Below are 56,422 nucleotides of genomic sequence, written 5' to 3' on the forward strand. Positions count from 1 at the left end.
GCACAAGAGCTTCGGCTCCAATGAGGTGCTCAAGGGCATCAGCAGCACCATCCAGAAGGGGCAGGTGGTCTCTGTCATCGGGCCCTCCGGGTCGGGCAAGTCCACCTTCCTGAGATGCCTCAACCTGCTGGAGGAGGTCACCTCCGGGAAGGTCCTCATCGAGGGCCATGACCTCACCGACCCCGGCACCGACATCAACGAGGTGCGACAGAAGATCGGGATGGTCTTCCAGCACTTCAACCTCTTCCCGCACATGACCGTGACCGAGAACATCATCATGGCCCCGGTGCAGCTGAAGCGGATGACGAAGGCCGAGGCCCTGGACCGGGCCGCCGATCTGCTGGGCCAGGTCCATCTGGAGGACAAGGCCGATGCCCGGCCCGCCCAGCTCTCCGGCGGACAGAAGCAGCGGGTGGCGATCGCCAGGGCGCTGGCGATGAGGCCCGATGTGATGCTCTTCGACGAGCCCACCTCCGCCCTGGACCCGGAGATGGTCGGCGAGGTGCTCGATGTGATGCGAAAGCTCGCCAGTGAGGGCATGACGATGATCGTGGTCACCCACGAGATGGGCTTCGCCCGTGAGGTGAGCAGCCATCTCATGTTCATGGCCGACGGGGTGGTGGTCGAGGAGGGGGATCCCCGCCAGATTCTCGCCCACCCGCAGGAGGAGCGCACCCAGGACTTCCTGTCCAAGGTGCTGTGAGCCGGACCTGAGACGACTTCTGCCACCACGGCGGCACGGCCTGCGATATCCACGTGGTGCCTGCCGTGGTGGCAGATCTCGTGTGGGGGTTGACGGGGCTGTGGTTGAGATCTGCCATCTGTGGGCCGGGGGCTGGATAATCCACGCGGTGGCTGCTGTGGTGGCAGATCTCATCGGTACCTCCCGATGTGGCACCAGCCCGGCGCCGGCGGATTCCCCTGTGTGGTCCGGTCTGGTGCTTGGCGGCCCCGTGCCGGCAGGTGCATTTCCCCATGTGGCCCCTGATGAGCACCGGGGCCGGCGTGTGAAACAGTCAGAGGTGCGTGTCAAGCAGGGAGGATGTCAACGATGAGCCGACGCGATGTGGTGAGGTCACTGCCGCCGTACAAGCAGGGAGCGGCCGAGGGGCCCGATGCGGTCAAGCTGTCCTCGAACGAGAATCCGTACCCGCCGCTGCCCTCGGTCGTGGCCGAGATCGCCGACCGGATGCGGGATCCGCGCGGCAGCTTCAACCGGTACCCCTCGATGGGGGCCATGGAGCTGCGCACCGCGATCGGCTCTCGATTCGGGGTCACCGCCGACCAGGTCGCCGTCGGTGCCGGATCGGTGGAGGTCGCCACCCAGCTCGTTCATGCCACCGCCGGAATGGGGGATGAGGTGATCTTCGCCTGGCGGTCCTTCGAGGCCTACCCGATTCTCACCGTGGTGTCCGGGGCGACCCCGGTGAAGGTGCCGCTGACCGCCGACCTGCATCACGATCTGGCGGCGATGCTCGCCGCGATCACCGATCGCACCCAGCTCATTCTGCTGTGCACCCCGAACAATCCCACCGGCACCACCCTGTCCACCGATGAGGTGGAGCACTTCCTTTCGCAGGTGCCCGAGAACATCGTGGTCGCCATCGACGAGGCATATGTTCACTTCAACCGGGACCCGCAGGCGGTCTCCGGGGTGGAGATGGTCTCCCGGCACCCCAATGTCATCGCCCTGCAGACCTTCTCCAAGGCATACGGGCTGGCCGGTCTGCGGGTCGGCTTCGGGATCGGGTCGGTCGAGATGTGCGAGGACCTGCGCCGGGTGGCCGTGCCATTCGCCGTCAGCGATGTCGCCCAGTGCGCGGCGCTGGCCTCACTGCAGCACGAGGACGAGCTGACCGAGCGGGTGGAGAAGATCGTGGCCGAGCGCGGCCGGGTCACCGCCGCCCTGCGCGACCAGGGTTGGACGCTCGGCGACTCCCAGGCCAACTTCGTGTGGCTGCCCACCGGTGACGACACCGCCCGGATCGACGAGGTGCTGCGCGGCGAGCACGTCTTCGCCCGCTGCTGGCAGGGCGAGGGGATCCGGTTGAGCATCGGCAGCCCGAGCGAGAACGATCGTTGCCTGGCCGCCTTCGCCCGAGCCATCGCTCCGGCACCGGTTCGAGCCTGAAAGCTGCTCCCGGGCGGGCCATCGACCCGGTCCGGGGGCGGCCCCGGTTCGGGCTTGAGGCTCAGATCCCCAGGAACTCCCGCCAGCGGGGCCACTCCCGGTTGATCTGACCCATCCCCAGACCGAAGCAGCGCCGCAGCTTGGCGACACTGCGCTCCCGGTTCGAGATCGTCATGGTGTCGGGGAAGAAGAGCACCGCCCGGCCGTCCCTCTCCAGGTCGAACAGCTCCTCGCGGGTGGCATTGTAGCGGCGCCACCGGCCGGCCACCGCATCGGCGACCGCGGGGCGAAGGCGGAAGATCCGGCGCAGCGCCCGGATGTCGCGGGGCGGCTTCTTGACGTAGTTGCGAGGCCTGGTCATCACCACGGCGAACCGCCGGTAGCCGTCCATCTGGGCGGCGTCGAGCGGAATTCCGCCGTCGGGTCCGATCGCTCCGTCGACGTACTCCTCCCCGTTGATCGTCACCGGGGGCATCAGCCCGGGCATCGTCGAGGAGGCCTGGACGATCGTCATGAGGTCGCCCATCGAGGAGACGTCCTTGCGGGTGAACCAGCGCCGGGTGCCGTCCGCGGTGCGGGTGGCGCCGATCCGCAGGGAGGCCGGGTTGGCGTTGAAGGCGGCGTAGTCGAAGGGCAGTGCCTGGCCGGGGGCCGAGGTCTGCTGATAGATGTAGTCGGCGTTGAACAGTCCGCGTCCGGTGAGGAAGGTCCACAGGCTGCCGACCCGCGGGTCCCCGGAGAACTCCACGAAACTGGCCCGGGCCCGTTGCGGGTCATTCGACAGGTAGTTGGCGGTGTGCGAGGAGCCGGCGGAGATCCCCGAGACATGGGGCAGGTGAACCTGTTCGCGAAGCAGCTTGACGATCACCGCGGCGGAGTAGCTGGCGCGCATTCCGCCACCCTCCAGAACCAGGGCGACGTCGTCAACGGTGAAAGCTCCCATGCCGCCGATCCTGCCACCACGGCCCCGGGCGGTGAGACTCTGGGTGAATGTGGGTCGTCCCCGGCGGTGCTCGCTCATCCTCGCGTTCACTGCGGTAGCGTCGTCATCCGGAGAGCCGGCGGTGGCGCCGACATTTCCGGGCATCATCCCGGGGGTCCGAAATGATCACCGGCATGGAGCGGATCGCTCAGAAGATTCGATCGAATCTGCACCCGAAAGCCCGTTGATGACGCACTATGTGAGTGCGACGTAACGGTTCGGTTGCAACCACTGCTCCTGCTTGTAGCCGACTACGGGGCCTTAGAGGTTCCGCCGATAGGTGGGGAGCGTGTCGTTGTGGGGGTGCGGGCATGAGGCCTGCTACACACGGTTTCGACCAAGAAATCAGTGCTGCCAGGGGTTCCTCATGCCCGCTCTTCCATCTTCCATCATCGAACCCATCTGGGACCAGTTCCACTCCCTGATTCCACCCGTGGTGGACACTCACCCCCTGGGATGCCACCGCCCCCGGGTGGATGCGCGCATCGTCTTCGACAAGCTCATCCAGGTCCTCAAGTGGGGCATCCCCTATGAGGGGATCGCGGATGAGACCTGTTCAGCCACCACGATCCGGCGGCGCAGAGATGAGTGGATTCAGGCCGGAATCTTCCAAGACCTCGAGGACCTGTGCCTGAAGGCGGCAGACAAGATGCTCGGCCTCCAACTGGAGGACCTCACCGTGGACGGGTGCATCGTGAAAGCACCGTGCGGGGGTGAAGCCGCAGGACGGAGCCCCGTTGATCGGGGCAAACAGGGCACGAAACGCTCCCTGATGATCGAAGGCCAAGGCCTGCCCATCGGGTTCGTCATCGCAGGGGCCAACCGGCCTGACTCACCACTCCTGGAAGAAACACTCCAGCAGTTGGCCCGCTTCGGGTTTGACCTGCCCCAACGGATCACTGTCCACCTCGACGCCGGTTACGACTCGAAGAAGACCCGCGACCTCTTGAACACCCTGGGGTGCGACTATGTCATCAGCAAGAAGGGCGAGCCCCTCCAAGCCGGGAAACGCTGGATGGTGGAACGCACGAACTCCTGGCACACCAGAGGCTTCCGCAAACTGGCTCATCCGAATCCAGGGTGTAGTCGGGGTCTGAACCCGCCGGTCTCGAGCAGGGATCTGGCGATGTAGTTGGTCAGGTTGCGGAACCCCAGCGCCGAGCCGCGCAGGTGCTCGAGCCTGCCGTTGATCGCCTCGGTGGGCCCGTTGGAGGTGCTGGGCCGGTCGAAGTAGGCCAGGACGTCGGCGGCGCGCTTCTTCAGCGTCCTGCCGAGCTTGGTGATCTCGACCAGGGCCTTGGGGACGCCGGTGCTGATCGAGTCGATGAGCCGGGCCATCAGCTCGCGGCCGTGGCGCCGGTTCTCGTGGCGGTAGGCGGCGATCATGCGCTGGTAGACGCTCCAGGTGACCTCGACCTCGACGTGGGCGTCGTCGGCGAGAGCAATAGTCAAGACCTGTGGATCGGCGTGTCATGCGGCTTGAGCGTCACCTCCTGATTCGTGGGTGGAGGTCTGCTCGTCGTGGCCGTCTGGTCGTTCGACGAGGATGCCGTTCTTGAACGTTGCGCCGGCGCGGACGAGGGCGACGAGGTGGGGCGCGTTCACGGCGCGCCACCTGGTCTGGGCGGACTCGATGAGCTTGAAGGCCATCGCGATTCCGGCGGCTCGGGAGCCGGGTCCCTTCGTGACGCGCTGGCGCAGCCGGACGGTCGCGAACGTGGACTCGATCGGGTTGGTCGTGCGTAGGTGAACCCAGTGCTCGGCGGGGTAGTTGTAGAACTCCAGGAGGACGTCGAGGTCGTCGGCGATCTTCGCGGCGGCCTTGGGCCACTTGGTGCCGTAGTCAGCGACGAACGCCTCCGCAGCACGCTCGGCGTGGTCGCGGTTCTCGGCGTTCCAGATCTCGGCCAGCGCGGCCTTCGCGCCCGGCTGCGCGGACTTCGGCAAGGCGTTGAGGACGTTGGCGATCTTGTGGAACCAGCACCGCTGCTCGCGGGTCTGGGGCCAGACCTCGCGCAGCGCGGCCCAGAACCCGAGCGCCCCGTCGCCGACCGCGAGGACCGGAGCCCGCATCCCGCGGCGCTTGCAGCTGCGGAGCAGGTCGAGCCAGGACTCGGTGGACTCTCGGTGCCCGTCGTCGAGCGCGACCAGCTCCTTCGTGCCGTCAGCACGGACACCGACGATAACCAGCAGACACACCTTGTCCTGCTCCAGGCGGACCTTGAGGTGGATCCCGTCGACCCAGCAGTAGACGAAGTCGGTGCCGGCCAGGGACTGCTGGTTGAACGCCCTGGCTTCGTCTTGCCAGTCCCTTGGTCAGCCGTGTGATCACCGACGCCGACAGGCCGTGGCTGGTGCCGAGGAACTGCTCCAGTGCGGGGGTGAAGTCACTGCTGGACAGGCCGTGCAGGTACAGCAGCGGCAGCACCTGCGCAACCCGTGGCGACTTCCTGGCCCACGCCGGCAGGATCGCCGAGGCGAACCGCCTGCGCTCACCGGTCACCGGGTCGACCCGCTTGTCGTTGACCCGCGGCGCCTTGACCGGGATCGCGCCCGCCGCGGTGGTCACCTCCCGCGGCTCGTGGAAGCCGTTGCGGACCACCAGGCGACGACCCGCCTCGTCGAGCTCGTCGGTGAACTGCTCGACGTAGGCCGAGACCTCGGCCTGCAACGCCGCCGCCAGCATCTGCCGAGCGCCGTCGCGGACGATCTCATCGAGCAGCGACCCACCGGCTGCATGGTTGGACGCCTCGACGTCTTGGACTACCTTCAACATGAGCGCACCTTCCCGAACCAGCGCGCCAACGCCGGTCCTGATCAGAGTTCTGTGACTACAAGATCTTCCTCGGGAAGGTGCGCTCCGTCGCGCTCACCCGCCGAGGGCCATCCACAGGTTCTGATCATTGCTCCGTCGGCGAACAGGGTGTCCAGTCGGTCCTTCTGCTTGTCGTTGAGCAGGTCCGCGCCGGTGGACAGGGTCCGGCGGGCGGCATAGAGCGGGTCGCCCTTGCGGCCGCGGTGCCCACAGATGGCCTGCTGAACTCGCCGTCGGCACTCATCGAGCGCCTCGCCAGCGAGGCGCGTGACGTGGAAGGGATCTAGCACCGTCACCACGTCGGGAAGTTCCTCGACGGCGGCGGTCCTGAACCCGGTGAAGCCGTCCATCGCGACCACCTCCACGCCGTCGCGCCACTCCTGCGGGCGGTCGGCCAGCCAGGTCTTGAACGCCTGCTTGGAGCGTCCTTCGACCATGTCCAGCAGCCGTGCCGGGCCGGTGCCATCTCGCACTGGGGTGAGGTCGATGATCACGGTGACGTACCTGTCGCCGCGACGGGTGTGGCGCCACACGTGCTCATCGACCCCGACGACCTTCACCCCCTCGAAGCGGTGCTCCTCGTCGATCAGCACCCGCTTGCCCTCGGCCAGAACGGCGTCGTGGGCGGTGTCCCAGGCCACCCCGAGCCCCTCGGCGACCCGAGCCACGCTCAGGTGCTGGACCACGATCCCTTCCAGCGCCCACCGCAGAGCGCGCCGAGACAACTTGGCCCGGGGCTCGGCCGCGGCGGTGGTGTCCTGGCGCCACACATACCCGCAGCCGCTGCAGCGGTAACGGCGCACGACGACCTCCAGCGTCGTGGGCCGCCAGCCCAGTGGTTCGTGGGCAAGCCGTCGGACCACGGTGTCACGTGGTCTCCCTTCGCAGCCGCAGCGCCGGCACCACTGGTCGGGCTCGACCACCTGGCAGGCCAATACGGCACGATCCGGCTCGAGTCGCTGCCCGGTGACAACGAGGCCGAGTTCGTCGAGGCGGCAGAAGGCAGTCAGGTCGGGGCTGGCGAACGCATCAGCGCGCCCGCCGACGGTAGCGTCGTGCACGTCGAGGTCTTTCGGGCTGAGTGTGTAGGAGCTCTCATCCTCGGGAGACCTCGACCTCTATCCGGCCACCGACGCGCCGGCCCGCCGCGCGACGTGCGCTACACCCTCATCTGGGAAGAGCCGGTATTGCATCCCTGGACGCCTTCGTCTACATGAGCGTGCTGAACCCCTTCGGCGGGCCGGGCAACTCGACCCTGGTGATGAGCCAGCAGCTGTTCTCCACGGCATTCCAGAAGGGCCAGTACGGCATTGCCTGTGCAATGGGCGTTGTGATCGCCCTGATGACCATGATCTTCGCCGGGATCATCGGTCTGCTCAACCGTCTCACCGGCGGTAAGGACACGGTGACGATGGCATGAGCAGTCAACTCACGGCTCCCCTGTCGGCCGACGAGGTCGCGGTGCACCACGTCAAGGTCACCAAGGGTGACAGGGCGGTATCGACGGTCTCCCACATTCTGCTGATCATCTGGTCGGTGATCGTGGTGGGTCCGCTGCTGTGGACCCTGGTCACCTCCTTCAAGACCACCAGCGAGATCTTCTCCTCCCCCTTCGCTCTTCCCAAGAAGATCCAGTGGAAGAACTTCAGCAACGCCTGGACCACCGCGGGCATCGGCGACTACTTCATCAACACCGTGATCGTGGTGTTCTCCGCCCTGATCCTGGTGATGGTCTTCGGGGCGATGTCGGCCTATGTGCTGGCGCGCCTCAGGTTCTACGGGAACAAGGTCATCTACGTGCTGTTCCTGGCCGGGAACACCTTCCCGATCTTCCTGGCCGTGGTGCCGCTGTTCTTCACCCTGAAGAACATGGGACTTCTCAACACCCGTCCCGGCCTCATCATCACCTATGTGGCCTTCGCCCTGCCGTTCACCGTCTTCTTCCTCTACGCCTTCTTCAAGACGCTGCCGAATGAGATCTACGAGGCGGCGGAGATCGACGGTGCGGGGGAGTGGCAGACCTTCTTCCTGGTGATGCTCCCGATGGCCAAGCCCGGTTTCGCCTCGGTCGCGATCTTCAACTTCCTCGGCCTGTGGAACCAGTACCTCATCCCGGTCGCCCTCAACACGAACACGAGCAACTACGTGCTCTCCCAGGGCCTGGCGGCCTTTGCCGCCCGGACGAACTACGAGGTCGACTTCGGCGCCCTGTTCGCCTCGGTGGTGCTGACCATCCTCCCGGTGCTGATCGTCTACATCATCTTCCAGCGTCAGCTCCAGGGGTCGGTGTCCCAGGGCACCATGAAGTAGCCGTTCGGAGTCGCACCGGACGCCAACTCAGAGACGAACAGCCCGACCGGGATCTCCCGGTCGGGCTGTTCGTCTCATACGGCTCACGTCAGGCGTCCCCCTCGGGGTCCATGACGTCGTCGTCCCCGCTGTGTCGCCGGGGAGTCAGACGTCCCGTTCAAGCCTCATGACGTCGTCCCCGGTGCCTCGGGGCGCTCGGTTCAAGGGCCCTGGGCAGGGCTCAGATGTGGTTGTTCTCCAACTCGTCCCAGGAGGCGATGGCGTTGATCGCCGCCACCGTCATCGCCGAGCCGCCCCGGCGTCCCAGCAGGGTGAGGTACTCCAGGTGGAGGTCGGAGTCCACCAGGGCCTGCTTCGACTCGGCCGCTCCGACGAAGCCGACCGGGATGCCCACCACCGCCGCCGGACGCTGACCGGTCTCGGCGACCACCTCCAGCAGCCGGAACAGCGCCGTCGGGGCATTTCCGATCGCCACCACCGAGCCGTCCAGCTGGCCGTCGGCCGACCACATGTCGACCGCGGCACAGGTCTTGGTGGTCTGCTGGGCCTTCGCCAGCTCCGCCAGCCTCGGCTCCTTGATGTGGCAGACCACCTCGTTGTTGCGGGGCAGTCGGGAACGGATGATCCCGGTGGCGGTCATCGAGGAGTCGCACAGGATCGCCGCACCCTGCTCCAGAGCCTGGCGGGCGGCGGTGACCACACCGGGGGTGAAGGCGATGTCGGGAGCGATCGCGGTGTCGGCCGCGGAGTGGATCATCCGTGCCACGACGTGCTCGACGTCGGCGGGGAACCGCGACAGGTCGGCCTCGGCACGGATGATCCGGAAGGACTCCCGGTAGATGTCTGCCCCGTTGTTGACGTACTCGTGTCCCACCTGTGGCTCCTTGTCCGTGCGGACTGGCTGTGCGGACGGAGCCGCTGCCCCGACCTGCGTCGAGCGTAGTCGAGATGGCGTCCGGTGCCTGTGGGATCCTGGGCCGGCGAGGTGGCGGCGAGGTGGCGGACCCCACCCCGACCCTGGGTCATCGGGCGGGGACCGGCTGTGCTTGGATTGAGGACGGCCGAGCCCGTGGACGACTGATGAGCACATCAGCCGGACGCCCGTCGGCCGTCACACACATCACGAATAACGTTTCGATGCCGAGATGGAAGCCGGACAGATCCGGCACGGTCGCGCCACTGTGAGCACCCCGTCGAGGGTGGGAGTCAGAAAGTCACGGCATCGATCCTTTCCAGGATGGGACGCAGATCCCGAGAAAGGAGCGACTTCACTCATGCACATCGCAGAGGGAGTTCTCTCACCGACCGAGTGTGCCGTCTGGTACGCGGCGGCCGCACCATTTGTCATCCACGGCGCCCGCGAGGTCGTTCGCCAGGTGAAGCACCACCCGGAGAACAAGCTCCTGCTGGCTACCGCCGGAGCCTTCACCTTCGTCCTGTCGGCGATCAAGCTGCCGAGCGTCTCGGGCTCCTCCTCCCACCCGACCGGAACCGGTGTCGGGGCGGTCCTGTTCAAACCACCGGTGATGGCCTTCCTGGGCATGATCGTGCTCATCTTCCAGGCCCTGCTGCTCGCCCACGGCGGCATCAGCACGCTGGGCGCCAACACCTTCTCGATGGCCATCGCCGGCCCCTGGGTGGGGTACGCGTTCTACCGGATCACCAAGAAGCTGGGCGGTCCCGATGCCCTGGCGATCTTCCTGTGCATGGTCTTCGCCGACTTCAGCACCTACTGCGTCACCTCCTTCCAGCTGGCCTTCGCCTTCCCCGACCCGAACTCGGGGATCATGGGCGCCGCCGGCAAGTTCCTGGGGATCTTCGCCGTCACCCAGATCCCGTTGGCCCTGGCCGAGGGAGTTCTCGGAATCCTGCTGTTCCGTTTCCTCGCCAAGGTCGCCGGCCCCCAGCTGCGCTCCCTCGGCGTGCTGTCCGGCGGGTCCGACGCATCCACCACCCCGACGAAGGAGGCCGCAGATGTCTGAGACCGTCCAGAAGCAGAACAACTTCCTCACCAGCAACCACAAGTGGGTCACCCCCGTCCTGCTGGCCCTGCTGGTGGCGATCTTCGTCGTCAGCCTCATCGTGGGCGGCAGGAAGCCCGCCGGGGAGGGCCAGGCATTCGCCGGAACCGACGACGCCGCCGCCCAGGCGGCCGAGAAGGCCGGCGCCAAGCAGTGGATCAAGCCGATCTTCGAGCCCAACTCCGGTGAGGTCGCATCCGGCCTGTTCGCCCTCCAGGCGGCGCTGGGGGCCGGCATCGCCGGATACGCCCTGGGTCGGATGAGCGGCCGCAAGAAGGCCCAGGAGGAGATGGACGCCGCCCGGCTGCCCGACGCGATGCCTCCCGCCGTCGCGACTTCTCACGGAGCCGTCGAGCCGGCTGCTGACAAGGCTGCCGATGCCAGGGCTGCCGATCCGGCCGCCGACCGGACCGCGCGATGACCATCACCTCTCTGGACGACGCCGCCTGGGACTCTCCCTGGCGGTCTCGTCCGGTGGGGGAGAAGGTGGGGCTGTCGGTGGGGCTGATCCTCGTCGCGCTGTGCACCCCCGCCTGGCCGGGCACCCTGTTCGTCTCGGTGGCGGCGGTGGTCGCGATCCTCGGCTGCGCCCGGATCCGGCCGAAGGTGCTCCGGCAGGCGATGTCGGCCCCGATCGTCTTCCTGATCCTCGGCGGCCTCTCGGTGCTGGTCAGCGTCGGCACCGCGCAGGCCACCGCCGACGTCTGGTGGCACGGCGGGATCTTCGCGATCGGACCGGTCTCGGGCCGCCAGGCCGCCAACCTGGTGGCCCACGGACTGGCCGGGACGCTGGCCCTGATGATCCTGGCCCTGACCACCCCGATGGTCGACCTGCTCACCTGGATGCGCCGACTGCGCGTCCCGGACCCCCTGCTGGAGATCGCCAGTCTCACCTACCGGCTCATCTTCGTGCTGCTCAACACGGTGTTCACCGCCCACGAGGCGCAGAAGTGCCGGCTGGGAGACGCCCCGGTCGGGAGGCTCAACGGGTACCGGCGTCGACTCGAGAACACCGCCGCCCTGATGGGGTCGGTGGGGGTGCGCGCCTGGTCGCGCGCCAACCGGCTCAACGAGGGACTGGTGAACCGCGGGTTCGAGGACTCGCTGCTCACCCTGCCGATCCAGCGGGTCGGCAGCTGGCGGTTCAAACTGGTCACCGTGCTGGTGATCCTCGGATCCTGGGCCGCGTGCTGGCCCATCGCAGGAAGGCTGTGGAGATGAACGATCCACTGCACGACGCCGACTCGCTGCTGAGCACCGAGGGGCTGTGCGCCACCCATCCGGGTCGGCCGATGGTGCTGTCCGAGGTGTCCCTGACCATCCGACGCGGCGTGCGGGTGGCGATTCTGGGGGCCAACGGGTCGGGCAAGACGACCCTGCTGCGCTGCCTGTCGGGATCCCTGGAACCGGTCTCCGGGGAGGTCCGCAGAGGAGATGTCCGGCTGCGCCACAACCGCAAGGCGCTCAGGGAGCACCGGCGGTCGGTGCAGCTGGTGCTGCAGGACCCCGACGACCAGCTGTTCAGCGCCGACGTCACCCAGGACGTCTCCTTCGGGCCGATGAACCTGGGCCTGGAGGTCGAGGAGGTGCGCTCCCGGGTGTCCCGCGCCCTGCACCTGGTGGGTGCCGACCATCTGGCCGACCGGGCCACCCACCAGCTGTCCTACGGCGAGCGCAAACGGGTCGCGGTGGCCGGGGCGGTCGCCATGATGCCCGACCTGCTGCTGCTCGACGAGCCGACCGCCGGGCTGGACCCGGCCGGCGTCGTCCAGATGATGGGGGCCCTGGACAGGCTGCAGGAGGCCGGGACGACGGTGGCGATGGCCACCCATGACGTCGACCGGGCGCTGGCCTGGGCCGACGAGGCGCTCGTGGTGGTGGAACACCAGGTGGTCCAGGGGCCGATCGACCAGCTGCTGGCCGATGCCGAACTCATCGAGAGGGCTCACCTGGAACTGCCGTGGCCGCTGGATCTGGCGCGCCGACTGGGACTCGAGGGCCGGCCGCGCACCGTCGAGGAGGTCGTGGCGCTGATCGGCTCCCGTCAGCCGACCGCCTGACAAGCGGCCCGGAGGCGCATCCGGGCGGTTACTTCGTCCAGCTCCAGCCGATCACGGTGCGGGCCGGCTTCCAGCCGTGCAGTCGACCGATGTGATCGGCTGTCTCCACGCCGACCCGCATCAGCTCCCCGCCCCACTCGGCGTGCAGTTCGGCCAGCAGGCTCTCGGCCTCGATGGTCACCCCGTGGATGACGAATCGGCCCCCCGGCGCCAGAACCTGGCGGCAGGCCTCGGCCAGCTCGCGGGTCGCCCCGCCGCCGATGAAGACGGCGTCGGGGGCCTCCATCTCGGGCAGCCCCTCGGCCAGGTCGGCGTCGATCACCTCGAACTGGCCGGGCAGGGTGAGGGCCCGGGCATTGGCCCGGGCATTGGCGGCCCGGTCGGCCCTCCTCTCGACCCCGATCGCACGGCAGGAGGGGTCGGTGCGGCACCACTCGACGGCCACCGAGCCGGCACCGGTGCCGAGGTCCCACAGGAGCTGGCCGGGCAGCGGGCGCAGCACGGCCAGGGCCATCGCCCGCACCGGGTGCTTGGTGATGAGGCCGTCGTGGACGAAGTGCTCCTCGTCGAGGCCGGGGGTACGTCCCAGAAGGCTGGTGTCAGGGTCATCGGTCACGGGCACACCCTACGAGATCGGCGCCGGGCGGGAATCGACGCCGGGGGCCGCGGCGTCGGCCCTGTCGCGGGGGCAGACGCCGTCTCGGCGGATCGTGTGACAGAATCTCCCTCGGCCGGTCGGGGAGGAATCCCGGTGCCGGGGACGGGTCCTCCGTCCCCCATTCCGGAGCGGTCCCGCCACTGTGAGCGCATCTGCGCGAGCCAGGTCGTCCCTGCCGGCAGCCTCCGTGACGCCATCGGAGGTCACGATGCGGGCGAGGACCCGCGAGGAGGATCCGGATGCCGCGCGCACACACCGATGTCGACCCCGACGACGGGCTGTCGACCCGCCAGCGGCGCCTCAGGCCCGTACTGGCGGTCAACACCGGCGACGGGAAGGGCAAGACGACCGCCGCGATGGGCACCGCCCTGCGCGCCTGGCACCAGGGATGGTCGGTCGGCGTCTTCCAGTTCATCAAGTCCGGACGCTGGCACGTCGGTGAGCAGGACGCCCTGGAGGCCCTCGGTCGGATCCACCGCGAGACCGGGGTCGGTGGGCCGGTGACCTGGGAGACGATGGGCACCGGATGGTCCTGGACGAAGGCCTTCTCGGCCTCTGAGGATCCCGCCGAGGCCGCCCGCGAGGGGTGGCGTCACGTCCGCTCGCTGCTCGCCGAACAGGCCCTCGACTTCTACCTTCTCGACGAGTTCAGCTACCCGTTGGACTGGGGGTGGATCGACGTCGACGAGGTGGTCGACGTCCTCACCCACCGGCCCGGCACCCAGCACGTCGTCATCACCGGACGGCGGGCACCCGACACGCTCATCGAGGCCGCCGACCTGGTCACCGAGATGACCAAGATCAAGCACCCCTTCGATGCCGGCCAGCGCGGTCAGGCGGGGATCGAATGGTGAGCGCCGGACCTGAGCCGATGAGGATCCCCCGGATCCTCATCGCCGCCGCCGCCTCCGGGGGCGGCAAGACGACCGTCGCGACCGGGCTGATGGCCGCCCTGCGCCGGGCCGGCCACCCGGTGGCCCCGTTCAAGGTGGGCCCGGACTACATCGACCCCGGCTACCACAGCCTGGCGGCCGGTCGTCCCGGCCGCAATCTCGACTCGGTGATGTGCGGGCCCGATCTGATGGCCCCGCTGCTGGCTCACGGATTCCTCGCCCCCGCGACCACTGCACAGACCTCTGCGCAGACCCGCGCATCCTCCTCGGCAGTGTCCGGGGAGGCTCCCGGGTCCGCCGAGCTGGCGGTCGTGGAGGGAGTGATGGGGCTGTTCGACGGCCGACTCGGCGACGGCGCCGGATCCTCCGCCGAGATCGCTCGGCTCACCTCCACCCCGGTGGTACTGGTGGTCGACGCCTCCCACGCCTCGTTGACCCACGCCGCGGTGGTCGCCGGACTGGCGGGATTCGACCCGCGGGTGAGGGTCGCCGGGGTGATCCTCAACCGGGTCGGCTCGGCGCGCCATGGAGCCGAGATCCGGCGCGGGGTGGATCGCCTGGGGATCCCGGTGCTCGGCGAGATCCCCCGCGACAAGGACATCTTCGTGCCCTCCCGGCACCTGGGACTGGTCCCGGCCGCCGAACGGGACGCCTCGGCCGCACAGGTCGGCGCCCTGGCCCGGCTGATCGCCGACCACGTGGATCTGGACGCCGTGCTGGCGGTGGCCCGCCGGGCCCCCGACCTGGCCGTGCACCCCTGGGATCCGGCGGCGGCGCTGAGGGGCAGTGCCGCCTGGGGATCGCTGGAGGAGGCCCGTCGGCGCGGTGGCGCCGAGTCCCCGCTGGTCGCGATTGCGGGCGGCCGGGCCTTCACCTTCCGCTACGCCGAGACGACCGAACTGCTGGAGGCCGCCGGCTGCCGGGTCGTCGAGGTGGACCCGCTGACCGACGCCGCCCTGCCCGAGGGGGTCGCCGGGCTGTACCTGGGCGGCGGGTTCCCCGAGATGCACGCCGACCAGCTGGCCGCCAACCGGTCCCTCCACGAGTCGATCCGCTCCCATGTGGCCGCCGGAATGCCGGTGGTCGCCGAGTGCGCCGGGCTGCTGATGCTGTGCCGCACCCTGGACGGCCATCCGATGACCGGGGTGCTGGACCTGCAGGCCGAGATGAGACCGCGTCTCACGATGGGGTACCGGGACGCCGTCGCCGACTCCGACACCCTGCTGGCGGGAGCGGGGGAGAGGGTGATCGGCCACGAGTTCCACCGGACCGGTGTGAGTGCCGTCGACCCGACCGGAGACCGGGAGTCGGGCCCCTCGACCCCGGCCTGGAGCTTCGCGATGCCCGACGGGTCGACCCGGCTGGAGGGCGTCTCCTCGGATCCGGCCGGGATCGGACGCTCCACCGTCCACGCCTCCTACCTCCACCTGCACTGGGCCGGACAGCCGGCCTGCGCCGCCCGCTTCGCCGCCGAGGCCTGGCGGTGTGCGTCGTCCGCCCCGCAGCCGTCCGGCATCGGGGAGACGGCCCCTCCCCGCCCGGCGGACCCCCGGCCCTCGCCGGCTGCCGAACCCGAGCCCCGGGATCGGGCCGTTGAGCCGGACCTTCTCCACCACGGCGACCGCGACGTCGCCGCCGGACTGGTCGACCTGGCCGTCAATGTCCGCGTCGACCACACCCCCCGGTGGCTCGTCACCGCCATCACCGACACGTCCTCCCGGTGGCAGACCTACCCCGACGCCGAACCGGCCCGCCTCGCGCTGGCCGCCCACCACCGCGTCGACCCCGCGGTGGTGCTGCCCACCAGCGGCGGCGCCGAGGCCTTCGCGCTGGTCGCCCGGGCTCTGCACCCCAGCCGTGCGGTCGTCGTCCACCCCCAGTTCACCGAGCCGGAGGCCGCCCTGTGCGCAGCCGGTCACCGCGTCGACAGGGTGCTGCTGGACCCGGCCGACCAGTTCCGTCTCCACCCCGAGGAGATCCCCGGCGACGCCGACCTGGTGATGGTCGGCAATCCGACCAACCCCACCGGGGTCCTGCACCCCGCCGAGATCCTCGACCGGCTGCGGGCTCCCGGGCGGGTGCTGGTGGTCGACGAGGCCTTCATGGACGCCACCGACGGCGCCCAGTCGCTGATCGGCCCGCGGATGGACCAGCTGCTGGTGCTGCGCTCCCTCACCAAGACCTTCGGCCTGGCGGGGATCCGCGCCGGATACGTCCTCGGCGACCCGGCCCTGGTCTCCCGGCTGGCCGCCCAGCAGCCCCCGTGGTCGGTGTCGACGCCGGCGATCGCCGCGATGATCGCCTGCTGCTCGCCGGCCGCCACCGCCCATCGCCGGGACCTCGTCGAGGCGCTCCCGGCCGCACGCCAGGATCTCGTGGCGAGACTGCGGGCCCAGGGGCTGACCGTCATCGACTCCGAGTCCCCCTTCGTGCTCGTGGACACCTCGTCGGTCGATCCGCACCGGTCGATCCGCGAGGAGCTGGCCGCCCGCGGCCTGGCGGTCCGCCGCGGGGAGACCTTCCCCGGACTGGGTCCGACCTGGATCCGGTTGGCGGTCCGCGATCCCGACATCCATGCCCGGCTCGCCGACGCCCTGGCCGACATCTCCGCCGGCCGCACCTCCCGACCCCACCCTGACCATCTCGACAAGGAGATTCGATGACCACCCCCCGGTACGCGCCAGATCTGGTCCCCGGCACCGTCACCCTGGTCGGCGGCGGGCCCGGAGACCCCGGCCTCATCACCCTGGCCGGATATCAGGCGGTCTGCCAGGCCGACGTCATCCTCTACGACCGGCTGGCACCCCAGGACATCCTCGCCGACGCCCCCGCCGCCGAGAAGATCCCGGTGGGGAAGGTGCCGCGCGGCCCCTACGTCCCCCAGGAGCGGATCAACGAACTGCTCGTCGAGCACGCCCGGGCCGGGCAGAGGGTCGTCCGGCTCAAGGGCGGCGACTCCTTCGTCTTCGGCCGGGGAGGGGAGGAGTGGCAGGCCTGCGCCGCCGCCGGGGTGCCGGTCCGGGTGATCCCCGGAGTCACCTCATCGGTCGCCGGGCCGGAGCTGGCCGGGGTTCCGCTCACCCATCGCCACATGGTCCAGGGGTTCACGGTGGTCTCCGGCCACGTCGCCCCCGGCGACTCCCGCTCGGTACTGGACTGGGGTCAGCTCGCCAGGTGCGGTACCACCCTGGTGATTCTCATGGGGGTGGCTCACATCAAGCGGATCGCCGAGGACCTGATGGGCGGCGGACTGGCGGGCGACACCCCGGTCGCGGTGGTGCGCGAGGCCTCACTGCCCGACCAGTCGGTGATCAGCACGACCCTGGCGGAGGTGGCCGATGTGATGGCCGCCGCCGAGGTCCGGCCGCCGGCGATCGTGGTGGTCGGTGATGTCGCCGGACTGGATCTGGATCACGCCGACGCCGCCGCCCGGCACCACTCGGATCACTGAGGGTTATCGAGAGGTCCAGGATCGTGGGGGCCTAGGGGTTCTGGGGGTCGGACGGCGACCTCCACGGACCGTCAGCCGAGCGTGCTGCGAACCCACTCGGCGGCCAGCTCCGGGGTGGTGACCTGCTGCCCGTAGCTCGGTGACGGCGGCCGGGAGATCATCACCACTGCGGTGCCGGACTGTCGGGCGGCGGTCAGTTTGGCGTCGGGCCGGGACCCGCCGGCGTCCTTGGACACCATCACGTCGAACCCCGCCAGCAGGGCTCGCTCGGAGTCGACGGTGAACGGCCCCTTCTCCTGTCTGACGGTCCAGCCGGCCGGCAGCGGCCCCTCGGGGGCGTCGATGCAGCGTGCGGTGACCCTGCGGTCGGCCAGGGGCGCCAGGTAGTGGGGGACGGGCTGGCGTCCGACGGTCAGCAGAATGTCCCCCGGCAGTGACGCCGCCTCCCGGGCCGCCGCGTCATGGCCGGCGGCCCAGATCCACTCGGTCGACCAGGGCAGGGCCCGCCAGCTGGGTGCCTGGAGACGTGCCAGCGGCAGGCCGAGACGCCGGGCCGCCTCGGCCGCGTGCTGCGACATCGTCGCGGCGAAGGGATGGGTGGCGTTGACCAGCGCCTTGACAGCGTGGTCGCCGAGGAAGGCCGCCAGGCCGTCTGCCCCGCCGAACCCGCCGACCCGGACCTCTCCGGGGAGCGGACGCCGGGACGTGGTCACCCCCGCCAGGGAGGTGACGACGTCGACCCCCTCGTCGACCAACTGCCGTGCCAGCACGCGGGCGCGGCGGGTGCCGCCGAGGATGAGAACGTCCATGGCGTCCATCAAAGCAGCCTCACCGGTGTGGGAGGATGGATTCCGGTCCCAGGTGGAACTCCGGTGCGACTCCGGGGCGGTCCCGCCACTGTGAGCGTCAGCGCGTGCACCCGACCGATGAGGCGAGCCCAGGCGAACCCCTCCGGCCGTCGAGTGCGTGGCGGCGCGAGCCAGGTCATCACCGGTGGATCGCGGGTCGCATCAGCGGTCCGCCAGAACCCTCGGGCGCAGGCCGAGGTGGGTTCGGGAGCACTGCGAGGACACAGGATCCCCGGACCCGGCCATGCGTCCAGATACAGGAGACGTACAGCATGGCCGACACTCGGCTCCCCGACTCCCTGCCCGCCCAGGCACTGCTCGCCCGCACGGTGGCCGCCATCCGCCCGGCCGATCCCGATGCCTTGGCCGCCGCCCGCGACCGTCAGCAGATCCTCACCAAGCCCGAGGGATCACTGGGCCGCCTCGAGGACCTGTCGATCCGGCTGGCCGGGATGAGCGGTCGGGTGCCCACCCCGGTGCCCAGCCACCCGGTGGTCGGCCTGTTCGCCGGGGACCACGGCGTCTGGGCCGAGGGAGTCTCCCCCGACCCGCAGGAGATCACCGCCCAGATGGCGGTGAACATGGCCGCCGGCGGGGCCGGGGTGACCGTTCTGGCCCGCCAGATGGGAGCCGAGGTCTGGGTGACCAATGTCGGCGTCGCGGTGGATCTGCCCGCCGGCTGCGGGGTGCGCGAGAAGTGCATCCGGCACAGCACCGACGACATCTCCCGGGGTCCGGCGATGAGTGTGGACGAGGCCGTCCAGGCCCTGGAGATCGGCATCGCGACCGCCGACGAGGCGGTCGCCGCCGGGGCCGACATCCTGGTCACCGGAGAGATGGGGATCGCCAACACGACACCGGCATCGGCCCTCATCAGCGTCTTCACCAACCTGTCCGCCGCCGACGTCACCGGCCGCGGAGCCGGCGCCGCCGACGACCGCCACCGCCACAAGGTCGCCGTCATCGAGCGCGCCCTGACCCTCAACCGGCCCGATGCCGACCATCCCGTCGAGGCGCTGGCCAAGGTCGGCGGATTCGAGCACGGTGCGATGGCCGGACTCATCCTGGGGGCCGCCGCCCATCGCGTCCCGGTGGTCCTGGACGGCGTCATCGCCTGCTCCTCGGCCCTGCTGGCCGCCGCCATCGCGCCGGCCTCGGTGGACTTCCTGGTGCCCGGTCACGCTGGTGCCGAGCCCGGCATCACCGCGGCCCTCGGCGTCCTGGGGCTTCCGGCCCTGCTGGATCTGGGGATGCGTCTGGGGGAGGGGTCCGGGGCCGTGCTGGCCCTGCCGATCGTCCAGGCCTCCGCGCACATCCTCAACGAGATGGCCACCTTCGAGGACGCCGCCGTCACAGACATCAAGGTGACCGGCGAGACCGGCATCCCGGATGCGCCGGATGCGGCGGCCGCCGAGGAGGGCGACCCGGCATGAGCCAGCTGCACGTCCCCAGCCCGGTCGGCGCCCCTCCGGTGCGCGCCCTGGTGCTCGGTGGGGCACGGTCCGGCAAGTCCTCCTGGGCTGAGTCCCGGATGGCCCGCTTTCCCGAGGTGACCTATGTCGCCACCTCGGCCCGCAACCCCGATGACCCCGAGTGGGAGGAGCGGATCCGGCTCCACCGGGAACGGCGTCCCGACTCCTGGACGACGGTGGAGACCCTCGATGTCGGCTCGGTGCTGAGGCGTCACGAGGACGCCCCGGTGCTCGTCGACTGCCTGGGGGTGTGGATCACCCGGGTGCTCGACGAGGCCGGCGCCTGGACCGGCGAGGAGGGCTGGCGGCAGAGGCTGGCCGGGCGCGTCGACGATCTGGTCGACGCCGTCCATCACACCCGGCGCGAGGTGGTCATGGTGTCCAACGAGGTGGGGATGGGACTCGTCCCGGAGACCGCGTCCGGACGGCTCTTCCGCGACGAGCTGGGGCGTCTCAACGCCGCCGTCGCCGGGGCCTGCGACGAGGTGTGGGTGTGCATCGCCGGCATCCCGAAGAGGTGGGCATGAGTCAGACTCCCGCCCCGGCCCGGATTCCCGGCCCACTGCTGGGCATCGTCTCGGCCTTCGCACTGTTCTCGATCATCCCGGCCCCCGTCCTGCCCACCGTCGACCGCCGGATCGCCACCCGGGCGATCCGCGCCTTCCCGTGGATGGGGATCCTGCTCGGAGTGGTCGCCGGGGCGGTGGCCGGCGGGGTGCTGGCCGCCGGCGCCGGGCCCTGGCTGGCCGGCGTGCTGGCCCTGGCCTGGCTGGCCGCGGCCACCGGGGGATTCCACCTGGACGGGGTCGCCGACACCGCTGACGGGTTGGGCTCCCGGGCGCCGGCCGAACGCGCCCTGGCGATCATGAAGCAGTCCGACATCGGGCCGATGGGGGTGATCAGCCTGCTGATGGTGCTGCTCATCGACCTGGGAGCCCTCACCAGTCTCACCGCCACCGCGGCCGTCGCCGGGCCGGGATCCTGGTGGCGGGTCGCGCTGCTGGTGCTGGTCGGACCCTCGGTGGGACGCGCCTCGATCCTGCTGGCGACCCTTCCCTCGGTGCCGTGCGCCCGGCCCGGCGGGTTCGGGTCGCTGGTGGCCGGGGTCACCACGGGTCGGGCCGCCGGGATCAACATGGTCTGTCTGGCGGTGGTCTGGGCGGTGCTCGGCTGGCTGGTCTCGGGCTGGGCGGGCGCCGCGCTCGTGGTCGTCGCCGCGGTGCTGGCGCTGGTCTGGGCCCAGGGCTGGACCCGTCACCTGGTGCGGCGGTTCGGCGGGGTGACCGGGGACTGCTTCGGATCGCTCAACGAGACTACCCAGTGCGTGCTGTGGGCGGTTCTGGCGATCGGTGCGGCCCTGTTCTGGTGACGTCGTCCGGGATGTCGCTCAGGGCGACGTCCGTGGCAGGGTGGAGCCGTGACTGTCGATGACTGCGGAGACCTCGTCGAACTGACTGCCCCGGCCCGGCGCATCGTGAGTCTGGTGCCCTCCATCACCGAGGCCATCGCCCTCACCTGCCCCGAGCGGCTGGTGGGGTGCACCGACTGGTGCATCCGGCCGACCGACATCGAGGCCCGGGCGGGCCACCGGGTGCAGCGGGTGCGCGGCACCAAGAATCCGGACCGGGCGGCGATCGCCGCGCTGCGTCCCGACCTGGTGATCGCCAACCGCGAGGAGAACCGCAAGTACGACGTCGACCTGCTGCGCCAGGACGGGATCCCGGTCTGGGTGACCAGCATCGACGGCGCCGAGCAGGCGGTGGCCAGTCTGAGCAGGCTGTTCACCGAGGCCCTCCGGATCGCCGATCCCGAGTGGCTCGACCAGGCGCGCTCGGAGTGGGGCGCGCAACCTCCCCAGCCGGTCCTCACCGCGGTGGTCCCGGTCTGGCGGGATCCGTGGATGTGCGCCGGTCGCACGACCTACATCGCCGACCTGATGGCCCACTGCGGGGTGCGACTCGTGGCGCTGCCCGACGACGGGACCCGCTACCCGCACGTCGACCTGGAGGTCCTGCAGGGGCTGGACGTCGACCGGGTCGTGCTGCCCGACGAGCCCTACCACTTCACCGCCGCCGACGGCCCCGAGGCCTTCCCCGGACACGACGTTCGACTTGTCGACGGGCAGCGCCTGGCCTGGTACGGACCCTCGATGGTGGGGGCCCGCCAAGCCCTGATCGACGCCGTCCGCTGATCGCCGGCGGGCCGGATTTCCTCACCCGGCGTCCTGCTGTCAGAATGTGAGGCGGTCGCCACGCTGGACAGGTTCCGGCGGGTCACAGGCCTGTGTAGCTCAGTTGGTAGAGCGCCGCTCTTGTAAAGCGATGGTCGCGGGTTCGATTCCTGTCACAGGCTCCACTGAAACACCCGGTCAGAAGCTCTTCGGCCGGGTTTTTCACCACCTGCATGACCAGACCGTGTCCTCGGCATCTCCGTGAGGGCTCGGTGCCGGAACGGTGGGTCCCGTCCGAGGCCATATTCGTCCGCTCCTGGCACGACGGAAATGACGACCGGGGTCACCCGGAACAGCCGCGCACTCCGAATCTATGCTCAGGCTATGAAGCTATATCATCGAATTTCGATCACCGGCGCCCTCGGGCTGCTCGGTACTGCCGTGCTGTTGGCAGGGTGTAGCGGCGCCAACAGTGACTCGACCGCCAGCACCCCGGCCACCAGTGGGACCGCCATCAGTGCCTCCTCCGCAAGCACGTCTGCGACTGGCACACCAGCCCCGAGTACGTCGACGACCAGGGTGCTGGCGACCGGGGCGTCGTCGGCAAGCACCTCTGCGGCCAGCGCGCCGGCCCCGACCCGGTCCACATCCGGGCCCTCGACACAGCAGACCCGTTCGGCATCCGACAAGCCCGGGGCCGGCGGAGCATGCGGCGCTCTGCACGGCGCGGGCACGCAGTATGTGCAGGGCAAGCTGTACGTGACCTCGGGCACCATCGGCTGCAATGAGGCCAACGCAATCATGAACGGCTACCTGACGGGTCCCGTGGAGGGCAGCGGGCACATCGGCTCATTCAAGGGGTTCGAGTGCGGCAGGGACAACAGCCCGAGCGCTGCGGCGAAGGCCCAGTGCGAGAAGGGCGGAACCACGCTGGAGCTCAGGTAGCAGAGCAAGGCGTCTTGGGCCCGGAACGCCGGACCCTCAGGCCATCACCTGTTCCCACTCGCTGCGGTGGGCCAGCATCCGGCTCGCGGCCTCCTTCGCGCCTTCCAGGCTGTGGTGGGCTCCCCATCCGCACTGGGTGGTGTTGGCGGCCGGGACCGCGTCCAGGGTGAGGATGTCCTTGAGGGTGGTCTCCACCAGATCGCAGGTGGCCGGCACATCGGGCTCGCCGACCATGATGAGGTAGAAACCGGTCTGGCAGCCCATCGGGCCGAAGTCGATGACCGAGTTGCTGTGGTTGCGCACGCACTCGGCGAAGGAGTGCTCCACCGAGTGGACGGCGTCCATCTCCAGGTGGTCGGCGTTCGGCTGGCAGAACCGCACGTCGTACTTGGTGAGGGTGTCGCCGGCCGGCAGATGCTTGACATCGGCCACCCGGATGAAGGGTGCCGCGACCTTGGTGTGGTCGAGATTGAAGCTCTCGACATTCATCTTCTGCGTCATGGGCCCATCATTGCGCGGACCGCGGGTCGGCGTCCCACCTCAGAGCCTGTGCCACGTTCGGAGAGCCTCCCGGACCGGAACGCCTGTCAGCGCCGGAGCTCCCGCCGGCCCCGGAGCTCCTGCCAGGTCGTGGCAGCCGTCCGTCGGTGACGAGCAAGCCGGCCAGCAGGACCAGTGCTGTCGCCCCGAGGATCGACCATCCGACCGTGCTGGAGGTCCACGATCCGCCGACCCCGTGGGTCGCGTAGGGGAAGACGGGGACCCTCATCTGTGCCGGACGGACGATCGCCCATGCGGTGACGGCCGGCACCACCAGCGCCGCCCAGTGGTGTCCCGGGGTGGCGCTGCCCGCGCATCGTCGGGCCGTTCCCCAGGCCAGCGCCGCCAGCGCCCCGGCCACCCCCTGGAGGGCGACCGACCAGGGATGTCCGAACAGCGATGGACGCGCCCACCACACCATCACCAGCCACACGCCGAGAAGGGGAAGGACGCCGACCAGTCGTGCCGTGGTGCGCCACAGGATCCCGCGGGGGGCGGCGTCCACAACCCCCGCGAGGGGCTCGTCCAGGCACCAGCAGACGGCCGCGGTGAGCAGCCCGACGGCAATGCCTTGCAGGGGCCACAGCAGCCAGGAGTTGTACTCGATCAGCATCACAAGAGCGATCAGCAGGCCGGAACTGGCAAGTACGAGCCGCCAGGGGATCGCCCGAATGCCGTGGGACCACATCTCGTCCTCCTCAGGCCGGCGCCTCGATGAGCGGATTGTGGAAGGCGTGCGGCAGGCCGGTGACCATCGTCAGGATCAGTGCGACGACGGCTGCCGCCAGCAGGATCGCGATCCCCGCCCTCAGCCGCGGCCGCGGCCCCTCCGGGTCGTGGTACAGGGCCACCGCCACCCCGGTCGCGCACAGCAGGACGAGGTACACGATCCACATCTGCGGCGATCCTGGCAGGGCCACCCAGTGCACCGGTTCCCGCTCGGCGGTGAAGGCGAGGGGGCCGTACCAGTGCGTCCACGGCCAGACCATGTGCCAGCGCCAGGTCGACTCGAACCAGCCCTGCAGGGGCATCGTGACGACGACCATGAGCACGGTGCACAGCGCCGCCGCCCCGCGGAACCTCAGCCACCGTGCGATGACCAGACCCAGCAGCGGGCCGCCGACGGCCGCCATGACACTCTGGGCGAAGACCACCGACAGCACATAGCTGGTGGTCACCGGCCCCGACGGCACCGCCCAGTCGGCGGGCGGACGGGAGAGGATGAGCCAGGCGATGGACAGGTACCAGATCACCGTGACGCTCACCGGCACCACGACGGCCCAGGCGAGTGCGATCGTGCGTTCCGACTCGCTCACGGCGGTCGCTCCAGCGGCCTCGGCCGCCCGGTCCGAGCGACGGGTGAGGCCGGCCATCACCATGATCCCGAGCAGTCCGATCAGCGCGGCCGGCGCGATGGCGTCAGTGAGGGCCTCGGTGGAGTCCCGGGCCCACCCGGTCCGGTGGACCTGGAGGGCGACCAGCAGCACCAGACCGATGAGGAACAGCGGCGAGGTGGCGTAGTTGCGGATCTCCTGAGTCACCAGCACGGTGCGCGACGACGGGCGGGTCGGAGCAAGTGTTTGGGTCATCGGAGTACTCCTTCGTCGAGTGAGCGGCTGCGCAGCAACAGGTAGGCGTCCTCGACGGTGGGAGGAACGGGGCTGGCCCCCGGGTGGGGGATACCTCCCACCGATCGCACCATGCCGGTGCCCGTGCGCCAGGTGTGGACCGCCCCGTCATTCTCCTGGGGGCCCACGTGGACGTGGTCGGAGGCGGTGGCGAGCAGGTCGGACACCGCGCCGTCGAAGCGGATCCGGCCGGCGTCGAGGACGACCACCCGGTCGCACAGCGCCGAGACATCCTCGGTCTGGTGGGTCGACAGCAGCACGGTGCCCGCCTGCTCGGAGAGGATCCTGCGCAGGGTGGCCCGCTGCTCGGGGTCCAGTCCGGTGGTGGGCTCGTCGAGGATCAGCAGTCTCGGTTCGCCGAGCAGGGCCTGGGCGATGGCCAGCCGTCGACGCTGCCCTCCCGAGAGTTTGCGCACCCTCACGGTGGACCGCTCCTGGAGCCCGACCAGGGTCAGCACCCGGCGCACCTCGGCGCGGCGGGCGGTGGTCTGGTCCCACTCCTTGAGCACGGCGATGTAGTCGAGGAATCCGAAGGCCGTCATGCCGCGCGGGAAGACGACCTCCTGGGGGAGGTAGCCGATCAGCCGCCTGGCCGAGGTGCGCTCGGCCGGCGAGGCGGTGGTCTGGTGCCCCTCGACGACGATCCGTCCGGCGGTGGGAGCCATCGCGGTCGACAGCAGACGCAGCAGGGTCGTCTTGCCGGCACCGTTGGGGCCGAGCAGACCGATCACTCCCGATCCGAGGGTGAGTGTGGTCGGGTGCAGCGCCACGGTGGGGTGGATGCGGGCGCGCAGCGGGCTGCCATAGGTCTTGGACACGGCATCCAGGTGGGTGGTCACGGTGAGACTCCAATCGCTGGGGACCTGTCCGACAGCGCCCTGAGGGCGACACCGAGCAGGACGGTGAGCAGGGCGAACAGGCCCTGGACCGGCAGCTGGCCGAGCAGATCGGAGGCCTGCAGGCCGGCCATCGAGGCGACGACGAGCAACCAGCCGATGGAGCTGATGGCCGCGGCCGTCCGGGCGAGAAGCCAGTTGAGCAGCACCAGGGTGGCGCTGGTGAGGAGCAGTCCGGGGAGCAGCCACAGCCAGATGGCGGAGTCCAGGCCGGGGACCATCGAACCCAGTACGAGGACCGCGGGAAGCGCCACCACGAGGGTGGACAGGGTGCGCAGCAGGGTGATCCGCAGCCACGGGCAGGCGGTGGTGCCGACCAGCTCGCGCAGCGGGTCGGTGGCGTCGAAGGCGGCACTGACGGCGATCACCGGGACCAGTGGTGCCAGGGCCAGGAAGACCGGCAGATAGCTCACCCCGGGCAGGGCGGCCGCGATGGCGCAGGCGATCGCCCCGCTGACCGCGATCGCCCAGGGCAGCTGCAGGTCGTCGGAGGCGGCGATGACGGCGACGTCGCTGTCCCTGACGCCGAGCCGGGTCAGCAGCCGCATCGGCAGGGAGCGTCGTGGGTGGTCGATCCTGGCGTGGACCGCCTGCCAGAGGGGTTGCGGATCCCCGGCGACGGTCCGGGCGTCCCGGCGGCAGGAGGGGCAGGACAGCAGATGGGCCTCGACGGCCGACTCCGTCGTGGGGTCCAGACCGCCGGCGGCATAGCGCTGCCAGAGATAGGCGGTGAGGTGCGTGTCTCGGCTGGTCATGTCAGAGCCCCCATCAGGTGTCGGCGAAGGTGGATCTTGGCGAGCCTGACGCGGCTCTTGACGGTGCCATGCGGGACGCCGAGGAGGCGTGCGGCCTCCCGGGTGGTGAGTCCGTCGAGGACGGTGGCCCGCAGTGCGGCCCGCAGGTCGGGGGACAGGCGCGCCATCGCATCACCGAGATCCCCGTGCTCCACGGCGAGCAGGAGCTGTTCCTCGGCGCTGAGGGTCTGGCCGGCGTAGCGCGCCACGACCTCTTCGCGCAGCGCCACCGGGGCCGGCCGGGTGCGCAGGCAGGAGATCAGTCGGCGGATGGCGATCCCCCACAGCCAGGCGCCGACGTCGCCGTCCCCGCGGTACCGGCCGGCCTGCTGCCAGACGACGACGAAGGCGTCCTGCAGGGCGGTTTCCGCCAGGTCCGCGTTGCCGGCGCGCCGACGCAGCCGCAGCATGAGCCAGCCGCTGTGCCGCTCGATGAGCTCGCGCAGGGCCGACTCGTCCCCGGTACTGATCCGGGCGAGCAGTTCGGCATCGCCGACGGCGTCGGTCTCCATACCCCACTGTCGCCGGGAGAGGTCCAGATGGATCACTCCGACGGCGAGAACTCTCCGGATACTCCTTGGGGTCGGGAGTACCCGGAAGGGAACTCAGTGCCGCCTGACCTGCTTCTCCGGGTCCAGCCCGCAGCTTGCCTGGACGGCCTCGCAGTTGCCCTGGATCTGCACCTGCTCGCCCGCCGGGATCCACAGCGACTGGCCGCGCACGATCTCCTCGGTGCTGGCGGCGCTGGAGCACACCAGATGGCCGCCCAGCACCAGCAGGATGCGCGGCCGGTCGGTGGCCGGCAGCATCTCGGCGGCCCCGGGACGCAGGTGCACGGCCCACAGCTGGAACTCGGGTCGCCCGGTCGGGTACTCGACCAGCGGCCCGTGGACGTCGGGCTCGATGATCGGGGCGGGTCCGGAGGCGAAGTTGACGATTCTCACCAGGGAGTCGACGTCGATGTGCTTGGCCGTCAGACCGCCGCGCACGGTGTTGTTCGAGTTGGCCGCAACCTCGATGCCGGTGCCTCGCAGATAGGTGTGCATGGTGCCCGGCGGAACCTGCAGAGCCTGACCGCGGGTCAGGTGCACCCGGTTGAGCAGCAGTGCCGCCAGCAGCGACGGATCCCCGGGGTGGTGCTCGTCCAGTTCCACCGCGGTGCGCGACAGGAGCCCCAGGTCCCCGGCGTCGTCGACGTGGTTGACCGCCGCCGAGACCACCTCGCCGACCAGTTCGAGACGGTGCCCGTCACCGCTCAGGCAGTCCAGGAAGACCTCGGCCAGACCGGCCGACCCCGACCTCTCGGTGAGCGGACCGAAGACCTCGTCCAGGGAGGTCCTCACCCCCAGACCCTCCAGCAGTGCGCGGGTCCGTCTCGGCTCGCGGAAGCCGCACAGCGCGTCGACCTCCGACAGCGCCACGAACAGCTCGGGCCGGGGCCAGTCGTCGACGAAGGTGCGGTCGGCGGCGGCCGTCTCGGCGTCCTGCTCGTGGCTGAACCCCTCGCAGGCGTCGCGGCAGTCGGGGTGGGCCTGGATGCTGAGCGGCTGGTCGGCCGACAGGATCTTCAGCAGGAAGGGCAGCCTGTCGCCGAAGGTCTGCCGGCACGCCGCTCCCAGCTCCTGGGGGTGCTGGTCGAGGTGCTCGTTGAGCGGGGTCCCGTCGGCCAGGGCGGCCGAGGCGGTCTCATAGGCGCCCAGCCAGTACTCGGCCTGGGGACGTCCGTCCGGTTCGACGCCGAGGATCCCCGGAATGGTGTCGAGTGACCCCCACGCGTAGTTCTGGACCGTGCCCTGAAGGCGCTCCATGGATGTTCTCCCCTGTGTCTACTGCGCCCGGACACGTCCTTGTGAGCGAGCCATTCCATCATGGCACGCCCATAGACTGGATCACGTGAGCGACGATCCCGGCAGCGATGACATCGACGACCTCACCGAGGATCGACAGGATGCGCACAGTGGCCTCCCAGCCGAGGACATCGCCCTGCTCGATCTGGAGGACGACTGGCAGCACGGTCGGCTGCGCGGCGACAAGGGGACCGTCATCCATGACCGGCTGGAGATCTCCTCACCGCGCTACCACCAGCGGCTCAACGTCCTGCTCGACGACCCGAGAGCCGCCCTCCACGCGCCGGCCCTGGTGAACCGGCTGCGCCGGGTGCGTCAGGAGCGCAGGACGGCGCGATCGGCCGACCAGCTGCACTGAGGGACCGAGGGGGTTTCGGGGCTGGCCGGCGTCTGTCGTGGGTCACAGCAGGTGGTGGCCCTTCATGTAACTGCGCAGCTCGGCATGGGTGCCGTCGTCGGTCCCGTACTCGAGCATGTTGCGCGCCGAGGCGAACCAGGAGTTCATCGACGGTTGGGCCTGGCCGAGCGCTGCGTTGAGGTCGGCCATCGTGATCATCCGGGTGCGCCCGGTGGAGACGCTGTCCATCAGTGCCCGCTCGGCCGCCATGTCGCAGGCGTAGGCGATGTCGGCGCTGGAGAATCCCTCGGTGCGCCGGGCCAGGGTGCGCACGTCGATCCCCTCCACCGGGCGCTGCTGCAGGTGGAGGGTGAAGATCGCGGCGCGGGCCTGCTCGTCGGGAGGCAGCACGAGGATGGTGCGGTCCAGACGTCCGGGACGACGCAGCGCCGGGTCGATGTCCCAGGGCTGGTTGGTGGCGCCCAGCACGAAGACCGCGTCGTTGAGGGAGTCGATGCCGTCCAGTTCCACCAGCAGCTGGTTGATCGTCGAGCGCATCGCCGCCGAGCCGTGGGTCTGGGAGCGGCGTCCGCCCAGGGTGTCGACCTCGTCCAGGAAGACCACCATCGGGGCGTTCTGGCGGGCGAACTGGAAGAGCTGGTGGACCGCCCCCTCGCTCTGGCCGATGTAGGGCCCCAGCACGTCGGAGATCGAGATGGACAGGAAACCGGTGCCCAGCTCGCCGGCCAAGGCGCGGGCGATGTAGGTCTTGCCGCAGCCGGGCGGCCCGTACATCAACAGGCCTCCCTTGAGGCTCTTGCCGTAGAGGCGGCGCATCTCGGGACTGCGCAGCGGGGCCAGGAAGGAGGCGTTGATCCGGTTCTTGACGCTCGTCATGCCGGCCACCTGGCTCAGCCCGAAGGATGGTCTCTCGACGTCGACGGGGTCGGTTCCAGGGGTTGCCGACTGATCGTCGACGAACATCGGTTCGACGAGGTCGGAGACCTCCTGCTCGGCGGCTCCCCAGTCGAAGTGTCCGCGTTGGGGTTCGGGGGTGGGCTGGTGCGGATCGGGCTGGTGCGGGCCAGGTTGCCGGGGGTCGGGTGCGGAGTCCGGGTCAGGCTGCTGTGGGCCGGGTGCGGGGTCCGGCCGAGGAGGCTGTCCGAGATTCTGCGGAGTCCGTGTGTGGGAGTCGGATGCGGGCGCCGGGTGCTGCGGCCGCTGGGTCGGTGAGCCGGGGGATGCCGATGGGGACTGGTCAGGGGAGGCCGGGGACTGTCCGGGGGAGGCCGGCGTCTGCTGGCCGAGGGCGCGCGTCATCAGGGCTCGGGCGTCAGCGCTGGTGGGGTCCCTGACCAGGACCTGGCCGCACTCGACGATGGCCGCGGCGGCGTCTCCCTCGTCGATGAGCAGGGATGCCAGGTGCAGGCGCAGCGGGACGTCGTCGGGGGCGGCCTCGACGGCCCGGCGGATGCTGTTAATGAGTGGGTTCACGGTCTCTCCTGAAGAGCCCTCCAGTTCTGCTGGGCAGCGTACGCCGACCCTCCCACCCCCTCCTTCCCGCGTTGATCCAGTTACTCGGCGTTGATCCAGTTGCAAGAGGATCAACGCCGAGTAACTGGATCAACGCGGAGGTGTAGGCGGGAAAGAGGTGCAGGAGGGGGTGACGGATGCAGGGAAATGGCGGGGAGGGGGTGACGGATGCAGGGAAATGGCGGAAATGACGGGGAGGACGTCGTCACCGGGGGTTCAGCGGTGGTCGGGGGGTGCTTTCGGGCCTCTGGTCCGAACCGATCGCAGCCAGCCGCCGGCGCTTCCGGCCGCCCCGATGGCCAGGGCGATGATGACCAGCACCGGGGTGGAGTTGTGGTACCGCTGGTCGAACTGCCACCGGATCGCGGAGTAGAGGGGTTGGGCGTAGAGGAACAGGGCCAGCCCCATCAGCACGGCCGTCGTCCGGTCCCGCCAGATGGTCCGGATCACGGTCCGTCTGGTCTGGCCGCGCGACAGCCCCGGCCAGACCAGCACCTGGGCGCACATCACGGCCCCGGTCGACAGTGCCGCCACCACCAGGTTGTGACCGGGAGCCAGGTGCCAGATCTGTCCCCACAACACAGACAGCCCCAGCCCGGATCCCAACCAGGTCAGCACCACCCTGTTGAGCGATCCGACCAGGATCCGCCTGGCCATCTCGGCGGTCCCCTTCTGCCCCATCGCCTCGGTGGCCGCCTCATTGGCCAGCCGCAGCGCCCTCTCGTGGTGACCGACGTCGGCCTCCAGAGCAGCCAGCATCTTCACCGCCTCCGGTTCGGAGGGGTGCTCGCCCACCACCCGGGACACGATCTCGATCCCCTCGGCCCGGCGCCCGAGCATGAACAGGCAGTGGCCTCGACGCAGCTGGGCGCGCCACGACTGCACTCCCATCGCCAGGGCGCGGTCGACCGCGTTGAGGCTCTCCTGGTAGTTGTCGATCCGCACCAGCGCGTCGGACATCGACAGGTGCACCTGGGGATTCTGCGGATCCAGCTGCAGGGCCCTTCCCGCCGCGGCCGCAGCTCTGGCAGGGGTGTCGTGGTGGGCGAGGATGAAGGTGAGCTGGGTCCACGCCTCCGCCCAGTCGGGATGGTCGGAGGCCAGCGACTCCGCCCGGTCCCGGGCTCGTTCCGGATCCACCCCCTCCAGGGCCATCACCTCGTAGAGACGGGCCAGCGGATGGCCCGGATCGTGCGCCAGCACCGGCCCGACGTAGCGCAGCGCCGCGGCGTCCTGCCCCGCGTCGATGAGTCGGGCCGCGGTGCTGAGGGCCGTTGCGTCGTCCATGTCTCTCCTGTGGCAGGTCGGGGGCGGGACGCCGACGCTGCGGGATGGCTGCGGTGCGGGATGGGCTGCGGGGAGGTGGCCACCCATTGTGCCCGACCTCGGAACTGATACCGGCGAGAGTCTGTGCCCCGGCGGCAAGTATGAGGCCGGCGGCGGAGCGCCCACCCACAGAGCGCCCGCCCACGGAGCACCCCCGACGCCACCATGGTTGCGACGACAACACGCCGTCCGGCGACGTCACGGTGCCCGAACACCACCCAATCCTTTGCACTCCCTTGGGTCGAGTGCTAAAAATGATGTTGGCACTCGAGCAACGAGAGTGCCATCGCCGCGGTCGGTGTTGCGAGCACCGACGGCAGTGAACTCCTTCCGGTGATGAGATCACCAGATCGTCCGTCGCGGGCATCTCGGAGGGACACATCGCGGGGTCGTCGGATCCCGCCACATGCAGAACACTGCAGACCTGACGTCCAGGGCCCAGGTGGCCCGCAGGAGCGGAGGACTCCCCAACACATGGCAAAGCTCATCGAATTCAACATCGAGGCCCGCCGCGGGCTCGAGCAGGGTATGAACACCCTTGCCGACGCGGTGAAGGTCACCCTCGGCCCCAAGGGCCGCAATGTCGTCCTGGAGAAGTCCTGGGGCGCTCCCACCATCACCAACGATGGTGTCTCGATCGCCAAGGAGATCGAGCTGAGCGATCCCTACGAGAAGATCGGCGCCGAGCTGGTCAAGGAGGTCGCCAAGAAGACCGACGACGTCGCCGGCGACGGCACCACCACCGCCACCGTGCTGGCCCAGGCGATGGTCCGCGAGGGCCTGCGCAATGTGACCGCCGGTGCCAACCCGCTGAGCCTCAAGAAGGGCATCGAGACCGCTGTCGACGCCATCATCGGCAAGCTCGCCGACATGGCCATCGACATCGAGACCAAGGACCAGATCGCCGCCACCGCGTCGATCTCGGCCGCTGACACCACCGTCGGCGACGTCATCGCCGAGGCGATGGACAAGGTCGGCAAGGAAGGTGTCATCACCGTCGAGGAGTCCAACACCTTCGGGCTGGACCTCGAGCTCACCGAGGGAATGCGCTTCGACAAGGGCTACATCTCCCCCTACTTCGTCACCGACACCGAGCAGATGGAGGCCGTCCTCGACGACCCCTACATCCTCATCGTCAACTCGAAGGTCTCCGGCCTGAAGGACCTGCTGCCCGTCCTCGAGAAGGTCATGCAGTCCAGCAAGCCGCTGCTGGTCATCGCCGAGGACGTCGAGGGTGAGGCCCTCGCCGGCCTGATCGTCAACAAGATCCGTGGCACCTTCAAGTCCGTCGCCGTCAAGGCCCCGGGCTTCGGCGACCGCCGCAAGGCCATGCTGGCCGACATCGCCATCCTCACCGGTGGCCAGGTCATCTCCGAGGAGGTCGGCCTGTCCCTGGACGCCGTCACCCTCGACCTGCTCGGCCGGGCCCGTTCGGTCCGCGTCACCAAGGACGAGACCACCATCGTCGACGGCGCCGGGGACTCCGAGCAGATCGCCGGCCGGGTCGCCCAGATCCGCACCGAGATCGAGAACTCCGACTCCGACTACGATCGTGAGAAGCTCCAGGAGCGTCTCGCCAAGCTGGCCGGCGGCGTCGCCGTCATCAAGGTCGGCGCGGCCACCGAGGTCGAGCTGAAGGAGCGCAAGCACCGCATTGAGGACGCCGTCCGCAACGCCAAGGCTGCTGTCGAGGAGGGCATCATCCCCGGCGGTGGTGTCGCCCTGATTCAGGCATCGAAGGCCGCTTCGGTCTCCGGCCTGGAGGGTGACGAGGCCACCGGCGCGCAGATCGTCTTCGACGCCTGCACCGCCCCGCTCAAGCAGATCGCCGTCAACGCCGGTCTGGAGGGTGGGGTTGTCGCCGAGAAGGTCGCCAACCTGCCCGCCGGACAGGGCCTGAACGCCGCGACCGGCGACTACGTCGACATGGTCAAGGCCGGGATCATCGATCCCGCCAAGGTGACCCGTTCTGCTCTGCAGAACGCGGCCTCCATCGCTGCTCTGTTCCTCACCACCGAGGCAGTCATCGCCACCAAGCCCGAGCCCGTCAAGGCTCCCGCCGGTGGCGGCGACGACGGCATGGGCGGAATGGGTGGCATGGGCGGAATGATGTGATCCAGTTCGACTGATTGAGGGGTTGTCCCCTCGACCAGATGCATGGAGGGGCGGTCCCGTCGAGGGGCCGCCCCTCCATGCGCGTCTGGTCCGGTACGCGGTCCGGTGGCCCGTGCGGGCACACTCCGATCCCAGGTTCTGAGGGGCGACGGCGTCCACCCCTGACCGGGGATAGGCTGCCCGCGAACGACCTGCCAGCGCAGGCTCCCCGTCGAAGGAGCAGTTTCGCCATGACCCGCACCCCCGATGACTTCCCTCCCTTCGGTCCTGGACGCCACCTGCTCAGCGTCCAGCAGCTGGACCGCGGGATGCTCGACCAGATCCTCGAACTCGCCGAGGTGGTCGACCCGATCGCCTCCGGTACCGTGCGATGCACCGTCCTGGACGGCGCCGTCCTCGGCAGTCTGTTCTTCGAGCCCTCCACCCGTACCCGGCTGAGCTTCGAGTCGGCCTTCTTGAGGCTGGGCGGGGAGGTCACCACCACCACCGGTTTCACCTTCTCCTCGATGGCCAAGGGGGAGTCGATCAGCGACACCTCGCGGGTGGTCTCGGGCTACTCCGACATCATGGTGGTCCGCCACCCCGACAAGGGCTCGGTGGCCGAGTTCGCCCGCGCCTCGGTGGTCCCGGTGATCAACGCCGGTGACGGCGCCGGGGAGCACCCCAGCCAGGCCCTCCTCGACCTCTACACGCTGCGTCGCGAGCTCGACCGGCGGGGCAAGTCGGTCGACGGCGCCACGATCGCCATCGTCGGTGATCTCAAGTACGGCCGCACCGTGCACTCCCTGATGAAACTGCTCACCCTCTTCCAGGGGATCACCTTCCGGCTGTTCAGCCCGCCCAGCCTGGAGCTTCCCGTCGAGATCGAGCGCTACGTCGTGGAGCGCGGCCACCGGATCGTGGAGATGGGTTCGGCGACCGAGGCGGTCACCGGCGCCGACGTCGTCTACGCCACCCGGGTCCAGCGCGAGAGGATGACCGAGGAGGTGCTCTCGAGCGCCAACATGACGGGCAATCTGCTCAACCGGGCCATGCTCCACGAGGCCGGTGCCGAGGAGATCATCATCATGCACCCCCTGCCGCGCGACTCCCGGATGGACTCCTTCGACCTGTCCACCGACGTCGACGAGCTGCCCGGTCTGTCGATCTTCCACCAGACCGACAACGGCCTGCGGGTGAGGATGGCGATCTTCCTGGTGGCGATGGGATGCTCCGCCGAGGCGGTGCGGGCGGCGACCAAGAACCAGAGCTGGGACGCCACCCTGGACTGGTTCTGAGCCCTCCCGCAGGCCATCAGTCAGGGAATGTGCTGGTGGACGACTTCGCCTCGAGCCACCTGATGTTCGCGATGTCGGACGCGCTGATGGCGACGATCGCCCTGGTGATCGTGGTGGGCGGCAGCATCATCACCCATCGCAGGGCGCTGACCCGTCGTCCGGGTGCGATCGGGTGAACATTTCACTCGCGGAACCCGCGGAAACCGGCTCAGATGCCGCAAACCGGGTGTTCCGTGAGTGAAATGTTCACCGCGCGGGCCATTCTCAGGCGAGGGTGCCCATCGGGTCCCAGGCCGGCAGGGCCATCGGCTCCTCGGTGACGGCGGCCTTCAGGTCCTCGGGCAGGGAGTCCACCTTCACCACGACCTCGAAGACGTAGTTGCTGAACCAGTCATCGTCCATCGTGAAGAACCCCTTGTCACCGGGCTCCTCGCCCCAGGAGTTCTCCACCCGCCAGCGGCGCGGCTGACCCTCGGCGATGTCGACGCCGGTGAACAGCATGGCGTGGTTCATCGCCGACTCGCCGGAGACCACCCGCTCCTCCTTGGTGGTCGACAGGTCCACCCCGAACAGGCCGGAGTAGTCGTGCAGGTCACCGACCAGCAGGCCGGAGTCGCGGTCGGACTGCTGGGAGACGTCGGCGCCGAACCAGACCGGCTCGCCGGCCACGATGGAGTCGGCGGCCAGCTTCTTCATCACCTGCATGGGGGCGTTGATGTAGCGGATCTCGCGTCCGCCGACCACATTGCCCAGGTGCTCGACCGTCAGCGCCCGACCCTTCGGGTGCTCGGTGCGGGGGTCGTCGACCAGGCAGACGTAGCCGGACAGGTCGATCCCGACGTGCCGGTCGTAGAACTCATTGGGGGTGAGGGTGCCGTCGGTGTGGAAGACCCCCTCGTCGTCCTGCCACTCGAACTCGAAGGAGGACGGCGGGTTGCCCAGACTGATCACCAGGATCCGCCAGACGTCGGAGAGCACGCCCTCACGGGCGGCGGAGAGGTCCTCGGCGTTGGCTCCGGAGGTCGCCAGATCGCGCAGATCCAGGGCCCGACGGCGCAGCAGGGTCTGCAGCTGGGTATCCATCCGGTGGGTGTTGGAGGAGGGCTGGGTCTCGGGCATCGCCTGCTTGGGGATGACGCCGTGCTTCTGGTACACCGACACCGCCATGTCCCACTGGCCGCCGTCACCCTCGATCTCCCTCAGGAGGAACTGGATGAGCCGGGAGTCCAGCGGCTCCGAGGCGGTGGCGATGATGTCGTTGAGGAAGAAGTTCGCCCTCTCGAACTTGTCCCAGAACATCGCGTAGTTCTGGGAGAACTCGAAGTCCTTGACCCCGAGGTTCTTACGGGTGGTGGCGCGCAGCAGGTTGAGCGAGGAGAACAACCAGCAGCGTCCCGAACGCTTCTGCGCGGTGACGGTCCAGTTGTCCAGCCGGTTGGAGACAACCGCCGGGGTGCCGACGACCTTGGTGCGGTCCAGTGCGGACTCGTCGATGCCAGAACGGGTCACGGCATTGAGGGCCAGCCTCAGGCTCGGGTCGAGATCGGACTCGGCGACCTTGGCCAGCAGGTCCTGGTCGATGGCGCCGGCAGATGTAGGAGTAGTCGTGAGAGTGGTCATGGACTCTGTTCTATCTCACCGCCCCCAGAACCCGCGAAAACGCCCGTGGTCAGCACATTTCCGCGCTCTCGGGACTCTCAAACCGGAGGGACGCCGGAGGGAGGCCGGAGGGACGTCGCAGGGACGCCGCAGGGTTCGGGCGGATGCCGTCCCGGCCACTGCGCCGGACAGCCGTGCCGCACCTGCTGACCGGGTCGGCGAGACCCGGGCTCCCACCCCGAATAGACTCGCACAATGAGCAAAGACGACCACATCTCGGATGCAGCACGACTTCCCGGCGGCCCCGCCCCGATCAGCCCCCAGGAGCTTCCCGAGGACGTCGCCTCTCCCGAGGAGCTTCCCCCCACCGGCCCGGCGGTCGTGACGGCCGCCGTCAAGGCGATCGGTGGTGATCCCGAGGTCGAGGGGATGGTCGACGCGGTGGGCAAGACCAGGGTCGACGTCCTCACCTGCCACAACGCCCCGGTGCCCGGATGGACCACCTGGTCGACGGTCACCCTCCACACCCAGCCCAATGAGCTGCCGATGGCCTCGGGGGAGAGCCTGGAGATCCGCGCCGAGTTGATGGCGGTCGGTCTGCCCGACTCCGATGTGATGGGCAAGGTCCTGGGGTCCTGTGCCTTCGCGGTGCTCCAGGACCACTGGATGATGGCCCCGGGTGTCGTCTTCGGCGACGTCGTCTCCCTCTACGACCCGCAGACCACCACCCCGCACATCGTGTGGTGCCATCCCTTCACCGCGACCGAACTGGGTGCGGTGGACATCGAGGACGACCTCACCGTCCACTGGCTGGTGGCGATGCCGATCACCGAGGCCGAGCGCCAGTGGTTGGAGGCTCACGACTACGACGCCTTCGCGAACCTCCTCGACGAGCACGAGGTCACCTACTCCGACCTGCGGCGCAAGTCGGTGGTCTGAGCCCTCGTCGCAGACCAAGAAGAGTCGCCCTGGCAGCGGGGCCCCGGTGGTGCCTGGAGGGCCGCGGCTCCACCGGGGGTCGCCTCAGGACATCCTGATCGGGATCACCTGGCCGCGGGAAGGCCGGGATCCGGCAGGTACACCTCGCCGCCGGCAGCGCGGAACTCCGCCGCCTTGGCCGCCATCCCGTCCTCGGCGATCCGACGCTGGTCGGCGGCGTCCCCGAACCCGTCGCGGATGTCCTGGGAGATCTTCATCGAGCAGAACTTCGGGCCGCACATCGAGCAGAAGTGGGCCGTCTTGGCGGGTTCGGCGGGCAGCGTCTCGTCGTGCATCGACTCCGCCGTCTGCGGATCCAGGGACAGCCCGAACTGATCGCGCCAGCGGAACTCGAAGCGGGCCTTCGACAGGGCGTCGTCGCGGTCCCGGGCTCCCGGATGGCCTTTCGCCACGTCCGCCGCGTGGGCGGCGATCTTGTAGGTGATGACGCCGGTCTTGACGTCGTCGCGGTCGGGCAGTCCGAGGTGCTCCTTGGGGGTGACGTAGCACAGCATCGCCGTTCCGTGGCGGGCGATCTCGGTGGCGCCGATCGCCGAGGTGATGTGGTCGTAGCCGGGGGCGATGTCGGTCACCAGCGGCCCCAGCGTGTAGAACGGCGCGCCGTCGCACAGCTCGATCTCCCGCTCGACGTTCTCGCGGACCAGCTGGAAGGGGATGTGCCCGGGGCCCTCCACCATCACCTGGACGTCGTGCGTCCAGGCCCTTTTGGTGAGCTCGGCGAGGGTGTCCAGCTCGGCGAACTGGGCGGCGTCGTTGGCGTCGGCCAGGCACCCCGGCCGCAGTCCGTCGCCGAGGGAGAAGGCGACGTCGTAGCGGGCGAAGATCTCGCACAGCTCGTCGAAGTGCTCGTGGAGGAAGTTCTCGCGGTGATGGGCCAGGCACCAGCCGGCCAGGATCGAGCCGCCGCGCGAGACGATCCCGGTGACCCGGTCGGCGGTGAGCGGGACGTGGCGCAGCAGCACCCCGGCATGGATCGTCATGTAGTCGACGCCCTGCTCGCACTGCTCGATGACGGTGTCGCGGAAGATCTCCCAGGTGAGCGCCGCGTGGTCGCCGTCCACCTTCTCCAGGGCCTGGTAGATCGGCACCGTGCCGATCGGCACCGGGGAGTTGCGCAGGATCCACTCGCGGGTGGTGTGGATGTCGTCACCGGTGGACAGGTCCATCACGGTGTCGGCACCCCATCGGGTCGCCCACCGCAGTTTGTCCACCTCGTCGGCGATAGACGAGGTGACCGCCGAGTTCCCGATGTTGGCGTTGATCTTCACCGCGAAGGCCCTGCCGATGATCATCGGTTCGGACTCGGGATGGTTGACGTTGCAGGGCAGGATGGCCCTGCCGGCGGCCAGTTCGGAGCGCACCAGGGAGACGTCGCAGCCCTCCCGCAGCGCCACGTAGCGCATCTCGGGGGTGAGGATCCCGGCCCTCGCGTAGTGCATCTGGGTGATCGTGGCGCCCTCGCGGGACCTCAGGACCGGACGCCGCTCGCCCTGCCACTCCTGGCTCGCGGCGCCTCGGCGCACCGCCGAACGGCCGTCGTCGGCCAGATCGCGACGACGGTTCGGGTAGCTCTCGACGTCGCCGCGGGCCTGGATCCACCCGGTCCGCAGGCCGGGCAGTCCGCGGGTGACGTCGCAGTCGGGTCCGACGGTCCGGTAGACGGGCAGCGGGGCGTTCGGGCTGCCGTCCGGGGAGTCGTCCTGGCTGATCATGGTCACCGGCACCCGGATGTCGTGGGCGGCGTTGACGAGATAGCCCAAGTGATGGCTGGGGTAGTTCTCCTCGGGGCCGTCCACCGTCGTGGTGGGGGTGGCAGAGTCCTCGAGGGCGGTGTTGTTCCGGGTGTTGTGTGGGGATGCGGCCATGGCAGCCAGCTCCTTCTTCCTACGTCGGCATGATCCGAACAGGTTCTAACGGTCCGGGCGGCATCAGCCCGATCTCAGTCCTCTGCCGAGGACCCCCGTGGGATGGCCATGACTGTAGTGCACCGCCTCATCGGCCGATGGGGCGCCCCCTGCCGACCGCGGCGACCTGTGCCGCACGGTGACAGCACTCTGGCCCGGTCGGTGGACGCAGGATGTGCGTCCGCCGACCGGGCCAGAAGTGTGCTCGAGGCCGGGGTTCAGCCGCGCCTCACTCGGCGGCCGAGGGGTGGGTCATGTCGGCCGGGACGACCCACTTGTCGAAGTCCGCGGCAGACATCTCGCCGACCGTCAGGGCCGACTCGCGCAGCGAGATCCCCTTGTGGTGGGCGTTCTTGGCGATCTTGGAGGCCAGGTCGTAACCGATGTGGCGGTTCAGGGCAGTCACCTGCATGAGGTTCTTGTCCAGGTTCTCCTTGATCTTGGGCATGTTCGGCTCGATGCCGTAGGCGCAGTGCTTGTCGAAGGACACGCAGGCGTCGGACAGCAGCCGGATCGACTCCAGGCAGGCGTGGGCCATCACGGGCTTGAACACGTTGAGCTGGAAGTTGCCCTGGGAGCCGGCGAAGCCGACCGTGGCGTCATTGCCGAAGACCCGGGTGGCGACCATCGTCATGGCCTCGCACTGGGTCGGGTTGACCTTGCCGGGCATGATCGAGGAGCCGGGCTCGTTCTCGGGGATGAGCAGCTCGCCGATGCCGTTGCGCGGGCCGGAGGCGTACCAGCGGACGTCGTTGGCGATCTTCATCAGCGCGTCGCCGAGCACCCGCAGGGATCCCGACACCTGCACCAGGGCGTCATGGGCGCTCAGTGCGGCGAACAGGTTGGCCGCCTGGGTGAACTCCAGGCCGGTCTCCTCGGTGACGTGCTTGGCGACGGTGACGCCGAACTTCGGGTGGGCGTTGAGGCCGGTGCCCACCGCGGTGCCGCCGATGGCGAGCTCACGGGCCCGGGAGTCCGCGTAGCGGATCCCGTCCAGGGCGAAGTCGAGCTGGGCGACCCAGCCGGAGATGACCTGACCGAGCCGGATCGGGGTGGCGTCCTGCAGGTGGGTGCGTCCGACCATCACGACGTCGTCGTACTGCTTGGCCTTGTCGTCCAGGGTGTTGCGCAGCTGGGTGACGGCCGGGTACAGCCGCTCGTTGATCTGGGTGACGACCGCGATGTGCATGGCGGTCGGGAAGGTGTCGTTGGAGGACTGACCGCGGTTGACGTGGTCATTGGGGTGGACCGGGGTCTTGGACCCCTTCTGGCCCCCGGCGATCTCGATGGCGCGGTTGGAGATCACCTCGTTGGTGTTCATGTTCGACTGGGTGCCCGAACCGGTCTGGAAGACCACCAGCGGGAACTCGGCGTCGAGCTTGCCCGCGATGACCTCGTCAGCGGCCTTGACGATGAGGTCGGCGACGTCGCCCGGCAGCTCTCCGAGCTCCTTGTTCGCCTCGGCGGCGGCCTTCTTGAGGGTCCCCAGGGCGCGGATCATGTCGCGACCCCACACGAAGGTGTCGCGCCCGATCTCGAAGTTGTGGAGGGAACGCTCCGTCTGGGCCCCCCAGTAGTGATCGGCAGGCACCTCGATCGTGCCCATGCTGTCTTTCTCTTCACGCATCTCTGCCATGGGCCTCAGCCTACTGGCGGGCACCGGCCCTCAGACGGTCGGGGAGGCTCTCAGCGGGAGGTCCGGTCGCTGCCGGTCCGGGTGGTCGACGGCGCGAGGGAGTGTGCCATCAGGGAACTCCCCGAGCCGATCAGGGAGGACGACGTGAGGCTGGACCCCAGCAGGCTCGGGGAGGCCAGCGAGTCGGTGATGGCGCTGGAACCGGCGGGGCGGTCCGCGCCACGGGTTCCGGACGCGGGGACCCGGCCGGCTGCCGGACGACGCTCGCCGGACCTCCTCGACGCCGGCAGGCCCAGGTCGTCGAAGCGGATGTCGGAGCCGGGCTGCATCCGCGACCGGGCGTCCGACAGGTCGATCTCGGAGCCGGGGGCCGGTGCCGGGGCGGCCGCCGGCTGGGAGGGTGCCGGCTGGGAGGCTCCGGCCGGGGCGTGGACCTGGGAGGTGCGGGCCCGGGCGCCGGGGAGCGTCCCACGCCTCTGCACCGTCGTGGGCTGCGACAACGCGGGGTCGACGCCCACCGATGCCACCTGCTGGACGAGCTGTTCGAGGATGCTCTGCTTGGTCTGACTGCCTCGATCGCCGGAGGCCCGGTCGGACCGGGGCTGCTGGACGGACTGATCACTGGTGAAGGGCTGGTACCCCGCCTGTTGGTACTGGGAGAGCTGCGGGGCGGAGGACTGGCCCGGGGGAGTCGACCGCTGTGTCGATCTGCGACCTGCGGTCAGAGCGCTCACCACGCCGACCACGACGATCGCGCCGATGATGATCGGGATGATGACCGCCGCCGATGGTCTGGCCATGACCATGAAGACGGCCACGCAGAAGACGAGGGAGGTCGTCAACTGTCGGGATCTCGAGGTGTTCGGTCTTTTTCCCGCCATGGCCCGAGTCTACGGGTCCTCGTCCCCCTCGGACCCGTCCTGTCAGCCCAGCGTCCCTCCTGTCAGCTCAGCGCCCGGGTCAGCTGCTCGGCGGGGTCCCCAGCCGTCCGGTCCGCCGGTGCGCCCACCCCCGAATGACCGCCAGACGGAGGAACCAGGTGAGGCCGACCCCGATCAGCGCGGAGGCGGTCACCGCCGGAGGGGCCTTGACCAGCTCCAGGGCGAAGGCGGCGGCGAACAGCGGCGCCCGTTGGGTGACGGCCAGCAGACAGGCCGCTCCGACCACCGCGAGCACCGTGATCTCCGAGGCGCTGCGGTGACCCGAGGCCATCGCGACCGCCGCACCCAGGCAGGCTCCGACCGCCAGGGCCGGGGTGAGCAGACCGCCGCTGGCCCCCAGCCGCAGCGCCAGGTGGGTGGCGAGCCACTTGGCCGCCGCCATCAACAGCACCCCGCCGATCAGGGCGCCGCCCACCAGGGCCGGCGGGGTGAGCACCGCCTGGACGACGATCTGGCCGTTGCCCGGCACCTGGGGGACCACCAGGGCGATCGCGGTGACCAGGGCCGATCCCAGCGGAACCGCCCACCAGACCCGGCTCGCGGCGGGGGCGTGGTCCTTGGCGAGGTCATTGGTCCAGCCGAAGGCCGCCCCCACCACGAGGCAGAGCACCGCGACAACCGCCAGCCACCACACCGGCGGCATCCTCAGCGACACCCCGGGAAGCCGGTAGATCGGATGGTTGTGGTTGAACAGCCAGGCGGTGACGGTCGCCAGACCCGAGACGACAGCGGCCGCCAACACCTCCAGCCAGCCCCGCCGGGTGCGCAGATCGGACTTGAGAATGAGCTCCAGGGCGTAGCAGGCACCGGCCACCGGGACGTTGTAGACCGCCGACAGACCGGCCGCCGAGGCGACGGCGATGACGGTCCGTCGTCCCTCCGGGCCAAGCCTGAACCGGTTCGAGACGGTCTGTCCGAGGAAACCGGCGATCTGGCGGGGTGCCGTCTCGCGTCCCAGCGAGGTGCCCGAGCCCACCGCGATGAGCTGGGCGACGGCGTCTGTCACGGTGTCGGGGGCGAGTCTGCCGGGGGAGTCCACCCGCACCGCCTGGTTCACCGAGGTGATCGGGCCGCGCCGTCTCAGCCGCCACCAGATCAGGCCTGCCAGCGCGCCCCCGATGACAGGCACGGTGATCCGACGCCAGAGCGGGACGGTGCTCACCCCGGTGGGGTCGACGAAGTAGTGGTGACCCATCGCGAGGGTCTCGATCCCGACGTTGAGCAGGCTCAGCAGGCCCCCCGCCGCGCCGGCCGTCAGGCCTGCGAGGAGGACGGCAAGAACGATGCGCAGGCCACGGGACACGTCTGGAACCGTACCGTTCGCGCCCGGGTCCCCGACATCCCCTCCCCTGTGATCGATCGTGCGCGGGATGCGGTGAGGGGGCACACTGGAGGACGATGGCCGGCAACGAGCCAGAACGGCACCAGGGGGTGTTCGACGGTCGGATCGGGGAGCATGGAGTGAGCCTGCGCAGAGGTGGATCGCGGTGGCGACCACTGGCGGTGGCGATGGCGGCGCTGCTGGCGCTGGCCACCGTCGGCTGCGGCACCTCCGCCGTCCAGACGCCGGTGGCGGCCACCCCCTCGCCCACCGTCTCCCACGACGGACTCTGGGTCGACGCCGACTGGGCGCTCCCGGTGACCAGCACCGGCACCCGGCTCGGTGAGGTCTCCGACAAGCGGATCCGGATCACCGTCTACCAGGTCGCCACGGCCCCCTCGCCGCACAACTCGGTGATGGTCGACCCGGCCGACGGCAGGCCGGTGATCGCCAAGGGCGACCGGATCGTGCTGCTGCGCTATGTCGTCACCAATATCTCCAGCGACCCGATCAGCCTGGGTATCGGGACGGTGAGCATCACCACCCGGTACCCCGACTGGCCGTGGGCCCAGGGTCTGACCGGGGTGCGCGCCCCGGCGCTGATGGCCCGCTACAAGCTGTCCACCACACCGTTCAGCGAGGGGACCGCCCGGCCGCCCTATGTGCTGGCACCGGGGGCCTCCTTCATGGTGGGCCAGAACGCCCCCTACGAGCGGGCCGAGCTGCTGCAGATCAGTGCCGCGGTGGTGGTCAGCGACGACTCGGGCAGTGAGGACGCCAGCCTCAGCTGGACCCTCCAGGGCACCGTCCACCTGCTCTGAGCGGGAGTGATCCGACCCGGCAGGCCGCCCGCCGGCCTGTGGACAACCCCGCGAAAATGTGACGGGTTGGGCATTGCGCCGAGTTGTCCACAGATTCGGTGACGTCTCCTTGAGCTCCATGTGCGCGTCTGTCTACTTTTCTGGGCATGTCGACCCGGACCGGACACCGCACCTCCGCACCGCGCGGAGGAGCTGGCGGACGCCCGGGAGGTGACGCCGGGCAGGCTCCCGCACCCGACCATCGTGGCGCGCCCCGTCGCGGCACGGCGCTGCCGAACCGTCGCTCCCCGATGCTCATCGTCGCCGGGGTGCTGTGCGCCGTGCTCGGCGCCCTGGGCGGGGCCTTCGCCTGGACCCAGGCGAGCCAGTCCCAGTCGGTGCTGGTGATGACCCGCGACGTCGCCCGCGGCGAGGAACTGCGCCACGGCGACATCGCGGTCGCCTCGATCTCGGTACCCGACCAGGTGGACACCCTGCCGGCCTCCCGTCTCGACAGCCTGATCGGACGGCGGGCGGTGGTGGATCTGCCCCGCGGCAGCCTGCCGGGCAGCCGCTCGGTCGGGGACCTGCCGGTCGCCGCCGGTCGCGCCCACGTTGGTCTCAAACTGGCCGCCGGCCGGGTCCCCACCGAGCCGATGCCCGCCGGTACCCGGATCACCATCGTCGAGGTGACCGGCGATGCCACCTCCGCAGAGACCGGCAGCCCCTCGGGGCAGAGCAGTCCGGCCGCCGGCGGGCCGTCCACCGGGACGGTTCCCAGGACCATCGACGCGGTGGTCTCGAGGGCCCCGGTGCGCGCCGAGGACCGGTCCAGCTGGCTGCTGGACGTCGAGGTCCTGCAGGCCGATGCGGCGGTCATCGCCGATCTGGCGGCCCGCGACCGGGTCGCGGTGATCGTGAGGGGGAGCTGATGGCCGTCCTGCTGCTCACCAGCGCCGCCGGGGCTCCCGGCGTCACCTCGACCGCTCTCGGGCTGGCCCTGTGGTGGCCCCGCGAGGTGGTCCTGGTCGACGCCGACCCGCATCCCTGCCATGCCGTGGAGGCCGGCTACCTCGGGGGGCGCGGTCGGGCGGGCGGCGGACTTCCGGAGCTGGCCCGGGTGCACCGGCAGGGAGGTGACCTCACCGCCGCCCTCTGGTCCCAGCTGATCGATCTTCCCCGACCCGAGGATCTCGCGCGCTCCTCCCGTCCTGCCTTCTCCCGCCCTGTGTCCTCCCGCACTGTCTCCTCCCGCACTGCCGGGACGGCGGCGGTGGAGCCGATCGGTGAAGGCGTCGACCGCGACGGTGACGGTGACGGGAACAGTGAGGCGGCCCGTGACGGGGGCGGGGAGCCGGCCCACCTCCTGCCGGGGTTCGGCCATCCCGCCCAGCCCTCCCTCTTCCAGGCGGTCTGGCCGGCTCTGTCGACCTCCCTGGTCGAACTGGACCAGGCCGGGGTCGACGTCATCGTCGATCTGGGACGGGCGCCATCGGGTGCCGGCGGGGCCGCAGGTATCGGCCTGCCGGGCGACCTGGTGGCCCGCTCCGGCCTGCTGGCGGTCGTCGTGCGGGCCGGATTGCGCTCCCTGGCCGGGTTGAGTCTGCACCGCGACCGGATCGATGCCCTGGTCGCTGGCACCACCGCCACCGTCGGGCTGGTACTGATCGGCGCCGGACACCCCTACTCCGCCCACGAGATCCGCCGCCAGTTCGGGCTGCCCGTGCTCGCCGAGGTCGCGGAGGACCCGCGGGCCGCGGCGGTGCTCTCAGACGGCGTCGGCATCACCTCCGGATCGCTGCCGCGCGGCTGGGGCCGGGGCCGCTACGTCTCCTCGCTTCGCCACGGGGCATCGGTCCTGCACCGGCAGATGGCCAGGCACGCAGGTCTCGTCGATCCCGAGCTCCTCGAGGAGCCCGGGGCCGGCGCCGAGGAGGCGACATGACCCTGCCACGGCGTCTGGCCGACCTTCCCGCGCGCGACCCTCGGCCCGAGCCCGACGACCGGGGCGAGCAGGGCCTGGCGGCGGCCCTCGGGCGGATGGCGATCGGGACCCCGGAGGCCGCCCGGACCACCCTCCCGCACGACCCTCTCTCGCCTCTCCCCGACCCTCTCCCCGGCGACTCTCTCTCGACACGGCGTTCATCGACCGATGGGGAGGATCGCGGGGCCCGGCGCCTCAGCCCCTCCGACGTCTCCACTCTTCCGGTGACCTCCGGGACGCCGGGCTGGACCCGTCGGCGTCCCGCCCTCACCGGCACTGCCGCGGGCGGAGACGACGGGGTGGACTGGGGGCTGGTGGTGCGGCTGCGCCGCGAGGCCAGCGAACGGATCAGCCGGGAGCGCGCCGATCACCGCGAACGGTTCGGGACCGATCTGGAGGCCGAGGACCTGAGGCTGCTCGGGGACGCTGTCATCCGGCAGGTGGTCCATGATCACGCCGAGCGCCTCACCACCACCGGCGAGGCCCTGTGGTCCCTGGAGATCGAGATGCGCCACGTCCGGGTCGTGGCCGACGCGATCTTCGGCTACGGCAGGCTGCAGCCCCTGTTCGAGATCCCCGACGCCGAGAACATCGAGATCAACGGTTGCGACCGGGTGCTCGTGCAGTTCCCGGACGGTCACCGGGAGACTCAGCCCCCGGTCGCCGACTCCGACCAGGAGCTGGTCGAGGCGATCCGCTTCCTGGGGGAGTCCGCCAGCCCGCCGCGGCCCTTCGACGACGCCCACCCGACCGTGACCGTGGCCCTGGGCGACCGCTACCGGCTCCACGCGATCGGCTTCGGGCTGGCCCACCGGCCCTCGATCGTGATCCGCCACCACACCCTCACCGAGATCACCCTCGACGACCTGGCCGCCGGCGGGATGATGCCCCGCCAGGTCGCCGTGCTGCTGAGGGCGGCGGTGCGGGCCCGCCGCTCGATCGTGATCTCTGGGGATCAAGGTGCCGGGAAGACCACCCTGCTGAGGGCCCTGGTCGATGCGATTCCGCCCACCGAGCGGTTCGGCACCCTGGAGACCGACTACGAGCTGCTCACCCATCTGCACGCCGAGCAGCGCAACATGATCGCCCTGCAGGCCACCGTGGGTCTGGGCGAGCAGGTCGACGGCCGGACCCTGGGGGAGTACACGGTGGCCGACCTGGTGCCCGAGGCGCTGCGCCAGAACCTCTCCCGGCTGGTGATCGGGGAGGTGCGGGGCAGCGAGGCCGGCGCCATGTTCGAGGCGATGCAGACCGGAGCCGGGACGTTGTCCACAACCCACTCCCACTCGGCCTCCTCGACGATGGACCGGCTGGCGGCCCGGGTCGCCCAGGGCGGAGTGCTCACCATGGAGGAGGCCTACCGCCAGATCGCCCACAACATCACCCTGCTGGTCCATGTCGTGCTGGTCGACGACACCTGGCGGCAGGGCACCCGAAGGCGCTTCATCTCGGAGATCAGACAGCTCACCGGGGCCGTCGAGGAGGGCCGTCCGATCACCCATCTCACCTACTCAGCGCCTGGTCTGCGGGGTTCCCAGGGGAGTCCGGGAGGGATCGGCGGGACGGTCGGGGTCGGCTCTGCGGCGGTCTTCCACCCTGATCCGGAGCTGCTGGCCGAGCTGGCCGTCGTGGAGCCGGAGATCGGGGGATGGGCATGAACGCATTCGGCGCCGCCCTGCTGGCGGCCATGATCACCGGTGGAATGGCGATGGTGCTGATCGGCGCGATCCCCCGACCGAGAAAGTTATCCACAGGGATGTCCACAGGCTTGTGGACACGGGTGGACAAGAGCTGGCGAACGGCCCCACGGGCCGCTGGGATCCGGTGGATCACCGGTGTCGCCGGTGGGGTCGTCTGCTATCTGATCACGGGGTGGCCGATCGGTCTGATCCTGGTTCCGGCGGTGCTGATCGGGCTTCCCCCGCTGCTCGCCGATCCCCCCGAGACCGAACTGGAGAAGCTGCGCGGCCTGGAGCGCTGGGTGCGTCTGGTGGCCGGCTCGGCGACCACCGGGAAGTCGGTGGTCGACGCCATCCGTGCCACCCGCGGCCAGGCCCCCGAGGTGCTCGCCGAACCACTGGCCGCCCTGGTGAGCCGGCTGGACTCCCGGTGGGGTCCCAGACCCGCCCTCCAGCGGTTCGCCGACGACCTGGACTCCGCCGACGCCGATCAGGTGGTCGCCGCGGTGGTGATCGCCGCCGAACGGGGTGGCACCGGCGCATCGGCCACCCTCGGCGCCCTGGCCGGCTCCCTGCAGGAGCGCGCCCGGGCGATGCGCGAGATCGCCACCGAGCGGGCCAAGCCGCGGATCGTGGTGCGGCAGGTCACCGCGGTGATCGGTGTGGTGCTCGGTGCCGCGATCATCGTCGGCCGCGACTTCTTCGCCCCCTACTCCTCCCTGCTCGGACAGCTGCTGCTGTGCCTCTACGCCGCCGCCTACGCCGGGGCCCTGGTGGTGCTGGCCAGGCGCTCCCGGCCGCGGCACCGGGAGCGGATCCTGGTGCGGGCGGCCGTCGGGCCCGCTCCACGGTCGCTGGGCGGACGCGGTTCCGGTCCGCACGGCGGCCCGGGGCACACCGAGGAGGTCGGCGATGCCTGATCCCACCGCCCCGGCGCCGCCCCTGTCGACCGCTGCCATGCTCGCCGCACTGCTGGCGATGCCCTCCCTGATGCTCGCCCTGGTCGCCGGTTCCGCCCTGGCCTGCGCGCCGCTGCTCATCTGGGCGGGACGCCGGCCCGCCCCGGTGCGGCTGTCGGACGGCCTGGCGCACCTGTCCGGCGAGGACCCCGGCGAGCCGGTGGTCGACCTGCCTGCCGACGCCGGGCGCCTGGACCGGTTCGGTGCCTGGCTGGCCACCCGGCGGATCGGCGCGGTCCCGGAGCGGACCAGACGGGTGCTGTCCCTGCAGGGGCGGTCGGTCGGTGACCTGCTGGTGGAGAAGTCGGTCTGGGCGCTGGGCGGGCTGATGGTGCCGCTGATCGCCCAGGTGTCGGCCCAGCTGATGGGCATGGCCCTCCCGGTGACGCCGGTCCTGCTGAGTCTGGTGCTGGGGGTGGGCGGGTGGTTCCTTCCCGATCTGAGACTGCGGTCGGAGCAGAAGGCGGTCCATCAGGACGCCGCCGAAGCGGTGCTCACCTTCGTCGACCTCGTGACCCTCTCCCGGCTGGCCAACCAGTCGGCCTCCCGGGCGGTGCTGGAGGCCTCCCAGATCAGCGACCACCCGGTGATGGTGCGGATCCGCACCAGCCTGGAACGCTCCCGGCTGGAGCAGCAGGCGCCCTGGGCCGGTCTGCAACGACTCTCCAGGGAGCTCGACCTGCCCGGACTCGGCGATCTCGTCGAGGTGCTCACCCTCGACGACCAGGGCGCCTCCCTGGTCGCCACCCTCAGAGCCCGGGCCGCCGAGATGCGAGACGCCCATCTCACCCAGGAGAAGCTCGCCGCCCATCAGGTCTCCGAGTCGATGACCGTGTGGATGGTCGTCCCGGTGCTGGTCCTCGGCCTGGTGCTGCTCACCCCGCCCCTGCTGAGTCTGTCGGGAGTGGCGCCATGATCACATCTCTTCTCCATCCCGACCCCACAAGGACGCTCACCCGTTCCCGCCCCCTGTCCGCCGCCCGATCCGTTTCCTCGACCGCCCGTCACCACACCTCAGGAGCACATCATGAGCAGTCCCCAGTCATCCCTTCCCCGACTCCGGTCCCAGCGGGCCCGCCTGATGGCGGTCCTGATGCCGATCCTCGCGGGCCTGTGGCCGGCCCCGAGACGCACCGGGGAGCGCGGCCTCAGCCAGTCCACCGAGAACGCCATCCTGCTGGTCGGAGCGGTCGCGGTGGCGACCATCGTCATCACCGCCGTCACCAGGTACGTCCAGTCCAATCTGCCCGGCTGAGGGCCTCGGCCCGCCGGGAGCGCGGACTCTCGGAGTCGGTGCAGTGGTCCCTGGTGTGGCCGGTGGTGATCCTCGCGGTGATCGGCATCGTCCAGGCGGCGGTGATCATGCAGGCCCGCTCGGCCGTCACCGAGGCGGCCCGGGCCGCGGTGCGCGCCGAGGCTCTGGTCGGGTCGCGCCCCGGCGACGCCCTGAGTGCCGCCCGCCAGGTCGCCTCCCCCTCCGGGGTCCGCGAGATCAGCGTGAGGATCAGCGAGGGCGACGGTCTGCTGCGCGCCGAGGTCACCGGCCGGGCGCCGTTCTTCCTCGACGCCGGGTCGGTCCATCTGTCCGCCGGTGCCGTGGCCGTCAGGGAGGGAACGTGATCATGCTGGTCCTCCCGATGACCACCTTGGTCTCCCCGGCGTCCCGCACCCTCGCGCGCCGGCCTGCGGCCGACCGTCAGCGCGGTGCGGTGAGCCTCGAGGTGGCCCTGCTGGTCCCGGCCCTGCTCATCCTGGCGGCGCTGACCGCCGCATCGTGGCGGGTCCACCAGGCGCGCGGGGACGCCCAGTCCGCTGCCGAGACGGCGGCCCGCGCCGTCTCGGTGGCAGCCGGTCCGGCCAGCGGACTGGCTTCTGGGACCGCGATCGCCAGGGCGGAGCTGGCCGGCACCCGGTGCCGTGAGGCCAGCGTCTCGATCAACCCCTCGGGTTTGGGGGTCCCGGTCGGAGAGTCCGGAACGGTGAGCGCCCGGATCGGCTGCACCGTGGCGATGTCCGACCTCCTGGTGCCCGGGCTGCCGGGCAGCATCCACATCTCGGCACAGGCCTCGGCCCCGGTCGACAGTCACAGGGAGCGCGGATCATGAGCACATCGGGTCATCTGCGGAAGGACGTCGGCAGGGTGCTGCGCGGACTCGCCTCCACCGCCCTGCTGGTCGCCCTGGTCCTCGGGTCACCGGCCGCCCTGACGGTCTGGGGTCGGATCGGGGAGCTGCGGGGGCTGAGTCTGGCGCGACTGACCGCACCCGACGACGGCTCGGTCCTGCTCGGCCTGGCCACCCTCGTCGGGTGGGCGGCATGGCTGGTCTTCACGGTCTGCGTGCTGGTGGAGGCGGTGGATCTGGCCAGCGGGTCGCGGGTCCGGATGCGGGTGCCCGGCCTCGGTCAGGTCCAGGGGTTGGCTGCCGGACTGCTGGTCGCCAGCATCGCCCTGATCGCCCCGGTGGGACCCGCGACGTCGACCGGCCAGCCAGCCGCGATCAGCAGGACCCTGCCCGTTGACGACTCCCCCGCCCAGGACCGGACCGCGGGGTCCGAGAACACGTCGGGGACGGCGTCGGGGAGGACCTGGGACAGATCATCTGAGGCTCTCTCCGTGGGGACGTCGGGGACGGCGTCCGAGGAGGTCGTCCAGCGGGCGTCGATGGGACGATCGGACTCGCGTCTCGCCCAACCCGCCGGCCACTCCTCCGAGAGCCGCGCGGGGGTCTGGCACCGCGTGACGGTTCAGGACTCGATGTGGTCGCTGGCCGAGCACTGGTACGGGGACGGCACCGCCTGGCGGCGGATCGTGGCTGGCAACCCGGGGCTTGACCCGGCGAACCTGCCGGTCGGACAGATCATCCTCATTCCCGGCGTCCAGGCCGGGACCACCCCTGCCCAGACCAGATCTGCGCCGACCCCTGACCCGTCCGGGGCCGCGCCCGCCTCCCCGCCGACCGCTCGACCGGCGAGAGCCCTTCCGGCCACCGGGGATCGGCAGGGACCGACGATCGTCGTGGTCGCCGGTGACACCCTCAGCGGACTGGCCCAGACCCATCTGGGCGACGCCGACCGGTGGCCGGAGATCTGGAGTCTCAACCGCGACCAGATCTCCGACCCCGACCTCATCGACATCGGCTGGAGACTGCGGATACCGGCGGTTACCGCGCCGGCGAAGCAGAGTCCGCCCTCAAAGGATGCCGGGGATGCTGGCGGGACGCCCTCACCCGCGCCGAGCAGCGCTGCACCCGACGACGCTGCCCCGAACAGCACCGATTCCGGGGACGCCGGGCCCGAGACCTCCCGCGACGCGGACACCGATGCCGCGGGAACCGATGCCGCGGATGCCCCCTCCCGTGCCGCGGCCCCGGACGCCGGATCTGCGGACCCGGAAGCCGGGACCGGCGGTGGGGAGGCGTCAACCGGGCCCACCGGGAGCGCTCAGTCGATCCCCGGAGTCCCTTCGTCGGCGGAGTCCGGGGACCACGACGGGGTGTCGGTGTCCCCCATCCGGGGGACACTGGCCGGACTCAGCCTCTTTCTGGCCGGCGGGATCGCCGGCGCCCTGGTCACCGGACGCCGACGTCAACTCTTCAGCCGGCCGGTGGGTCGACGGGTTCCGGTCCTCGGCGAGGACGCCGCCCACCTCCGGGCGGCCCTCGACACCGCGGCCGACGCGGAGCCGGAGGCCCTGCCGGACCCTGATCCCGGCGACGACCCGGCGTCCTCCGGAAGTCACGAGATGACCCCCGGGACGGTGGTGCTCGGCACCAGGTCTCCCGACGCCCAGCGGGCTGACGGCGGGATCGACGCGGACGAGCCCGTGCTGGTGGATCTGGCCGCGACCTCCGGGTGGTTCGGGGTGGCGGGATCCCCTGAGGATGCCCGGGCGATGGTCGCCGGGATCGCCCTGAGCCTCACCTGCACCTGGTGGAGCGAGGGTCTGGAGGTGGTCGCCTGCGGTGACTCGCTGTCCTGGCTGGCCCGGACCGGCAGCGAGGCCGTCACCATCGTCGACCACGACGAGGCCCTGGAAGATCTGTCCGACCTGGTGTCGTCCCACCATCCAGTGGGTCCGCAGCAGCCCGTCCTGGAACGGGTCCTGGTGATGGATGTCGCCCCCGTCGGACTCCCCGATCCGCGGCTGATCCGCAGCTTCGGGACTGTCATCGTGAGCCCTGTCCCGGGCGACTCCGCCGAGCTGGAGGGGGAGGACCTGGTCCGGGTGCACGCCGACGGCAGCGCCACACTCGGCGATCTGAGGTTCACCGCCCAACTCGTCGGCGAGCCGGTGCGCCGTGGGGTCCTCGATCTGGTCGCCACCACATCGCGCACCGACACCGAGCCGGCCCGGTGGTGGAACGGCGACGATCCCGATGCCGCCACGGGGCGACCGGAGAGCCAGGATCCTGCCGACCAGACGCCACATCCCGATCAGTTGCCGCAGGCGCCTCCCGGACCGCACCAGGTCGGTCCGCCCCCGTGGAGTCCCTCCGAACAGGGCCCACCCGGTCCCGACCCGGACGAGCCCGACCCACCCGAGTCCGGCCCTCCCAGTTCCGGCCAAACCCTGTTCAGCCCATCCCATTCCCACACAGATGCACCCCACCAGTCCACCATCAGCACCATCGGGGAGGTCACCGTGTCACACCGCAGCGACGTCCCGGACCCCGATCAGGGCGAGACCGGGACACCGGCCACCCCGATGCTGAGGCTGCTCGGCCCGGTCGATCTCATCGGGGCGAGGGGCCCCGAACCGGCCAGGTCCGTGCGCCAGTGCGTCGAGTACTGCGCCTGGATCCTGGACCATCCGGGGTCGGGCTCGGCGCGGATGCGCGAGGGGCTGATGGTCGCCGAACCGACCCGCCGCTCGAACACCTCCAGGCTGCGGAGGTGGCTGGGTCGCGACGACGAGGGCAGGCTCTACCTGCCGGACGCCTATGACGGGAGGATCCGGCTGAACGAGGCGGTCGGAACCGACTGGGAGAGACTCCAGCTGCTCATCTCCGGGGGAATCGCCGCGGCGGCGGACCGCAACCTTCGGGCCGCCCTGGATCTGGTGCGCGGAGCACCCCTGGCCGACGCCGCCCCCGGACAGTGGCACTGGGCCGAGGAGTGGCGGGTCGAGATGATGCAGACGGTCCGCGACATCGGCATCGAACTGGCCCGCCGCGCGATCGACAGCGGGGACCTCGACACCGCCCGGCTGGCCCTGGCCAGGGCCCTGGTGTGCTGCCCCGAGGACGAGGAGCTCCTGGTCTGCCGGATCCGACTGGCCGATCTGGCGGGGGAGCGCTCCGAGGTGGAACGACTGGTCTACTTGCTGTCGCGCCGGGCCAGGAAGCTCGGCGTCGACCTGTCGGAGGAGACCGTGGTGCTGCTCCAGGAGGTGATGGAGGGCCGGCCGAGGGCCCGAGTGGTGTGACCATCAGCGACGCCACAACCAGCGCCATCGTCGGGGCCGGCCCCGTGCCCGGACGGTGTGAGGTCCGTTGGCACCGCCGATGTGGGGCATCTTCGGGTCCCGGGGCGGTCAGATTCTGCCATGTCAGGACAACTACTGGGTTCGAGCTGACAATAGGGTGACGACAAGCTACACTCGATTCTGCGCAAGAGTATTTGTCCCATCAATTGAAGCTGGTAACAGACATGAGTAGCGCTGAGTCGTCATCCGTCAAGACCATCAAGAACTTCATCGGCGGGGAGTGGGTCGAGTCCACCTCCACCGAGTCGATCGATGTTCCCAACCCCTCCACCGGAGAGATCATCGCCCGGGTGCCGCTGGCCACCCGCGAGGAGACCGCCGCCGCCATCGAGAACGCCGCCGAGGCGTTCAAGACCTGGGGCAAGACCTCGGTCATCAAGCGGGCCAAGATCCTGTTCGCCCTTCAGCAGCTGCTGGAGCGCGACAAGGACGAGCTGGGCACGATCATCACCATGGAGAACGGCAAGCCCCACGCCGAGGCCGTCGCCGAGGTGGGCCGTGGCATCGAGAATGTCATGCACGCCGCCTCCATCCCCAACCTGCTGATGGGCGACTCGCTGTCGACCGTCGCGACCGACGTCGAGGTCACCAACTACCGGTACCCGATCGGCGTCACCTCCGCCATCTGCCCGTTCAACTTCCCGATGATGGTGCCGTTCTGGATGTTCCCGATGGCGATCGCCTGTGGCAACACCATGGTGCTCAAGCCCTCCGAGAAGACCCCGAACCTGATGAACAAGATCATCGACCTGACGGTGGAGGCCGGGCTTCCCGCCGGTGTCCTCAACGTCGTCCAGGGGGCCAAGGACGTCGTCAACGAGCTGCTGGAGAACCCGACCGTCAAGTCGGTCTCCTTCGTCGGCTCCGAGGGTGTCGGTCGTTACGTCTACGAGCACGGGACCGCTCACTTCAAGCGGGTCCAGGCGCTCACCGGTGCCAAGAACCACTCCATCGTGCTGTCTGACGCCGACATCGACGACGCCGTCACCAAGTCGCTGTCCGGCGGCTTCGGGTCGGCCGGCGAGCGCTGCATGGCGGGCTCGGTCATCCTCGTCGAGGACGCCGTCGCCGACGAGTTCGTCGCCAAGTTCACCCAGGCCGCCAAGGACATCGACATGGGCGACACGAACGAGGAGGACTACTACCTCGGGCCGGTCATCCGCAAGGAGAACCAGGAGCGCACCTTCAAGTACATCGAGGACGGCGTCAAGGACGGCGCCAAGCTGGTCCTCGACGGCCGCGAGGGTGTGCCCGAGGGCGGCTACTTCTGCCGTCCGACCATCTTCGAGCGGGTCAGCCAGGAGATGAGCATCTGGAAGGACGAGATCTTCGCCCCGGTGGTCGACATCATCCGCGTCAAGGATCTGCCCGAGGCCGTGGACTTCGCCAACTCCCACCACCTGGCCAACGGTGCCTGCCTGTTCACCGACTCGGCGACGGCGGTCCGCTACTTCCGTGAGAACATCGACGCCGGCATGCTCGGCATCAACCTCGGTGTGCCCGCCCCGGTGGCCTACTTCTCGTTCTCCGGGTGGAAGGACTCCTTCTTCGGAGACCTGCACGCCAACGGCAAGGACTCCGTGGAGTTCTACACCCACCGCAAGGTGGTCACCGCCCAGTACAAGCAGGGTCGCTACAACAAGTGACCTACTGAACTCAGTCGGGGCCGGTTCCGCACCGGTCCCGGCTGATGGCTTCGGCCAGGTGTCGTCCCGGCACGGATGCAGCCAAACCGCACAGAGGCAGCCAAACCGCCGAGCGGGGCCGGTCCAGCGGCGGCACGGATGCAGCCAAACCGCACAGAGGCAGCCAAAAGGCACGGATGCAGTGGAGCTCCACTGCATCCGTGCCTTTTCCCTGCATCCGCGGACGAGATGGCTCCGTCAGTGTTGAACCTTGGCGGTGTGACGCCGACAGGGACCAGTCACACCGGTGTCGACCCTACGAAGGGCCGACCCCACTGGGTCGGCCCACACGCCCCAGCCAATCAGGCCTTGGCCGCGTCGCGCGCCTTGGCGTCGCGAATGGCCTCGGCCAGGTGCATCTGCTGGGTGACGAACTCATGG

Annotated in this window: 50 protein-coding genes, 1 tRNA gene, 4 pseudogenes and 2 riboswitches (2 of these 57 running past the window's edge); of the genes and pseudogenes, 32 read left to right on the forward strand and 23 right to left on the reverse strand. The window is 70.0% G+C overall.

Features of this window, described 5'->3' with window-relative positions; all coding sequences use genetic code 11:
* Both FEZ32_RS05005 and hisC read left to right on the forward strand, forming a co-directional pair.
* Positions 1-703, forward strand: the 3' portion of a protein-coding gene (locus tag FEZ32_RS05005; protein WP_028701959.1) for an amino acid ABC transporter ATP-binding protein. It extends 47 nt beyond the left edge of the window; 703 of the gene's 750 nt are visible here — the last part of the coding sequence; the start codon falls outside the window, past its left edge; its stop codon occupies positions 701-703.
* Positions 704-1,042: 339 nt separating this feature from the next.
* On the forward strand, positions 1,043-2,131 hold the full coding sequence (hisC, locus tag FEZ32_RS05010; RefSeq protein ID WP_420809254.1) for a histidinol-phosphate transaminase: 1,089 nt from the start codon (positions 1,043-1,045) through the stop codon (positions 2,129-2,131).
* A 61-nt stretch (positions 2,132-2,192) separates the two neighbouring features.
* Here the strand turns inward: hisC and FEZ32_RS05015 are convergent, their stop codons facing one another.
* On the reverse strand, positions 2,193-3,074 hold the full coding sequence (locus tag FEZ32_RS05015) for a patatin-like phospholipase family protein (protein ID WP_036980319.1): 882 nt from the start codon (positions 3,072-3,074) through the stop codon (positions 2,193-2,195).
* A 406-nt stretch (positions 3,075-3,480) separates the two neighbouring features.
* Here FEZ32_RS05015 and FEZ32_RS05020 point away from each other — a divergent pair, with 406 nt between their 5' ends.
* Positions 3,481-4,245 (forward strand): IS5 family transposase, encoded by a 765-nt coding sequence (locus FEZ32_RS05020; RefSeq protein WP_244937914.1) that lies wholly within the window; start codon positions 3,481-3,483, stop codon positions 4,243-4,245.
* Here the strand turns inward: FEZ32_RS05020 and FEZ32_RS05025 are convergent.
* The 3 pseudogenes from FEZ32_RS05025 to FEZ32_RS05035 all read right to left on the reverse strand — a co-directional run.
* Positions 4,179-4,550: pseudogene (locus FEZ32_RS05025) on the reverse strand (transposase); the annotation flags it as partial. The gene FEZ32_RS05020 and the pseudogene FEZ32_RS05025 overlap by 67 nt on opposite strands.
* A gap of 33 nt (positions 4,551-4,583) precedes the next feature.
* Positions 4,584-5,889, reverse strand: a pseudogene (locus FEZ32_RS05030) (IS256 family transposase).
* A 128-nt stretch (positions 5,890-6,017) separates the two neighbouring features.
* A pseudogene (locus FEZ32_RS05035) lies at positions 6,018-6,989 on the reverse strand (ISL3-like element ISPfr3 family transposase); the annotation flags it as partial.
* Between the two features lie 152 nt (positions 6,990-7,141).
* On the opposite strand from FEZ32_RS05035, the gene FEZ32_RS05040 reads away from it, so the two are divergent.
* Together FEZ32_RS05040 and FEZ32_RS05045 are read left to right on the forward strand one after the other, a co-directional pair.
* Positions 7,142-7,348: a hypothetical protein gene (locus FEZ32_RS05040; protein WP_244937915.1), complete on the forward strand. Its 207-nt coding sequence runs from the start codon at positions 7,142-7,144 to the stop codon at positions 7,346-7,348.
* On the forward strand, positions 7,345-8,238 hold the full coding sequence (locus FEZ32_RS05045; protein WP_138680104.1) for a carbohydrate ABC transporter permease: 894 nt from the start codon (positions 7,345-7,347) through the stop codon (positions 8,236-8,238). Before FEZ32_RS05040 ends, FEZ32_RS05045 begins: the two co-directional genes overlap by 4 nt.
* Before the next feature lie 220 nt (positions 8,239-8,458).
* On the opposite strand, the gene FEZ32_RS05050 is transcribed toward FEZ32_RS05045, so the two are convergent.
* Positions 8,459-9,112: a precorrin-8X methylmutase gene (locus FEZ32_RS05050; protein ID WP_028701965.1), complete on the reverse strand. Its 654-nt coding sequence runs from the start codon at positions 9,110-9,112 to the stop codon at positions 8,459-8,461.
* Between the two features lie 400 nt (positions 9,113-9,512).
* On the opposite strand from FEZ32_RS05050, the gene FEZ32_RS05055 reads away from it, so the two are divergent.
* The 4 genes from FEZ32_RS05055 to FEZ32_RS05070 are packed head-to-tail and all read left to right on the forward strand — an operon-like array spanning position 9,513 to position 12,319.
* Positions 9,513-10,220, forward strand: coding sequence for an energy-coupling factor ABC transporter permease (locus FEZ32_RS05055; RefSeq protein WP_138680105.1), 708 nt, complete (start codon positions 9,513-9,515; stop codon positions 10,218-10,220).
* The gene (locus FEZ32_RS05060) at positions 10,213-10,680 is read left to right on the forward strand and encodes an energy-coupling factor ABC transporter substrate-binding protein (protein ID WP_051237996.1); all 468 of its coding nucleotides are present in this window, start codon (positions 10,213-10,215) and stop codon (positions 10,678-10,680) included. Before FEZ32_RS05055 ends, FEZ32_RS05060 begins: the two co-directional genes overlap by 8 nt.
* Positions 10,677-11,480 carry a cobalt ECF transporter T component CbiQ gene (cbiQ, locus tag FEZ32_RS05065; protein ID WP_138680106.1) on the forward strand — a complete coding sequence of 268 codons (804 nt, stop codon included), beginning with the start codon at positions 10,677-10,679 and terminating at the stop codon, positions 11,478-11,480. The genes FEZ32_RS05060 and cbiQ overlap by 4 nt, the downstream gene beginning before the upstream one ends.
* Positions 11,477-12,319, forward strand: a complete 843-nt coding sequence (locus FEZ32_RS05070) for an energy-coupling factor ABC transporter ATP-binding protein (RefSeq protein ID WP_138680107.1) — start codon at positions 11,477-11,479, stop codon at positions 12,317-12,319. Before cbiQ ends, FEZ32_RS05070 begins: the two co-directional genes overlap by 4 nt.
* A 28-nt stretch (positions 12,320-12,347) precedes the next feature.
* Here FEZ32_RS05070 and cbiT read toward each other — a convergent pair whose 3' ends face one another.
* On the reverse strand, positions 12,348-12,935 hold the full coding sequence (gene cbiT / locus FEZ32_RS05075; RefSeq protein ID WP_028701969.1) for a precorrin-6Y C5,15-methyltransferase (decarboxylating) subunit CbiT: 588 nt from the start codon (positions 12,933-12,935) through the stop codon (positions 12,348-12,350).
* Between the two features lie 281 nt (positions 12,936-13,216).
* On the opposite strand from cbiT, the gene cobO reads away from it, so the two are divergent.
* Genes cobO through cobA form a run of 3 tightly spaced genes read left to right on the forward strand, consistent with a single transcriptional unit; the run spans position 13,217 to position 17,321 of the window.
* Positions 13,217-13,831, forward strand: a complete 615-nt coding sequence (gene cobO, locus FEZ32_RS05080) for a cob(I)yrinic acid a,c-diamide adenosyltransferase (RefSeq protein ID WP_028701970.1) — start codon at positions 13,217-13,219, stop codon at positions 13,829-13,831.
* Positions 13,832-13,848: 17 nt separating this feature from the next.
* On the forward strand, positions 13,849-16,533 hold the full coding sequence (locus tag FEZ32_RS05085; RefSeq protein WP_138680855.1) for a bifunctional hydrogenobyrinic acid a,c-diamide synthase/histidinol phosphate aminotransferase CobBC: 2,685 nt from the start codon (positions 13,849-13,851) through the stop codon (positions 16,531-16,533).
* The gene (cobA, locus tag FEZ32_RS05090) at positions 16,530-17,321 is read left to right on the forward strand and encodes a uroporphyrinogen-III C-methyltransferase (protein ID WP_097798082.1); all 792 of its coding nucleotides are present in this window, start codon (positions 16,530-16,532) and stop codon (positions 17,319-17,321) included. The genes FEZ32_RS05085 and cobA overlap by 4 nt, the downstream gene beginning before the upstream one ends.
* A gap of 71 nt (positions 17,322-17,392) precedes the next feature.
* On the opposite strand, the gene FEZ32_RS05095 is transcribed toward cobA, so the two are convergent.
* The gene (locus FEZ32_RS05095) at positions 17,393-18,130 is read right to left on the reverse strand and encodes a cobalt-precorrin-6A reductase (RefSeq protein ID WP_028701972.1); all 738 of its coding nucleotides are present in this window, start codon (positions 18,128-18,130) and stop codon (positions 17,393-17,395) included.
* A 6-nt stretch (positions 18,131-18,136) separates the two neighbouring features.
* Positions 18,137-18,330, forward strand: a riboswitch (cobalamin riboswitch).
* Between the two features lie 111 nt (positions 18,331-18,441).
* Here FEZ32_RS05095 and cobT point away from each other — a divergent pair.
* The 4 genes and pseudogenes from cobT (at position 18,442) to FEZ32_RS05120 (ending at position 21,996) form a co-directional block, all read left to right on the forward strand.
* Positions 18,442-20,168, forward strand: a pseudogene (gene cobT, locus FEZ32_RS05100) (nicotinate-nucleotide--dimethylbenzimidazole phosphoribosyltransferase).
* Entirely contained in the window at positions 20,165-21,010 is an 846-nt protein-coding gene (locus FEZ32_RS05110; RefSeq protein WP_138680110.1) for an adenosylcobinamide-GDP ribazoletransferase, read from the forward strand. Before cobT ends, FEZ32_RS05110 begins: the two are co-directional and overlap by 4 nt.
* Positions 21,011-21,058: 48 nt before the next feature.
* Complete coding sequence (locus FEZ32_RS05115; RefSeq protein ID WP_097798086.1) at positions 21,059-21,832, forward strand: helical backbone metal receptor; 774 nt, start codon at positions 21,059-21,061, stop codon at positions 21,830-21,832.
* 88 nt (positions 21,833-21,920) lie between these two features.
* Positions 21,921-21,996, forward strand: a tRNA-Thr gene (locus FEZ32_RS05120).
* 210 nt (positions 21,997-22,206) lie between these two features.
* Here the strand turns inward: FEZ32_RS05120 and FEZ32_RS05125 are convergent.
* The 8 genes from FEZ32_RS05125 to manA all read right to left on the reverse strand — a co-directional run bounded on the left by FEZ32_RS05125 (position 22,207) and on the right by manA (position 28,422).
* Positions 22,207-22,500, reverse strand: a complete 294-nt coding sequence (locus tag FEZ32_RS05125; protein ID WP_138680111.1) for a hypothetical protein — start codon at positions 22,498-22,500, stop codon at positions 22,207-22,209.
* 292 nt (positions 22,501-22,792) lie between these two features.
* A complete protein-coding gene (locus FEZ32_RS05130; RefSeq protein WP_138680112.1) occupies positions 22,793-23,257 on the reverse strand; it encodes an S-ribosylhomocysteine lyase in 465 nt (154 codons plus the stop codon).
* A gap of 7 nt (positions 23,258-23,264) precedes the next feature.
* Positions 23,265-23,984, reverse strand: coding sequence for a hypothetical protein (locus FEZ32_RS05135; protein ID WP_138680113.1), 720 nt, complete (start codon positions 23,982-23,984; stop codon positions 23,265-23,267).
* A 10-nt stretch (positions 23,985-23,994) separates the two neighbouring features.
* On the reverse strand, positions 23,995-24,885 hold the full coding sequence (locus tag FEZ32_RS05140) for a hypothetical protein (protein WP_138680114.1): 891 nt from the start codon (positions 24,883-24,885) through the stop codon (positions 23,995-23,997).
* Positions 24,882-25,763 (reverse strand): ATP-binding cassette domain-containing protein, encoded by an 882-nt coding sequence (locus tag FEZ32_RS05145; protein ID WP_201270111.1) that lies wholly within the window; start codon positions 25,761-25,763, stop codon positions 24,882-24,884. The genes FEZ32_RS05140 and FEZ32_RS05145 overlap by 4 nt, the downstream gene beginning before the upstream one ends.
* Positions 25,760-26,575: a zf-HC2 domain-containing protein gene (locus FEZ32_RS05150; protein ID WP_138680115.1), complete on the reverse strand. Its 816-nt coding sequence runs from the start codon at positions 26,573-26,575 to the stop codon at positions 25,760-25,762. Before FEZ32_RS05150 ends, FEZ32_RS05145 begins: the two co-directional genes overlap by 4 nt.
* Positions 26,572-27,126, reverse strand: a complete 555-nt coding sequence (locus FEZ32_RS05155) for an RNA polymerase sigma factor (RefSeq protein WP_097799731.1) — start codon at positions 27,124-27,126, stop codon at positions 26,572-26,574. The genes FEZ32_RS05150 and FEZ32_RS05155 overlap by 4 nt, the downstream gene beginning before the upstream one ends.
* Positions 27,127-27,219: 93 nt before the next feature.
* Positions 27,220-28,422, reverse strand: coding sequence for a mannose-6-phosphate isomerase, class I (gene manA, locus FEZ32_RS05160; RefSeq protein WP_138680116.1), 1,203 nt, complete (start codon positions 28,420-28,422; stop codon positions 27,220-27,222).
* Between the two features lie 85 nt (positions 28,423-28,507).
* On the opposite strand from manA, the gene FEZ32_RS05165 reads away from it, so the two are divergent.
* Positions 28,508-28,819 (forward strand): DUF3263 domain-containing protein, encoded by a 312-nt coding sequence (locus FEZ32_RS05165; RefSeq protein ID WP_232020896.1) that lies wholly within the window; start codon positions 28,508-28,510, stop codon positions 28,817-28,819.
* A 42-nt stretch (positions 28,820-28,861) separates the two neighbouring features.
* Here FEZ32_RS05165 and FEZ32_RS05170 read toward each other — a convergent pair whose 3' ends face one another.
* Together FEZ32_RS05170 and FEZ32_RS05175 are read right to left on the reverse strand one after the other, a co-directional pair.
* Positions 28,862-30,292 (reverse strand): ATP-binding protein, encoded by a 1,431-nt coding sequence (locus tag FEZ32_RS05170; RefSeq protein WP_138680117.1) that lies wholly within the window; start codon positions 30,290-30,292, stop codon positions 28,862-28,864.
* Between the two features lie 255 nt (positions 30,293-30,547).
* Entirely contained in the window at positions 30,548-31,618 is a 1,071-nt protein-coding gene (locus tag FEZ32_RS05175) for a tetratricopeptide repeat protein (RefSeq protein ID WP_175415727.1), read from the reverse strand.
* Between the two features lie 513 nt (positions 31,619-32,131).
* Between FEZ32_RS05175 and groL the strand changes: the two genes are divergently transcribed.
* The 3 genes from groL (at position 32,132) to FEZ32_RS13500 (ending at position 35,225) form a co-directional block, all read left to right on the forward strand.
* A complete protein-coding gene (gene groL, locus FEZ32_RS05185) occupies positions 32,132-33,772 on the forward strand; it encodes a chaperonin GroEL (protein ID WP_097798097.1) in 1,641 nt (546 codons plus the stop codon).
* A gap of 230 nt (positions 33,773-34,002) precedes the next feature.
* On the forward strand, positions 34,003-35,049 hold the full coding sequence (gene pyrB, locus FEZ32_RS05190; protein WP_097798098.1) for an aspartate carbamoyltransferase: 1,047 nt from the start codon (positions 34,003-34,005) through the stop codon (positions 35,047-35,049).
* A 35-nt stretch (positions 35,050-35,084) separates the two neighbouring features.
* A complete protein-coding gene (locus FEZ32_RS13500; RefSeq protein WP_154101193.1) occupies positions 35,085-35,225 on the forward strand; it encodes a hypothetical protein in 141 nt (46 codons plus the stop codon).
* Positions 35,226-35,313: 88 nt separating this feature from the next.
* Here the strand turns inward: FEZ32_RS13500 and FEZ32_RS05195 are convergent, their stop codons facing one another.
* On the reverse strand, positions 35,314-36,669 hold the full coding sequence (locus FEZ32_RS05195; RefSeq protein ID WP_138680119.1) for a C1 family peptidase: 1,356 nt from the start codon (positions 36,667-36,669) through the stop codon (positions 35,314-35,316).
* A gap of 234 nt (positions 36,670-36,903) precedes the next feature.
* On the opposite strand from FEZ32_RS05195, the gene FEZ32_RS05200 reads away from it, so the two are divergent.
* Entirely contained in the window at positions 36,904-37,587 is a 684-nt protein-coding gene (locus tag FEZ32_RS05200; RefSeq protein WP_028701997.1) for a suppressor of fused domain protein, read from the forward strand.
* 104 nt (positions 37,588-37,691) lie between these two features.
* Here the strand turns inward: FEZ32_RS05200 and thiC are convergent, their stop codons facing one another.
* The 4 genes from thiC to FEZ32_RS05220 form a co-directional block, all read right to left on the reverse strand.
* Positions 37,692-39,512, reverse strand: a complete 1,821-nt coding sequence (gene thiC, locus FEZ32_RS05205) for a phosphomethylpyrimidine synthase ThiC (protein WP_175415728.1) — start codon at positions 39,510-39,512, stop codon at positions 37,692-37,694.
* Positions 39,512-39,619: riboswitch (TPP riboswitch) on the reverse strand. It overlaps the preceding gene by 1 nt.
* Positions 39,620-39,780: 161 nt before the next feature.
* Positions 39,781-41,187 carry a class II fumarate hydratase gene (gene fumC / locus FEZ32_RS05210; protein WP_028701999.1) on the reverse strand — a complete coding sequence of 469 codons (1,407 nt, stop codon included), beginning with the start codon at positions 41,185-41,187 and terminating at the stop codon, positions 39,781-39,783.
* A gap of 50 nt (positions 41,188-41,237) precedes the next feature.
* A complete protein-coding gene (locus FEZ32_RS05215) occupies positions 41,238-42,068 on the reverse strand; it encodes a hypothetical protein (RefSeq protein WP_127843492.1) in 831 nt (276 codons plus the stop codon).
* Between the two features lie 79 nt (positions 42,069-42,147).
* Positions 42,148-43,431 carry a chloride channel protein gene (locus FEZ32_RS05220; RefSeq protein WP_028702001.1) on the reverse strand — a complete coding sequence of 428 codons (1,284 nt, stop codon included), beginning with the start codon at positions 43,429-43,431 and terminating at the stop codon, positions 42,148-42,150.
* Between the two features lie 164 nt (positions 43,432-43,595).
* Here FEZ32_RS05220 and FEZ32_RS05225 point away from each other — a divergent pair, with 164 nt between their 5' ends.
* From FEZ32_RS05225 to FEZ32_RS05275, 11 genes are all read left to right on the forward strand, one after another.
* Positions 43,596-44,270: a hypothetical protein gene (locus FEZ32_RS05225; protein WP_420809260.1), complete on the forward strand. Its 675-nt coding sequence runs from the start codon at positions 43,596-43,598 to the stop codon at positions 44,268-44,270.
* A 146-nt stretch (positions 44,271-44,416) separates the two neighbouring features.
* Entirely contained in the window at positions 44,417-45,181 is a 765-nt protein-coding gene (locus FEZ32_RS05230; RefSeq protein ID WP_244937918.1) for an SAF domain-containing protein, read from the forward strand.
* Positions 45,181-46,194: a hypothetical protein gene (locus FEZ32_RS13505; protein WP_175415729.1), complete on the forward strand. Its 1,014-nt coding sequence runs from the start codon at positions 45,181-45,183 to the stop codon at positions 46,192-46,194. The genes FEZ32_RS05230 and FEZ32_RS13505 overlap by 1 nt, the downstream gene beginning before the upstream one ends.
* A 452-nt stretch (positions 46,195-46,646) precedes the next feature.
* Complete coding sequence (locus tag FEZ32_RS05240) at positions 46,647-47,891, forward strand: TadA family conjugal transfer-associated ATPase (RefSeq protein WP_175415810.1); 1,245 nt, start codon at positions 46,647-46,649, stop codon at positions 47,889-47,891.
* Entirely contained in the window at positions 47,882-48,832 is a 951-nt protein-coding gene (locus FEZ32_RS05245; RefSeq protein WP_138680120.1) for a type II secretion system F family protein, read from the forward strand. The genes FEZ32_RS05240 and FEZ32_RS05245 overlap by 10 nt, the downstream gene beginning before the upstream one ends.
* Positions 48,833-48,884: 52 nt before the next feature.
* A complete protein-coding gene (locus tag FEZ32_RS05250; protein ID WP_138680861.1) occupies positions 48,885-49,787 on the forward strand; it encodes a hypothetical protein in 903 nt (300 codons plus the stop codon).
* Positions 49,788-49,898: 111 nt separating this feature from the next.
* Positions 49,899-50,126 (forward strand): hypothetical protein, encoded by a 228-nt coding sequence (locus FEZ32_RS13900; RefSeq protein WP_036980342.1) that lies wholly within the window; start codon positions 49,899-49,901, stop codon positions 50,124-50,126.
* A 53-nt stretch (positions 50,127-50,179) separates the two neighbouring features.
* Positions 50,180-50,491, forward strand: a complete 312-nt coding sequence (locus tag FEZ32_RS13905) for a TadE/TadG family type IV pilus assembly protein (RefSeq protein ID WP_138680862.1) — start codon at positions 50,180-50,182, stop codon at positions 50,489-50,491.
* A gap of 2 nt (positions 50,492-50,493) precedes the next feature.
* The gene (locus FEZ32_RS05265; RefSeq protein WP_244937959.1) at positions 50,494-50,976 is read left to right on the forward strand and encodes a TadE/TadG family type IV pilus assembly protein; all 483 of its coding nucleotides are present in this window, start codon (positions 50,494-50,496) and stop codon (positions 50,974-50,976) included.
* Positions 50,973-54,296, forward strand: a complete 3,324-nt coding sequence (locus tag FEZ32_RS05270) for a LysM peptidoglycan-binding domain-containing protein (protein WP_138680121.1) — start codon at positions 50,973-50,975, stop codon at positions 54,294-54,296. The genes FEZ32_RS05265 and FEZ32_RS05270 overlap by 4 nt, the downstream gene beginning before the upstream one ends.
* A 224-nt stretch (positions 54,297-54,520) precedes the next feature.
* A complete protein-coding gene (locus FEZ32_RS05275) occupies positions 54,521-56,002 on the forward strand; it encodes a CoA-acylating methylmalonate-semialdehyde dehydrogenase (protein ID WP_097798106.1) in 1,482 nt (493 codons plus the stop codon).
* Positions 56,003-56,343: 341 nt separating this feature from the next.
* On the opposite strand, the gene FEZ32_RS05280 is transcribed toward FEZ32_RS05275, so the two are convergent.
* On the reverse strand, positions 56,344-56,422 hold the 3' portion of the coding sequence (locus FEZ32_RS05280) for a ketopantoate reductase family protein (RefSeq protein WP_028702012.1). The gene runs 893 nt beyond the window's last position; only the last 79 of its 972 coding nucleotides appear in the window; the start codon falls outside the window, past its right edge; the stop codon is at positions 56,344-56,346.

Origin of the sequence: Acidipropionibacterium jensenii, from assembly GCF_005890135.1 — a bacterium.
In the GTDB taxonomy this organism is placed as follows: domain Bacteria; phylum Actinomycetota; class Actinomycetes; order Propionibacteriales; family Propionibacteriaceae; genus Acidipropionibacterium; species Acidipropionibacterium jensenii.

Bases quoted from the DNA above. Each gene is read 5' to 3' on its own strand.
- FEZ32_RS05095 (WP_028701972.1), bottom strand. From the start codon at position 18,130: ATGGACGTTCTCATCCTCGGCGGCACCCGCCGCGCCCGCGTGCTGGCA.
- FEZ32_RS05015 (WP_036980319.1), bottom strand. From the start codon at position 3,074: ATGGGAGCTTTCACCGTTGACGACGTCGCCCTGGTTCTGGAGGGTGGC.
- FEZ32_RS05200 (WP_028701997.1), top strand. From the start codon at position 36,904: ATGAGCAAAGACGACCACATCTCGGATGCAGCACGACTTCCCGGCGGC.
- FEZ32_RS05040 (WP_244937915.1), top strand. From the start codon at position 7,142: ATGAGCGTGCTGAACCCCTTCGGCGGGCCGGGCAACTCGACCCTGGTG.
- FEZ32_RS13900 (WP_036980342.1), top strand. From the start codon at position 49,899: ATGAGCAGTCCCCAGTCATCCCTTCCCCGACTCCGGTCCCAGCGGGCC.
- FEZ32_RS05110 (WP_138680110.1), top strand. From the start codon at position 20,165: ATGAGTCAGACTCCCGCCCCGGCCCGGATTCCCGGCCCACTGCTGGGC.
- FEZ32_RS13505 (WP_175415729.1), top strand. From the start codon at position 45,181: ATGGCCGTCCTGCTGCTCACCAGCGCCGCCGGGGCTCCCGGCGTCACC.
- FEZ32_RS05130 (WP_138680112.1), bottom strand. From the start codon at position 23,257: ATGACGCAGAAGATGAATGTCGAGAGCTTCAATCTCGACCACACCAAG.
- FEZ32_RS05055 (WP_138680105.1), top strand. From the start codon at position 9,513: ATGCACATCGCAGAGGGAGTTCTCTCACCGACCGAGTGTGCCGTCTGG.
- FEZ32_RS05270 (WP_138680121.1), top strand. From the start codon at position 50,973: ATGAGCACATCGGGTCATCTGCGGAAGGACGTCGGCAGGGTGCTGCGC.
- FEZ32_RS05195 (WP_138680119.1), bottom strand. From the start codon at position 36,669: ATGACCACTCTCACGACTACTCCTACATCTGCCGGCGCCATCGACCAG.
- FEZ32_RS05140 (WP_138680114.1), bottom strand. From the start codon at position 24,885: ATGACCCAAACACTTGCTCCGACCCGCCCGTCGTCGCGCACCGTGCTG.
- FEZ32_RS05215 (WP_127843492.1), bottom strand. From the start codon at position 42,068: ATGGCGGGAAAAAGACCGAACACCTCGAGATCCCGACAGTTGACGACC.
- FEZ32_RS05175 (WP_175415727.1), bottom strand. From the start codon at position 31,618: ATGGACGACGCAACGGCCCTCAGCACCGCGGCCCGACTCATCGACGCG.
- cobO (WP_028701970.1), top strand. From the start codon at position 13,217: ATGCCGCGCGCACACACCGATGTCGACCCCGACGACGGGCTGTCGACC.
- FEZ32_RS05135 (WP_138680113.1), bottom strand. From the start codon at position 23,984: ATGTGGTCCCACGGCATTCGGGCGATCCCCTGGCGGCTCGTACTTGCC.
- pyrB (WP_097798098.1), top strand. From the start codon at position 34,003: ATGACCCGCACCCCCGATGACTTCCCTCCCTTCGGTCCTGGACGCCAC.
- hisC (WP_420809254.1), top strand. From the start codon at position 1,043: ATGTCAACGATGAGCCGACGCGATGTGGTGAGGTCACTGCCGCCGTAC.
- fumC (WP_028701999.1), bottom strand. From the start codon at position 41,187: ATGGCAGAGATGCGTGAAGAGAAAGACAGCATGGGCACGATCGAGGTG.
- FEZ32_RS05070 (WP_138680107.1), top strand. From the start codon at position 11,477: ATGAACGATCCACTGCACGACGCCGACTCGCTGCTGAGCACCGAGGGG.
- FEZ32_RS05085 (WP_138680855.1), top strand. From the start codon at position 13,849: ATGAGGATCCCCCGGATCCTCATCGCCGCCGCCGCCTCCGGGGGCGGC.
- groL (WP_097798097.1), top strand. From the start codon at position 32,132: ATGGCAAAGCTCATCGAATTCAACATCGAGGCCCGCCGCGGGCTCGAG.
- cbiQ (WP_138680106.1), top strand. From the start codon at position 10,677: ATGACCATCACCTCTCTGGACGACGCCGCCTGGGACTCTCCCTGGCGG.
- FEZ32_RS05230 (WP_244937918.1), top strand. From the start codon at position 44,417: ATGTCGACCCGGACCGGACACCGCACCTCCGCACCGCGCGGAGGAGCT.
- thiC (WP_175415728.1), bottom strand. From the start codon at position 39,512: ATGGCCGCATCCCCACACAACACCCGGAACAACACCGCCCTCGAGGAC.
- FEZ32_RS05265 (WP_244937959.1), top strand. From the start codon at position 50,494: ATGCTGGTCCTCCCGATGACCACCTTGGTCTCCCCGGCGTCCCGCACC.
- FEZ32_RS05155 (WP_097799731.1), bottom strand. From the start codon at position 27,126: ATGGAGACCGACGCCGTCGGCGATGCCGAACTGCTCGCCCGGATCAGT.
- FEZ32_RS05245 (WP_138680120.1), top strand. From the start codon at position 47,882: ATGGGCATGAACGCATTCGGCGCCGCCCTGCTGGCGGCCATGATCACC.
- FEZ32_RS05020 (WP_244937914.1), top strand. From the start codon at position 3,481: ATGCCCGCTCTTCCATCTTCCATCATCGAACCCATCTGGGACCAGTTC.
- FEZ32_RS05045 (WP_138680104.1), top strand. From the start codon at position 7,345: ATGAGCAGTCAACTCACGGCTCCCCTGTCGGCCGACGAGGTCGCGGTG.
- FEZ32_RS05275 (WP_097798106.1), top strand. From the start codon at position 54,521: ATGAGTAGCGCTGAGTCGTCATCCGTCAAGACCATCAAGAACTTCATC.
- FEZ32_RS05150 (WP_138680115.1), bottom strand. From the start codon at position 26,575: ATGACCAGCCGAGACACGCACCTCACCGCCTATCTCTGGCAGCGCTAT.
- cobA (WP_097798082.1), top strand. From the start codon at position 16,530: ATGACCACCCCCCGGTACGCGCCAGATCTGGTCCCCGGCACCGTCACC.
- manA (WP_138680116.1), bottom strand. From the start codon at position 28,422: ATGGAGCGCCTTCAGGGCACGGTCCAGAACTACGCGTGGGGGTCACTC.
- FEZ32_RS05060 (WP_051237996.1), top strand. From the start codon at position 10,213: ATGTCTGAGACCGTCCAGAAGCAGAACAACTTCCTCACCAGCAACCAC.